This is a genomic window from Aquibacillus salsiterrae (genome assembly GCF_028416595.1).
Taxonomy (GTDB): domain Bacteria; phylum Bacillota; class Bacilli; order Bacillales; family Amphibacillaceae; genus Aquibacillus_A; species Aquibacillus_A salsiterrae.
The window spans coordinates 208,409-266,079 of record NZ_JAMQKC010000004.1 but is presented as its reverse complement, the minus strand read 5'-3'; the positions used below and the strand labels follow the sequence as shown (position 1 = coordinate 266,079).

The following is a 57,671-nucleotide window of genomic DNA, read 5'->3' as shown; positions in this document are numbered from 1 at the left end:
GACTTAAAAGAAAGATATGAAGAGTATAGTATCTCCCCGTTAGCTTACTGGACAGAAGGTGCGATGGCGTGGACTAGTAATGTTGGAATTGAAGAGCCTAAAGATTTTGATGGATTAAAAATGAGAGTACAAGAATCACCACTAATGATGGAGTCGTATAAAGCATACGGTGCTGCACCGCAAGCATTAAGTTGGAGTGAGTTATACACAGGGTTAGAACGTGGAACAGTTGAAGGTCAAGAAAACCCAATTTTCTTTATCTATGATGCTTCCTTCAACGAAGTACAAGACACAATGACAATCTCTAATCATAACAATTATGTAGCGATGACAACTGCTAATACGGAATGGTTCAACAGTCTTCCTGCCAATTTGAAGACAGTCGTGACCGAAACAATTACCGAGATGCAGGACTGGGTATTTAATAAACAAGAAGAACTAAATTCTAGTTTCCTTGAAGAAATTAAAAATGACACAGAATACCCAACGGAAATTATTGAATTAACAGAAGAACAACGTAATGCATTTAAAGAAAAAGCATTACCAGTCCGTGACTTCTACCGTGAAAATGTATCTACTGTAGATGGAGCGATCCTAGATAAGCTTATTGAAGAGATAAAAACAGCAGAATAATAGGTTTTAAGTGTAGAAAAAACCCTTAGGAATCCTAAGGGTTCAGTTCTAGGAGAGAAAACAGTAAATAACACACCAAATAGGAGTACAAATCGCATAGCGTTTTGTACTCCTATTTTTATTGATATAACAACATTTATTAGTTTTTAACACCTGAATTCACATTACAAATAGCAACCTTTTTAACAAAGGTACATAGATTTATGTACAGCTTGAAATTAAGGTGCTAAAACGAGTGGTAAATGCCATGTTACTTTAAACGTCATTTATGATGCTAATAGTGAGTTGGTCCTGTTTATAAATGCCTTTTGGGATTTTATGTTAAAATATAGATAGAGAAACAGAACGAGCTTGTTCAACTAACTAGCAGGTTAGTGTAATAAAGAAATGCTAAAGGATGATTATGTATGAATAATAGTGTACAACAATTTTGGAATGATTTTTGTGTAGCAAAATATAAGGAAGACATTGAATATAAAGAGGCTTTTCAATTTGGAACTTCTGCTAATCGCTAACGGGTGGCTTATGTTAAACAAGGTCAATTGTTTTTTATTTTATTATTTAATAGCCATTAGAAGGATAGATTTCATCTGTTAGTAATCATTAATTGTTATAATGAAGGCAGAAAATTAAAGAAAGGAATGATACGATTGGCTATGGAGGAATCAAAAGCAAAAGTTGGAATTAATCCTGAATTCTTACCTTTTTTAAAAGGGGCACATGTAAATTCAGTTGATGAAGATGTTAATATATCACTGGCCATGTATTTGTTTACTGCAAGAAAAGTAACACTTGCACGAGCAGCTGAGCTAAGTGGTAAAAGCATATCAGATTTTATTCAAATTTTAATTGATCATAATATTCATTGGGCTGAGTACACAGAAGAGCATAAAAAGCAAGACGATGAAACGATTGAGTTTATACTAAAAGAAGATGGTAAACAAGATGAAAGCAATATGTAATACTAGTCCTATTATTGGGTTATCTATCATTGGTCGTCTTGATCTACTGTGGGAACTGTTTGATATCTATATACCACAAGAAGTATATAATGAAATTGTGAATGAAGGTAGTGAACAAGCAATCGGGAAACAAGAGTTAAGAAATGCTGTGGCTAAAGGGTTTATCAAAGTCCATGAAGTAAAAGATCAAGGATTTATAGTAAAATCCTATGGGCGTTTGCATAAAGGAGAGCTAGAAGTTATTGTCGGAGCTAAGGAACTTGATGCGAGTATTGTTATTATTGATGAAAAGTCTGCAAGGAATTTTGCTGAAACATTAATGCTGAAACCAATAGGTCTTCTAGGTATTTTAAAACTTGCAAAACAAAAAGAAATAATTAATGAAATTAAACCACTGATACAATTGCTAATTTTAAAAAAATTTCGGATATCCAAAAAGCTAATTAGCCAGTTACTAAAGGAAGTTGGAGAGAATTAAATGGTCCACACAGAATACCATATCATCGGCATGTAATTTACTGGTGAAATTTAAATAACCATTAACCATGGTCCAGCTAATAATAACTGGGCTTATTTTGTTGTAAAATATGAATTCAGGAAGCTTTGTTTGTGAACTATTACACTTAAAGTAACGGGTGGCTTATGTTTAACAAGAAAATAAATAATACGATAAAAACGCCCAGAATTTTTCTGAGCGTTTTTGTTTGCTGTTTGTGCTGCGAAATACAGTTCGGAATGTATGCTAATCATTGTGTTATTTCTAATGTTATTAGCATTTTTCTCTCCCGAAACTGAACCCGTTATAGGAATCCTAAGGGTTTTTTCAGTGTTAAATGTTACTATCATGCTTCAGCTTTTCGATTTTTTTTCCATTCGAAGTAAAAATGAGCAATAATTGTTTTAATTACCGCATATGTTGGAATGATAAACAGTAATCCCAAGATTCCTGCTAAACTGCCTGCCCCTAGAATTAAGGTAATAATGGTTAAAGGGTGTAAGCTTAACGCTTTCCCCATAATGTTAGGCGAAATAATATTTCCTTCTAACTGTTGGGCGATGACCATGATTATGATTACGTAGACAACCATAATTGGGTCTTGAAAGACAGCGACAATGATAGCCGGTATAACAGAAAGGAAGGGACCGATAAATGGAATCACATTCATAATCATTCCAAAAATGGCAAGTGTTAATGAGAAATTGAGGCCGATAATCAAATACCCAATAAACAAGGCAATCCCAACAAAGAAGCTAACGATTAGCTGGCCTTGAATAAACGCTGCCAATGTATGACTAATTTCACCTAGTAATCTTCGCAAACTTTCCGCTTTCTTCTTGCTAAAGAACTGCGTAATAAATGGAATGAATTTTCGATCATCTTTTAACATGAAAAACAAGAAAAAGGGAATTAATACAATTGAAAATATCACATTAAATACGTTAGCGATAAAGCCGAACAAGAAAGTTGAAAATCCTTCAACATTTTGCTGTAAATTGGATGTAAAGTTTTGAATCATATCCTCGACTTGATTCGGAATTAATGCTTGATTTTGTTGCCAATAGAGGATAACGTTTTCCGCTGATTCTATCATCAAAGGAACGTTGTCAATAATTCGTGCAAATTGTTGTTCAACAATTGGAGCGATGTAGGTACTGACAAAGTATCCAACAGCAATAAGTAGTAGAAAGACAATAAAAATGCTAAGTATCTTTGGAACTTTAAATGTTTCTAACATTCTAACAACTGGCCGTGTGATGTAATACAAGACACCAGCACCTACAAATGGAACAGCAATTGCTCCTAAATAGGCAAGAATCGGTCCGAAAACAAAATCAGCAAAGGATACTAGTAAAATCAATAGAAAAACAAGAATAGTAACGATAAGCACTTGAAACCATTTCTTTTCGAGCATAACACCACACCTTTAATAGACTTCATACCTCTCATTAGTATAGCATACCCAGCATTGATAGAATTAAACTATTATGCATATATTTTGCAAAAATATTAATTTCATAGAAACAAGAGAAAAGTACTTCAGAGTCTATTAGATAATCAGTCTTAGTTGTGATAAAATTTTTAGCATAATGTGGATAAATAAAGGAGGAAATTAATTGAACTGGAAGGATACATATCAAAAGTGGGCAAATTTTTCTGAACTAGATGTAAACTTATCTGAGCAGCTAAAGCAAATGGTTCATTCTGAAAAAGAACTTGAGGATGCTTTTTATAAACAATTGAGCTTTGGAACTGGTGGAATGAGGGGGATTCTTGGTCCTGGTACGAACCGAATGAATGTTTATACCGTAAGAAAAGCTGTTGAAGGATTAGCCAATTATTTGGAAGGAAATGTAGCTGGCTATCAAAGCCGTGGTGTTGCTGTATCGTATGATTCTAGGTATATGTCGAAAGAATTTGCAATCGAGACTGCCAAGGTATTAGCCGCGCATAACATTAAGACATACATTGTGGAAACGCTTAGACCAACGCCACTTTTGTCCTTTGCCGTTAGACATCTAGGTGCAGCGGCAGGGGTGATGATTACAGCCAGTCATAATCCACCAGAATATAACGGTTTTAAAGTATATAATGAAGATGGCGGTCAGCTCCCTCTTGCACAAGCAGAAGCGGTTATTTCCAAGGTGAATGCGGTTTCCAATGAGCTGACTGTAGCGGTTGAAAATCAAACACAAATTGAAAAAAGTGGTTTGCTTGAATGGGTTGGTGAGGAAGTCGATAATGCCTACCTTGATAAGCTGAAAACAATTTCAGTCCGAAAAGCAGATGGGCAAATAAAGTCTGATTTGAACATTGTTTTCACCCCATTACACGGAACGGCCTATCACTTAGTCATGTTAGGGTTAAAGCAATTAGGCTTTACAAGCGTTCACGTGGTGGAAGAACAAGCCGTGCCAGACCCTGAATTTTCAACGGTTACATCACCGAATCCCGAGGAGCATCAAGCGTTCACAATGGCCATTGAAAAAGGACTTAAGACGGATGCTGATATTTTATTCGGAACAGACCCAGACGCTGACCGGTTAGGTGTTGCTGTCAAAGATGGTAAAGGTTCGTATCAAGTGTTAAGTGGGAATCAACTGGGTACATTAATGTTTGATTATTTGATGCGCCATACACCTGTTGAAAAACGGAATAACGGCCGATTAATTAAAACGATTGTTACTTCGGAAATGGGCCGGGCGGTTGCGAGCCACTACGGAGTGGAGACGATTGATACATTAACGGGCTTTAAGTTTATCGGGGAAAAAATCAAGCAATTTGAAACGACGGATGAACTTTTCTTATTTGGCTATGAAGAAAGTTACGGATATTTAATCGGTGATTTTGTAAGAGATAAGGATGCGGTTCAAGCAGCCATGGTTGCGTGTGAAATGGCCCAATATTGGAAAAAACAAGGCAAGACGCTGCTCGATGCTCTCGAAACGCTGTATGAAGAACATGGCTTTTTTATTGAGCAAATGGATTCTTTAACGTTAAAAGGGAAGGATGGCGCTGAGCAAATTCAAGCAATTATGAAGGATATTCGCGCCAATCCTATCAAGCAATTTGGTGAGCTAAACGTTGTTGCGGTCGAGGATTACAAAACGAGTGAGCGTACAGTCATTGCAACAAGTGAAGTTGAAGCGATCGAGTTACCGAAAGAAAATGTATTAAAATTCATTTTAGAGAAAAATAGCTGGGTGTGCTTGCGACCGTCTGGAACCGAGCCGAAAATAAAAAGTTATTATGGTGTTTGTAGTCAGTCAAAAGAAGAAAGCCAAGCATTAGTAAAGCAACTCACAGGTACGATGCAAAGCCGAATTAACTCAAGTCACTAATCCGATTGTGTAATTGTTTATTCAAACTTTGCTGTGGGGTAAGTAAATGATATCTTAAGAGAAAAATCCGAGAGCGGTCTAGCAGGGCGCGACTTGCGCTTTTGTTAGTATAAGCAAATTGGGGCGGGGGACACTAGGTTTGTCTTACTCTGATAGTCGATTAGGTAAAAGGTCTCCCTATAAATTAATTGACAAATAACACTGGAATTATTATGATAAGTATATAAGAAAAGGGGAGTAGCTGGACAATATAAGTCGTCATTTCGAGAGTAATCTCCGGCTTAATTGGCAACTCAAACGTTGTTAGCGAGACCTTTACCACCAGCGGTAAAGGTCTATTTTTATGGTCTTTTACCAAAGGTGAAAGACCATATTTTTATTGCAGTTAAACTTGGTCTAGTTTTTATAAATTTTTATGAACAGAGGAGTGAAGGATAGTATGGATGTACAAATTTTGTTCGAATATGGGTGGGTACTGCTCGTCTTAATCGCATTAGAAGGGCTTTTGTCTGCAGATAATGCACTTGTATTAGCAATTATGGCAAAGCATCTGCCGGAAGAACAGCAAAAGAAAGCATTAAATATGGGATTACTAATGGCGTTTGTCTTCCGGGTCGGTTCGTTATTTATCATTTCGTTTTTATACCAAGTCTGGCAAGTACAGGCAATAGGTGCAGCCTACTTAATTTTTATCGCTTTAAAGCATTTAATGAAGTCAGACCACGAAGAGAAAGAAGTAAAGAATAAAAGTTACCGCGCCACGATTGCTTCGATTGCATTTGCCGATATTGCGTTTGCTGTTGATTCCATTTTAGCTGCAGTAGCATTAGTGATTGCATTGCCAGAGACAGGTTTAGGTCAAATTGGTGGCATGGATGCAGCTAAATTTGTTGTCATAGTATTAGCAGGTATTGCAGGGTTACTAGTTATCCGATTCGCTGCTGCACTTTTTGTCAAATTGTTGAAAGAGCGCCCAAGCCTTGAAAAAGCTGCATTCGTTATTGTTGGTTGGGTTGGGGTTAAATTAACGGTGAATGTGCTAGCGCATAAAGATATTGGTATTCTGCCCTATGAATTCGCCCATTCTGTCTGGTGGAAGCTGTTTTTCTACGGCGTATTAATCGCAATCGTTTTGGTTGGCTGGTTTACTTCCGGTGGCAAAAAAGGAGACCAGGCTGATGGCCAAGTAGAAGAACTGACTAAAGTGTTAAAGGATAATAAAGGGGAAAATAATTAAAAATTTTAACATAAAGTGGTTTCCAATACTGGACTACTAATAAATAATGAAAATAGCATGGATGATTACTCAATCAAATCCATGCGAGTCCAAGTTGAAGGTTAGAAAAAGGAGATGTCAAACATGGTTAGTCAAAGTTTATTGGAAAAGTATGCGCAATTAGCAATTAAGACAGGAGTCAATTTGCAAAAAGGCCAAGGCTTGATCTTGAACACACCAGTTGAAGCTGCCGAATTTGCCCGGCTCGTTGTAAAAGAAGCATATGCTGCCGGCGCGAAGAATGTCCATGTTGAATGGAATGATGGAACAATGACATATCAAAAGATGAAACATGCTGCAATGGATGTGCTAGAAAATTTTCCGGAATGGCGGGTGCAAGGCTTAGAGGATATGGTGAAAGACGGGTATAGTCTCCTTACGATTTACGGGGAAGACCCTGATTTGTTAAAAGGGGTAGAACAAGAACGTATTTCAGCAGTGAATAAGGCGAGTGCAGCAGCATTAAGTGAATACCGCGACTACATAATGAATGATAAAATCACCTGGTCGATTGTTGGTTATCCGGTAAAAGCATGGGCAGAAAAGGTTTTCCCAGACCTTCTGGGCGAAGAGGCAAAGGAGAAGTTATGGCAGGAAATATTCCGGATTTGTCGTGTCGATCAAGAAAACCCTGTCGAAGCGTGGAAACAACATAACGAGACATTGCGACAAGCACGTAACTATTTAAATAAAAAGCAATATAAATCGCTTATTTATCAAGCGGAAGGAACAGATTTGACAATCGATCTGGTTGAAGGCCATATTTGGCACGGTGGCTCAACAACATCCGTTGCGGGAACAGAGTTTAACCCAAACATGCCTACAGAAGAAGTATTTACGATGCCTGATAAATATGGGGTAAACGGAACTGTAACAAGTACAAAACCGTTAAGCTATGGTGGGAATTTAATTGAAAATTTCACCTTAACGTTTAAAGATGGAAAAGTAGTTGATTTTTCTGCTGAAAAAGGGGCAGAAGCGTTACAGAACATGCTCGATACCGATGAAGATGGGGCAAGAAGATTAGGTGAAGTTGCACTAGTACCACATCAGTCACCAATTTCTCAGTCCAATATTATTTTCTTTAACACACTTTTTGATGAAAATGCATCGTGCCACTTAGCATTAGGCAAGGCATATCCGACCAATATTGCGAATGGTCCTGAAATGAATAAAACAGAAATGGATAAGCATGGTGTTAACGACAGTTTAATTCATGAAGATTTTATGATTGGCTCAGCAATGTTAACGATTGATGGAATTACGAAGGATGGGAAAAAAGAGGAAATTTTTCGAGATGGAAACTGGGCAATAACATTTGAATAAGCGTAAAACTTGGGGGGCAGTGATTAAATCATGCCCCCCTTTAGTTTTTTTTGGAGCTGTCTAGCTTAACGTATGCTAAGCCCGCCTTGCGCTTTTGTTATGTTTCACTTAAGAACTGTTTTACTACAGATAAGTCTTGTGTGTCTCTTGCTTCCTCGTAACTTGAGAAGGGGCAGCCTTGGTCTTTCACCCGTGCAACAACATTGTTTACGGTAAATGCTGTGGGTGTTAAGTTGCTCGTTACTTCTTCCCAAAAAAGTGGTGTCGAGACAGTAGCTTCTTTTGTCTTTCTTGGTGAATAAGGGGCAATCAATGTTTTGTCTTTGCCATGCTGAATATAATCGATGTACAACCGGTTATTTCGATTCTTTTTAAGACGCTCTGTTGTAAAAAGGTCAGGATGCTGCTTCTCAAGTAAAAAGGCTATGCTTTGTGTAAATGCGGCCGTTTCCTCGTAAGTCATACTTTGCTTTTGAATCGGGACGTAAACCTGCATCCCTTTGTTGCCGGAAGTTTTAACGAACGATTTTAGCTTAAATTGATCTAGCATGGTTTTTAATAACGTTGCTGCATAGACAGCGACATCAAAGTCATCAATGCTTGCCGGGTCTAAATCAAACACAATTTCGTTTGGGATAGATTCACCCATGAGTTGGAAGGGAACGTGATATTCGATTGCACCATGGTTAGCAAGCCAAACGAGGGCATCTATACTTCCGGCGTGCAGTAAGATTTCCTCCCCTTGCTTCATCCCCCCAACATAGTCAGGCCCGTAATCTGGTAGATGCTTCTGGTAAAAAAATTCACCATTGACCCCGTCAGGACAACGAATCACAGTCAGCGCCTTATTCCGTGTAAAAGGAACCATGTACGGAGCAATTTGCCTAATGTACCGTAGCAAATCTCCTTTTGTCGTACCTGATTCTGGCCAAAAAATTTTTGCTTGCTTTGTTAACGTAATCGTTGCTGGAAATTGGGATAAACTATCCTTTACTAGTTTCACCGTACATGCTTCTGGTTCAAGGTCGAAACGGAATTGTTTAAATTGTGGTTCACGGAACTCCCCTTCACTAAATCCTAAACAATGGATATCAACACAAATGGCTGGGGGAAGGTGGATGGTGTTGCCGGATTTTATTCCTTTTGTATGGAGTAATTGTTTTATTGTTGTAAGCGCTTCTCCTTCTAAACCATGTTTAAATTTGCCAACGGTGACAAGCTTATCCTTGCCGTAAACAGCTACAGAGAAATACCCATTTTCCTGGTGATAGCTTGTTAAAATACCACTTATGACACGCCAATTTTTTATTTTAAACCAATCGCCATGTGTTTTGCCTTCCGTGTAGTTACTGTCTAACCTTTTCGCAACTATCCCCTCACCGAGATGATCAAAAAGTGTTTGCCAAATCTCGTCTGCTTTACTATCTTCTGCGACAAATCCTAACCGGTGGTACCAACTGATGGTTAAATCTAAATGTAATGCACAAAACGTTTCTTTCAACTTGTTTTTCCGTTGTTGATACGGCAGATTCACAAGTGATTTTCCCATTATTTGAAGTATGTCAAAGCATAAAAAGTGGGCTGGCCGGCGAGTGGCGGCACGTGTAATTTTCTCAGCAGATTTAAACCGGCCACGCTGTTGCAAGTGTTCGAAATTGGCTTGAAATTTTGTATTAAGAATGACAATTTCTCCATCAAATTGAAGCGGAAGAAGCTCGATTACTTCGTCGCTTTTTTGTTGACAATAGGCAATAATCTCAGGGAAGTTATTCGTTAAATCTTTTCCGTTCCTACTTATCAATGTTATCGAGTGCTGATCCCAGTGTAAACGAGCACGAAAACCATCATATTTAACCTCGTAACACCACTCTTTTCCTTTAGGAATTGCTTCACTCGGTTTTGGTTGCATCATAAGCTAAACACCTCTCTTCTTAGTTTTCACCGCTAGTCGAGAGTTATACTCGTAGGAGCGAGTCTGCAATGTTTAGAGCAAAGGATAAAAAGTAAAAAAGCCGCCAAACTAAGCGAAAAGGAGGATAAGACGAATGCACACAATGTGGAAAGGTACGATAAGCTTCGGCTTAGTCAACATTCCAGTCAAATTGCATGCAGCAACCGAGAATAAAGATGTGAAGCTGCGTCAATTACATGATGAATGTCAATCCCCAATCAAATATGAAAAAGTTTGTCCTGTCTGTGACCGAGAAGTAAAACAAGAAGAAATTGTCCGCGCATATGAGTATGCTAAAAATAAATTTGTCGTATTATCTGATGAAGACTTGGCTGAAATCCAACAAGAACATGGGGAAAAAGCAGTGGAAATTGTTGACTTTGTTCAGTTGGAAGAAATCGATCCAATTTATTTTGAAAAAAGCTACTATATGTCACCAAATGAGGGTGGTGCGAAAGCCTATACGTTACTAAGGGAGGCCCTACAAGAAACGGGCAAGATAGGGGTAGCTCGAATGATGATTCGTTCAAAAGAACAATTAGCGGCCATTCGTGTTTATCGTAACACACTCGTTGCGGAAACAATCCACTACCCTGATGAAGTTCGCGATGTCAAAGATGTTCCGAACGTTCCAGCTGAAACAGACATTCCGGAAAAAGAGCTAGCAACGGCCAAAATGTTAATTGATCAACTATCAACTGAATTTGACCCGGAAAAGTATCAAGATCAATACCGTGTTCAATTATTAGAATTAATTGAAGCAAAGAAAAACAATGAAGAGGTAACGACGGCTAAAGATAAAACAGCTCCAACGAACGTAACAAATCTTATGGAGGCATTAGAAGCGTCTTTAGACCGCGCAAAGCAAGAAGCACCAGAAAAAGCAGCGACCAAAAAGAAAACAATCATTAAGAAAGATACGAACGATGTTGCTGAAGTGCAAGAAGAAAAGTCAACGAAAAAACTTACGAAACCAAAAAGTCCGGTTAAAAAGAAAAAAGAGACAAAAAAGAAAGCGTAACAAGTCTGTTATTATTATGGGGGCAATAAACCGTCCCCATCTACTTTTCAAGGGTGGGCAAGGCGCGACTTTCGCTTTTGTTACAAGATAAGAAACCACCTACCATCTATAATGAAAAAAGGATAGCCTTTCCGGTAAACGGTAACAAACCCCGATATACATGCCCGAGCGAGCGCATCCAACGGTTAAACGACTTTTCTTAAAAACAACCCTCTAAAACAACTCGCTGATCACGAAGAGTATACTACTGTCTAGCTTTGTGCAGTGACCTATATATTGACTGAATTTTTAAGTTTTTTTCTACATATTGATTTGAAAAATTAATTAGTTAAAAATACTAAAAAAAAGGTTTAATATTTTATCCATGTGGGTATATCGTTCACAGAATTACTTGTAAAAATAACCAATTTTTTTAAATTATATAAGCAAAATTCACTAGGTAAAATGAAACAATTTCTGTGTCTGTTTACACTTTTGATTGATTGGTTGGAACGGTTAAGTTTAAAATGAAATTGTATAGTAAGCGTTTTAATGGGATGCGTTTGCTAGAACTTAGGGGGATTATGTCATGGAAAACTTCACTTCTTTTGTGAAAAGTATTGAAGAAAAGCTAAATCGAACAGTAGACGAAAAAGAATGGGACTTTTTAGTCTGGCTCTATGAACAGCATAGAGAAGAACAGAAATTAAAAGCATAATCATAAAGGAATTTAATACATATACAAATGGCATCTGATACTATCACAAAGGCACCCTTGACTTGTGGTAGTTTTTTAGATGCCATTTTTAATAAGCATTTAATCGATGCTATCTAATTTTCCTGTTCACACTTGAACACTCCTAAGTAAAAACATTATGATAGGGTAGGTAATAGTCATAACCAATTTTTAGTAACCATCAAAATCAATTTGCTCGGGAGGTGACAATGATGGCTATTAGTTATGAAGCAGTCTTACGGAAAATGAAAAAAGAGATAGACGAGGCCCTTTCACAAGCAGGAAAAGAAGTGACGGTACGAGAGCGTGTCCGAGCAGTGAAATTGCTTTGTGATTTAGTTTTAGAGGAAGAAGGACAAGGGGTAGGGAAGACGGAATCAGAAGTAGGCAAGGACAAAATCGAATTACGTGCTATGATGGGGGACGTTGGTTTAGCAAAACCAAAATCCACAAGTAAAGACGAAGAGGCAAATGGAGATTCAATCTTTGATTTTTAATTAAATGGGGGAAGTATAATGAAATTTTTTTTGTTAGTTGCCGTTATTAACGGCTTTCTTGCTGTTGCGTTAGGTGCATTTGGGGCGCATGGGCTAGATGGGAAAATACCAGAAAAGGCGTTAAAAGCTTGGGAGAAGGCTGTTAATTACCAGATGTTTCATACGGTCGCATTATTTATCATTGGTTTATTGTTAACGAAATACCAAGGGACTAACTTTGCCACAGCTGGCTGGTTTTTCTTAGCTGGAATCATTCTGTTTTCCGGTAGTTTATATATTTATGCCCCGACAGGGATCAAAACCTTTGCGATGATTACACCGCTCGGCGGCGTGGCCTTTTTAATCGGCTGGGTTGTGTTGGGGTATGCGATAATGAAATTTATTTAAAGTAAATAAAACTAACAAAGATAATGATGATAATCGCTCGAAGTAATTGTTGGCCAAACAAGTATGTCCTGCCTCTCTTCAGCTCAACCAATGCCTCAAAGAGGAAACTTAGTGCTAAGAAAATACATGTTAACAGGGCAAGAAACAAATGTTGATAAGCGAGTGCCAAGACACCAACGAACACAGTAACGACGATCATGAATAACTGTAATTGTGCAAATTTTTTATAGGGATGTCGCATCGTCAAACCTCCTTCTTTTAGGATTAGAGGCAACCTAGAAAAGCGGAAGCGCCTTGGTCAGACCTCGAGGGGCTAGGCGCCGAAGCTAGACAGCTCTTGGATTTTTTTATACTTCTTATCTTTGATTAAAGCACGTTTAAGGATAAAAGAACCCTTGCCGCATTTACAGCAAGGGTTCACTACGAATTATCTTGGAGGGTAAGCTGCTAAGCCTGGAGCACCATAAGGATATTCGTAATTTAATTCCTCATCAAAAGTGACGTAATCTAAATAAACCATTAATAATAAGTAACGTCTTCCTGTCTCTGGATCACTCAGAATAATATGATCCCGACCAGCAGCTTCCAGTACTCCTTTAAAAATCTTTGCATTCCAACGATCGTTGTTTTCAAAGGTCATGTATACTGTTGCGACCTTGCCTTTGTTTAGACGTAGTATGTTTTCAATGTAAGATTCCTCTGTCGGCAACATACCTGGAACTTCTGAAACTGGTGCTTGAGGGGCATTTGGTACTTGTGGAAATTGCCCTCCGGCTTGATAGCCATATGGTACTTGTTGATAATATGGATTGTAACCATATCCTGGATAATAGCCTGCACCGCCAACTTGATCTACCCCTGGGACTGGATTATAGCCTGCTCCAGCAACGGGTTCTGCTCCTGGTACACCTTGAGCACCAGGGGTGTAGCCTGGATAATACCCTTGTTGTGGTTGGTTGCGATTTTCTTCATTACTCATGTTCGAAACCTCTCCTTTCATGGTTGTAAAAGCTAGTATTTTATAACTTCCACACATGGGGAATAACTTTTTACTAGACACCCTTAAAATGTAAAGCTCCCCACAGTGGCAGTTCCAGCTACTAATGGTAACTTAATATACTCTTGGACATTCTGATTCTGTTGGATTAAAGAAACAGTGAGATTTATAGCGACCAGAATTCCATTGTCCAAACCACTGGGCAGGACAGCTCCCTTCCGGCCGGAAAAACCAAAGTGAATTACTAGCAGGGTTCTGTTTCTGTCCATTAATCACCTTGCGTGCTAAGTCGATGTCTTGTTTTCTCGCACGTTGGTAAAAGTAACCTTTCTGGGTTGCTTCAAATCCGCCTGGGCTTTGAAACACCATTTCCCTGAGATTCCTAATCTTTGTGAAATCGGAGCAGTCTCCAAGAACCCTGTTCACACCAACGTTACCAACCATCAGCATGCCTAGTTCGCCATCCCCTTCAGCTTCAGCCCTCATTAGACGAGCAAGCAATTTTACATCTTCCTCCGTATGCTGTATAACGGCCATGTTGTCACCTCTCTTGGAAAGCAAGATGGAGAGCTATGTGCTAATAAGCGCACATATTCTAATACCTATAGGTATGCATCCTAATCGAAAAGATGATAAATATTATAAAATTTATTGGGAAAAGTTTGGCTAGGTAGTGTTATAGCATCAATATGGGTATTTAGATAGAAATATTCCTTGAAAGTCGAGAAAGTAATTTGAAGAAGATTCGGTTTAAGAAACACTTTGGGAAAACAAAATAGAAAAAAACCGCATGGAAGGGGCACAATCCATACGGTTAACCTATTATTTCTTATACGTGCAAAAAGGAAGGGATATTATCTTTCAAAAGGACATTTCCTACATAAAACGCACCGAATTCAGCGTAGCGAGCACTGACTTCATCAAAGCGCATTTCGTAGACTAGTTTTTTTAAATCAAGCACATCATGTGCAAACAGCGTAACGCTCCACTCCCAATCATCAAAGCCCATTGAGCCAGTAATGATTTGGCGAACTTTTCCGGCATATTTCCGTCCGGTCAACCCGTGTTCATACATTAACTTTCTACGGTCGTCCATCGGTAGCATGTACCAGTTATCGTTACCTTCGCGACGCTTGTCCATTGGGTAAAAACACATATGTTCCCACTTTGGTAACCGTGGCTTTAGTCTAGCTTTAACACTTGGGCTTTCTTCAGGATTTTCGCCTTCCTTTGCCATATACTTAGACAGCTCGACAACGGAAACGTAGGAGTATGTAGGAGCCGTGAATTCAGCTAATTTGGATTTGTTAAATTCTAATTCAATTTCAGCAAGTTCCTTCATCGTTGGGCGTAATATCATCAAAAACAAATCAGCTTTATGCCCTAAAATCGAGTAAACGGAGTGACTACCATTCCTTGCTTCTTCTACACCTTCCCACTTTTCGACTAGATCTTGAAACTCAGATATTGCTGCTTGTCTTTCTGAATCGGTTGCTTGTTTCCAAGCGGTCCAATTTATCGTGCGTAGGTCGTGTAAACAATACCAACCATCCATTGTTTCTACTGCTTCTGGCATCTTAAATTCGCTCCTTTGTGTGTCGGTTCCTATTTACGGTTGTTTTTAATATAACATATTTAGGGAAAGATAATCACAGGTGATGAAATAAAGCAGTTTATCCCTTCTACATGGCGAGAACACTAGGCCTGCCTTACTTTTCTGCTAATTATGCAAGACCTGTAAAATAGTTCAAATTATAAATTGTCAAGATTCCGACAAACTTTTTAAGACATGACTAGTTACTGGAAATCTTGTCATAACAAGGGTAACGGAAACTTGATGAAGCATCATACTTAGACGTTTTAATGTAAGTGAAAAAATGTGCAATCTATCACTTTCATTATTACACAAAAAGTCGTATCATATAGTACAGAAATGATTTGGAGGGAATAAAACATGAGCGATTTATTTGATAAATTAAAAGACCAATTAAAGGATAATGCTAGACGTATTGTATTCCCAGAAGGTTTAGATGAACGTATTTTAACAGCTGCAAGTGCATTGGGTGCAGAGGGAATTTTAGTACCTGTACTAATTGGAAAAGAAGAAGAAGTACAACAGAAAGCGCGAGAAGTTGGCGTTGATATCGTTAACACAGAAATTATCGACCCACAAAGCTACAGCGAGTTTGATGAAATGGTAACGAGCTTTGTAGAGCGTCGAAAAGGCAAGACATCTGAGGAAGACGCGCGCAAGCTTTTACTAGACGAAAATTACTTCGGGACGATGTTAGTATATATGGATAAAGCAGACGGGCTAGTAAGTGGTGCAACGCATTCTACAGCAGACACTGTACGTCCTGCATTACAAATCATTAAAACAAAGCCTGGAATGAAGAAGACTTCTGGTGTATTTATTATGGTCCGCGACGAGGAAAAGTACGTGTTTGCTGATTGTGCTATCAATATTGCTCCTAACAGTCAAGACTTAGCAGAGATCGCGCTTGCTAGTGCTGAAACAGCTAAACTGTTCGATATCGACCCTAGAGTGGCGATGCTTAGTTTTTCAACAAAAGGGTCTGCTCAATCTGAAGAAACAGAAAAGGTGTCAAACGCGGTTGCCATTGCTAAAGAAGCAAATCCAGACCTAGTCCTCGATGGAGAATTCCAGTTCGATGCGGCCTTTGTACCATCAGTTGCACAAAAGAAAGCCCCGGATTCTGTTATTCAAGGGGATGCGAATATATTTGTTTTCCCAGGACTTGAGGCAGGTAACATTGGGTATAAAATCGCCCAGCGTTTAGGGAACTTCGATGCGGTCGGTCCCATTTTACAAGGGTTAAACAAGCCGGTAAACGATCTGTCGCGTGGTTGTAACTCTGACGATGTGTTTAATCTAGCAATAATCACAGCTGCCCAATCTTTATAAGGTGACAGCTTAACAGAGCTCAGGGGGTCACCCCTTGAGCTCTTTCACTTCAGTCATAGCAGGTGAATGGAGCCAGAGAGCAAGGTGAAATGTCACTATCAAAAACATTACGCGCCATATTTACTTATTAGCAATGCGCTCGGTAAAATGAGGGTGATTGGAGGGACGTTATGATTTTAATTAAGCAAGTAATTTTACATCGATTAAACATGGAATTAAAGCAGCCGTTCACGACTAACTTGGCAAGCTTTCGTAACAAAGATTTTTTTATAATTGAAGTAGTCGATGAAAGTGGCGAGCGAGGCTTTGGGGAAACGGCTTCATTTCCTACACCTTGGTACACCGAGGAAACGGTCGAGACGAATAAACATGTACTCGAAGCGTTTCTTATCCCGCTTGTGTTAGACGTACCACTAGACCATCCAGACCAAGTCGCAGCGAAATTTGAAGTAGTGCGACGAAATAACATGGCGAAAGCAGCATTAGAAGGCGCTATTTGGGACGTTTTTGCCAAAAAACAAGGAATACCACTTGCTACAGCGCTTGGTGGTACCAAAAAAGCGGTTGATGTTGGGGTTAGTATCGGCATTCAGCCATCGATGAATGAGTTGTTCGATACCATTGCTTATCATGTGGAAGAGGGTTATAAGCGAGTGAAATTAAAAATTAAGCCGGGCTTTGATGTCGAGATGCTCGCAGCAGTTCGACGCGCGTTTCCAACTGTCCCAATTATGGCCGATGCAAATTCAGCTTACCGGTTACATGACCTGCCTCGCCTAAAAGAACTCGATGCGTTTAACCTACAAATGATTGAACAGCCACTCGGCCATGATGATTTTATCGACCATGCAACATTGCAAAGTCAGCTTGACACACCGATCTGTTTAGACGAAAGCATCCACACGTTTTCCGATGTCCGGACAGCACTCACTTTAGGGAGTTGTAGCATTATCAATATGAAAGTCGCGCGTGTTGGTGGTATTACCGAAGCAAAAAAAATCCATGACTACTGCAAAAGCAACGATGTGCCAGTATGGTGCGGTGGAATGCTTGAGGCGGGAATTGGTCGTGCTCATAGTATCGCGCTTGCGACGTTACCGCAATTTCGCTTGCCGGGCGATACGTCTGCATCAAATCGCTACTTTGATAAAGATATTATCGAACCTAAAGTTACGCTTGAGAATGGACAAGTAGTCATTCCGGACCGACCTGGGATTGGCTATGAAATTGATTGGCGGGCGCTTGAGAATTACCGAATTGAAAAAAGTGTGATTGGAAAGTCTTAAGAAGAGCAAAGGGCTATCCAGGAGTTAAGTAACTCCTGGATAGCCCCTAGCCCTTCGGGGTCATAAGTCCGAGGGCTTTTTTGTTTCGTTCGATCATTTGTATTTTGCGTTTTTCAAAATCAACCAACTCTTGACCGTGCAAACGAGCGGTATCAATAGGATAGTCTGTTAATGAGTCTAGAATGCGCTTTTTTACATCGTTGACGGACAGCTTGACACCAACTAACTGCGATAAAGATTGCATTGTATTCGGTTCAATTGTAGGATAGTTAAACACACCAGCCTCACCTCGCAACCCCTGTTCGTAAAAGGCTTGAATGACCTTTGCTCGCCAAGCGCCATCCCCTTCGACACAAAGATAGATTTGTACCGCAATTCCATTTTTGACGCGGCGTTGAGAGATTCCAGCAAATTTTTTCCCATCAATACTTAAATCATAGTCACCAGGACAGTATGAACCGACAATCTCAAATGCTTCAATCCGGTCAGTCAGGTCACGGAAAAGCTCCTGGACATAATGAACCATCGCTTCATACCCTGTTCGAATTGCTACCTTTTTCACGTCAGGTAGGATAAACGATAGATTAAGAACACCGGTATCGAGCACCACGGCAAGGCCACCGGAATTACGGACGACTGTATTATAACCGAGGGTGTGTAATAGCTTAACGGCGTCGTCAACGTAAGGAAGCTTCGCATCAGGGATTCCGAGCACGATTGTTTTGTCGTGGACCCAAAGCCGCATTGCAGGGGCAGATTGTCCTGAACCAACCGAAATAGCAAGCGCGTCGTCTGATGCAAAGGATTCCATCGCAGAAGATAGTTGGGTTGGGTCACTATCATCAATATATCGAATGTGAGATTTATTAAAAAAGTTTTTCCAATCGCTCATTGTCTGTACTCCTTCATTTTGTGGCGCTTCTCATTATACCAGAGAAGCACCTTTTCTGTGAAAAGCCATTTTTTCTCTTGCAAAACTATTATATAATGGGGGAAGAATATATTTGATAGAATAATACTTGCTAAAACATGACAGGAAGGATCATACGATGCACTATAAAGATGAGCAATTAAACGAAGAAAAAGTATTTAAAGATCCAGTCCACCGCTATGTTCATGTCAAGGACCAAGTGATATGGGACTTAATCGGTGCTCCAGAATTTCAACGTTTACGTAGAATTAAACAGCTTGGTACCTCCTATGTAACCTTCCATGGTGCAGAGCATAGTAGATTTAATCATTCTCTCGGTGTTTATGAAATTGTAAGAAGAATTATTGCCAATTTTGAGGGACGTCCTGATTGGAACCAAGAGGAACGACTGCTTTGTCTTTGTGCTGCTCTGTTGCATGATTTAGGTCATGGACCGTTTTCCCATTCGTTTGAAAAGGTGTTTAAACTAGACCATGAAGACTTCACCCGCGAGATTGTCTTAGGGGATACCCATATCAATCAAATTCTAGCGAGGGTTAGTGCCGATTTTCCGCAAAAGGTAGCGGATGTTATTAATAAAACGTATCAGGATAAATTAGTCGTTAGTCTTATTTCTAGTCAAATTGACGCCGACCGGATGGATTACTTGCAGCGTGATGCCTATTTTACTGGTGTTAGCTATGGCCATTTTGACATGGAACGGATTCTTCGCGTCATGCGACCAACGGAAGACCAAGTTGTCGTCAAAGAAAGCGGAATGCATGCTGTTGAAGACTATATTATGAGTCGTTACCAAATGTATTGGCAAGTATATTTTCACCCTGTAACGAGAAGTGCAGAGGTTATTCTATCGAAAATTTTACATCGTGCGAAATATTTATTTGATAATAACTATCAGTTTGCCTTACAGCCGACCCATTTTTTATCTTTTTTTGAAGGGGAAGTATCGTTAAGTGACTATTTAAGGCTGGATGAGCCAGTCGTGCTTTACTATTTCCAAATGTGGGCCGATGAGGAAGACCCGATTTTGAGTGATTTGTGTGAGCGATTTAGTAATCGGCACTTGTTTAAGTACATTGAGTTTAACCCTAATTTACAAATGAAAGAGTGGATGGAGCTATACCGTTTGTTCTCGGATGCTGGGATTGACCCAGAGTACTATTTGGTTATTGATTCTTCATCTGATTTGCCATATGACTTTTATCGACCCGGTGAAGAGGGAGAGCGGCTACCCATTCATTTACTAATGCCAGGTGGCGACCTACGTGAACTTTCGCGGCAGTCAGACATTGTTGAAGCGATCTCTGGAAAAAAACGGACAGACCACAAGTTATATTTTCCACTTGATTTTGTCGAGGCTTTGCCGGATGATAGTGATTTGAAAAAGAAAATGCTAACGATTTTATTTGACTAACACAATGAATAAATGATTTTTTAATTCAAAGCTTATTTTTTAACATATTGTTACTACAAGTACAGTTTATGGCTATTGAGGAGTAGTGATTCTACGAAAAAGCGATTGCGATCAAGTTAGGAATTTGTAAACAAATAAAGAGATGATTAGTTTTCAAGAGATAGGGGATGTTATTTTGTGTTAACCAATCATGCAAAAATAATGAAGTTTTTTAAAGCATCAGAAGAAGTCGTCGGGCGCAAAAAGCTGCAAAAGATGATTTACATATTGAAAAAATGTGGAGTCCCGTTTGAGGAAAAATATGAGTTTCATTTCTATGGTCCTTATTCGGAAGAGTTAACGCTTCGTGTCGAGGAACTATGCAACCTAGGTTTTATCTCTGAGGTGAAGGAAAAGGAGAAAAACTACTATCAATACCGCTATCAGGTGACAGAACAAGGAGAGGAGTTTCTGCAGCACTCGATTGTCGAATTGCCTGTAATCGATGAACGAATTAAAGTGATGAAGGAGAGAAGTTCGCGTTTTTTAGAACTCGTCTCAACGATGTTATATTTTGACCACCTCTCCAAACAAGAGGTTGAAGAAAAGGTACAGATTGTAAAAAAGAAACAAAATTATACCGAGCAAGATATGAAAGAAGCATGGGCATTTATCGAAGAATGTAAGCAGAAGCAATAGCAATAATCGAACATAAATTTTAATTAAAAACGCATGGATTAGAAATATAATCCATGCGTTTTTGCGCGCCAGCCTGCCTTAGTCTGACCAAGGCGCCTACGCTTTTCTTATTGTCTAGCTCCAGCGCCTAGCCCCTCGAGGTCTTAAGGCAAAAAATCTTTGTGTCAAAGAGCGACACATAGATTTTCTGCTTAAGCTTGTCGGGCCTGACCAAGGCGCCTACGCTTTTCTTTGTTAGTCAACCAATCGTTTACCGCCTACTCCGTAATGTTGCTTGTTTATTTCTTCAATGAATACAACTACCTTCTCGCGTGAGGCGCCGGTTGTTTCTACAACGGCATCGGTTACTTTTTCAATTAATGCCTTTTTTTGGTCATCGGTGCGACCTGGTAGCATTTCGACTGTCACATATGGCATGGCCAATTCCTCCTAATTGAAGTTTCTGCTTTATTTGCCTACAATGGTTATTATAGGGAATATATGGCGAGGATACTAGCATCAAGACTTTTTCGTCAAGGTGTAAGGAAGATAAGGAGGCGTAGTAATGACGATGGAAGATTCCTCAAATAAGAAGAAAAAAAATAATGCATTTACAATAATGAAAGATGATTCAACCGATGGCCATGGTGGCTATGGTATAGGTTCAATCAGTCTAGAAAACGTTTCGCCAGTTATCGTTGACCCAAATGAACAGAGGGCCTACATTGATATGGCTGCAATGCATGCAAGGAGCGATATAGAAAGGAGGGTCAAGTTTTTACCTGATAAGGATGCAGTGCCAAATGGAAAGCTCTATTGGATTGTGTGGGTAACAGTACACCGTAATGAAAACGGGCCGTATTATCACGGGGTAACAGGGTGTGAGCTTCGCGTCGATCGGTCGATTAAACGCGCGTACAAGTCGATGCCAGAGCATGTCAACCGATTGGATAAATCGTTAAAAGGCAAAGTCATTGTCGAGGATATGGATGAAGCATCGAAGCGATTACTTGGTGACTTTTTACGTGATTTCAATGCCGATTATTGGGAAAATTCTTCGGATGAGTTAAAAGCTGCACTACCGAAAATGTGAACAATTTGTGAACAAAGAAGGAATTTTTCGAAATATCTTGTGATTTGCTTTAGGAATTTGTACAATTACTACACATGGTTTCATACATGTGTTACTAGGACAAAGAAAAAGGTCGGAATTTATTCCGGCCTTTTTCTTTGTCTGTCACTAAAAAAGGGGAGGATTGCTAGGTTTTGTTATGCCTATCAATCACCCCCTAATAGCTTAGCGGAACCAATTTAGAATACGGTTGAAGAACGAGTCTTTTACTTTGGTTGGTTCGTTGTTAGTTGGTTGGTCAACTTTTTCATCAGATGTTTCTTTCGTATGCAAATTGCAATACTCGGTAGGTTCTGTTCCTTTTTCGAAATACATGAGGCGCTGGTTTTTACAGTATGGTGTGGCCAGTTTACCTGAAGCAGGGTCAATGTATCTTCCAACAACCCCGTCAGGTACCTTAAATGCTTTGAATGGAATATCCTCATGTGCTTTTTCCATGTAGCTTGCCCATACTTGTTTGGCGATACCTTGTTCCTTTACTTTCGTGATTGGAATGTTTTGATCATAACCGGTCCATACGCCTGTTACTAAACTAGGGCTAAAGCCAACCATCCAACTATCCGTTTTCGTTGTTCCTGATTTGCCTGCGTAATTTTTACTCAATTGATCGGCAATCGTTGCGCCTGTTACTCGCATATAGCCGTTTAATGACTCATCGAACATCCCTGTCATCAGATTGGCCAAAATGAATGCTTTCTTCGGGTCTAACACTTGCTTTTCCTTCTTTTGTTTACGTTTATAAAGCACATTTCCCTTGGCGTCAGTCACCTTTTCAATCGTATAAGGCTCAACTTTCCTTCCACCGTTAGCGAGTGTGCTATAACCGGTGACCATCTCTCTGACGGTGACAGACGCTGTTCCGAGCGCTAGTGAAGCATAAGGATCAAGCTTACTCTTAATCCCGAATTTCCTAGCTGTTTTAACTAGTGTTTCGGGTGAGACAAATAGGTTTGTTTTAACCGCGTAAATATTATCGGATAAAGCAAGCGCCTGTGCGAGTGTGATTGGTTTGTCAGCGTAATACCCATTATAATTACTTGGCTGATAAACGGTTCCGTTTGCTAATTCAAAATTGGTTGGCTTACTCATCAGTGTTGTCGTTGCGGTAAAACCGTTCTCCAATGCTGCATAGTACAGGAATGGTTTGAACGATGAACCGGGCATACGAGCTGCTTGGGTCGAACGATTGAATTGACTTTCCTCATAATTTCTGCCACCGACCATAGACACAATCGCACCAGTCTTTGGTTCCATTGCAACTGCACCAACTTGTAGTTCGGTATCTTTTGGGAAATTAGCTTTAATACTACCTTCTAGATCCTTCTGTTTGTTTATATCTAGTGTCGTATACACTTGATACCCGCCAGACCTAATTTCTTCAATTGTCTTATTTAGAACAATCGCAAGTTCTTTAACGACAACATCTTGAAAATATGGGGCAACTGTCTTGACGGTCCGTTCTTTATCGCCAGCAAATGCAAGCTTTGTCTGTAAAGCAGCTTCTGCCTGTTCCTTAGAAATGACATCTAGTTTATATAAAGATGTTAAAATCTGTTGTTGCCTTTCTTTAGCATTGTCAAAATTACGTAACGGAGAATAATAAGTAGGTCCTTTAGGAATCCCAGTTAACATACTAGCCTCAGCAAGGGTTAACTCATCTGCTGACTTGTCAAAGTAATAACGACTAGCTGCTTCGATTCCGTAAGCCCCGTGCCCATAATAAATTGTATTCAAGTAACCTTCTAATATTTTATCCTTACTGTAAAACATCTCTAGACGTAGCGCATAGAATGCTTCTTTTAACTTACGCTTCCATGTTTTTTCATAGGAAAGGTAAAGGTTACGTGCATATTGTTGCGTGATGGTACTAGCACCTTGAACCATTGACATCGAACGGATATCCTTAATGGCTGCACCGAAGATTCGTTTAATATCAAACCCATCATGCTCATAGAAATTACGGTCTTCTGTCAGGAGTGTTGCTTCAATCAGGGTATCACTAATATCATCCAAAGGAACCCAGTACCTATTTTCAACAGAGTTTTCTTCCCCAATAACTTGACCATTAGCACTGTAATAGATTGTATTTTGACTGCTAGCTAACGAAGGTGGACCGAGACTGAAGGTATACAAATAAAGTCCTAAGACCAAAATAGCAGCGAGCAGACCGGAAGAGCAAATAACTGCAATGGACCAGCGTACATATTTATTTTCAATTTTTCCTAGTATCGCTTTTGTCTTTGTAAACATCGTTATTACTCCTAATCAAGACAATATTGATCATGCTTGTGGCAAAAAGCGCCATTACGAGGCTTGTCTTACGCTTTTCAGGGCTGAGCAAGGCGCGACTTGCGCTTTTCTTACCATTATGGGAAAGTGGATGGGGAATTAAACATAGGAAGGGGATTTTTATTCGTAATCGAAACTTTCTCGTTGTTTGAAACGGGTAATTTTGGTAAATATAGAAGTATTGAGACAGAAGCGAACACAATGTAAAGGAGTTTGGTTAGATGGATTTATGGTTTACGGAAAAACAAACAGAGCAGTTTGGGATTACTGCTAAAGTAAATAAAACATATCATACAGAAAAAACCGACTTTCAACAGCTTGTTATGATTGAAACAGCAGAGTGGGGCAATATGCTTGTTCTTGATGGTATGGTGATGACAACGGAGAAGGATGAGTTTGTTTATCATGAAATGGTTGCCCATGTTCCGCTGTTTACCCACCCTAATCCGAAGCATGTCCTCGTTGTCGGTGGTGGCGACGGTGGTGTGATTCGGGAAGTGCTCAAGCATAAGTCAGTAGAAAAGGCGACATTAGTTGAGATCGATGGAAAGGTCATCGAATACTCGAAAAAGTATTTGCCAGATATTGCCGGTGAATTGGACAACCCTCGCGTTGAGGTGAAAGTTGACGATGGATTTATGCATATCGCGAAAAGTGACAAGGCGTATGACGTGATCATGGTCGATTCAACCGAGCCAGTTGGGCCGGCGGTTAATTTGTTCTCCAAAGGCTTCTATGCAGGAATTTCTAAGGCGCTAAAAGACGATGGGATCTTTGTTGCACAAACTGATAATCCCTGGTTTAAAGCTGATTTAATTAAGCAAGTCTACAACGATGTCAAAGAGATTTTTCCTGTGACGCGGTTGTACACAGCGAATATACCAACGTACCCGAGCGGTCTATGGACATTTACCCTTGGGAGTAAAATCCATGATCCCTTAAAAGTGAAGGACGAACGGTTTACTGAAATGGAAACCAACTATTATACGAGTGAACTCCACTTTGCTTCCTTTGCACTGCCGAAGTTCGTTAAAGACTTGACAACATAAAGGTTCAGCATGGAATCAGTAAATCTGCAACTGATTGCAAGCAACTGATTGAAAGATAGAAAGGAGATGTTTGGATGCGGTTTGATGAAGGGTACTCTGGTAAAGTATTTATCATGTCTCGTCCTGATTTTGATGAGGCAAAAGCTGTCATTTACGGGATGCCGATGGACTGGACAGTAAGCTTTCGACCTGGCTCGCGGTTTGGTCCGAACCGAATTCGTGAAGCGTCACTTGGGTTAGAAGAATACAGTCCATACATGGATAGACATTTAGAGGAAGTAAACTACTTTGATGCAGGCGATATTCCGCTTCCTTTCGGTAACCCGAAGCGAAGTCTTGATACGATCCAAGATTATCTTAAACAGCTTTTAGCAAAAGGGAAGTTTCCACTTGGCCTTGGTGGTGAGCATTTAGTATCATGGCCAGTTATTCAAGCCGTGTATGAGAAATACCCCGACATGGCACTGATTCATATGGATGCCCATGCCGACCTACGCGAGGAATATGAGGGAGAACCATTGTCACACTCGACACCAGTTCGAAAAGCATGTCAGTTAATCGGACCTGAAAATGTCTATTCCTTTGGTATTCGTTCAGGGATGAGGGAAGAGTTTGCCTATGCGAAAGACAGTGGCATGTATATGGCAAGGTATGAGGTTGCAAAGCCACTCCGAGAAATATTGCCGAAGTTAAGCGGTAAGAAGGTTTATGTTACAATTGATATTGATGTATTAGACCCAGCGTACGCCCCAGGAACAGGAACAGCTGAGGCTGGTGGGATTTCTTCTAAAGAATTACTAGAAGCAATCCAGCTAATTGCCAATTCAAATGTCCATGTTGTCGGGGCAGATTTAGTCGAGGTTGCACCGATTTATGACCCAACAGAACAAACAGTTATCGCAGCAAGTAAATTTATCCGAGAAATTTTACTCGGATGGGTAAAATAAAGTAAACTTCTACACACTCATTGTCGGTTTTTTATGTTAGAATGGATTCTATTAAAAATACCATCTTAGCTCTTAATAGAAATGGTAGGGATACTAAAATGACTAGTAATCAATCCCGTTTTTCGCATTGGGAACCGTACTATATAAATGGCAAAGAGCTCCCGCTTCATCAAGTCTATCAACTAACATTTGCAACACTCGACCAGCAAAAAGCCATTGAGACAATGAGACAGTTATGCTTAACGGCAAGCACTGATGAAAACAAACGTATTGGATTAGAGTTCCTTTATTCCTATGGGTTTCTTTCGGATGTCCAAGAATTAATTGAACAAAATCTTCAGACAAAAAACCCGGTTAATCACCGGTGGGCAGCGTTTTATCAGATTATTTATGATCGTAAACGAACGAAAAATCAACCCTATGATTTCACAAAGACAAAGGCTTATTTGGAAAAAGTAAAGCGGTTGTCGTTTCACGAAGACGAGCTAAAATGTCTAAGTGATTTTATGCATATTTATGCTTACTTCGAATTGAAACAATACAATAATCTCGGGCACTATGCCGATCAATTATTTACGAGGATTTTTTATATAGAAGACCCGTTGCTAAAGGAGTTATTCTCGATTCGACTGGATGAGGTGCAAGTGATTTTTCATTGGAAACGGAATGAAATGATCATTGCCCGTAAATTTGGCTACCGGATTTTGAATACAACTGGTAGTCTACGGAAAAAAGTTGAAGTTAACAATTTAATGGCGCTCGGTTATGTCTTTGATAGCTATGACCAAGCAATGATTCATATTAATCGAGCATTAACGATTGCTAACGGGATTGAACTTATGCCAGCCATTAATGGCATTACTAATTTTACCATTCCGTTTATTTCAGCATATCATGGTGTAACAGATGGTATTACAACGACAGATAAAGCGGAACAAGCTCATCTAGCTTTGGCGCGTGGAGATAGGGAAACGTGTATTCAACTGTTAAGCGAATTCGAATCGCTTTCGCCGTTTCAACAATATTATCTCGGAAAAGCACTTGGAGACAAGGCACTATTAGAAGAATCCCGCCATCGCTTTATTAAAGAGCAAAGTGACTACTTCTATGTGAAACTGCCGATTAATGAACTTCAAAAGATGAAAGTTAACTACTACTAAACGCTTCCTTATTAGCTCAGGAAGCGTTTTTCATCGCAAGATAAGAAAGTAAAAAACGTCAGGTCTTGTCTTATGCCTGCCTTAGTCTAACAAAGGCGCTTCCGCTTTTCTTAACGCCCGATCGAGCCCTGTTAAGTGACAAACGGTAGTCAAAGACCGCTAATAACGCCCGATCGAGCCCTGTTAGCGGCCAAACGGTAGTCAAAGACCGCTAATAACGCCCGATCGAGCCCTGTTAACGGTCAAACGGTAGTCAAAGACGGCTAATGACGCCCGATTGATCCCTGTTAACGGCCAAACGGTAGTCAAAGACGGCTAATAACGCCCGATTGATCCCTGTTAGCGGCCAAACGGTAGTAAATTGTGCTCCACTTCGTAGTCTGCCTTAGTCTAACCAAGGCGCCCTTCGCTTTTCGTAACTGTACTTTCTGGTGGGGTTTTATTATACTTAGGTTCGTATCCCGAACATTGGGGGTGTTAGTTTGGAAGGTAATCAACTACCAGTAATGATAAAAATGATAACGGAAATTAGAGAATTAGGGCAATTGGCTAAGACGGTTATAGAAGAAGAGGGAATATATATTTACCGCGGCAATACATCGGTGCTAAAGTTCACGGAGCATCAAGATGGTGAGGAAGATGTTAACGCGTTGATTACAATAAAGCCAGATAAGGTAAGTATCAAGCGGACAGGTGCAGTCGATATGCATCAAGTTTTTCGCAAAAAAGAACGAACGGAAAATGTCTATCGTCATGCCTATGGAAGTATTCACATCGAAACACATACAGACGAAATTACATACCAACAACTTGAACAAGGAAAAGGAAAGTTGTTTATCAGCTATACGACAAAACTAAACGGCGAAGGAAATCGTAGACACCGTTTAACCATTACATTTAAGGAGGCAATCGTATGAATATCATGCAACAAATGCAGGATACGTTAAAAACAGAAATCAAACAAGCTGTCCTAAATGCAAACCTTGCTACAGAAGGAGAGCTACCGGACATCATTTTAGAACAACCGAAAGATAAAGCTCATGGTGATTACGCGACAAATATCGCGATGCAGCTAGCGAGAGTGGCTAAAAAAGCACCGCGTGCGATTGCTGAAGACATCATCAAGTACTTTGACCGCACCAAGGCATCGATAACTGATGTGGAGATTGCGGGACCAGGCTTTATTAATTTTTTCATGGACAATAGTTATTTAACAGACCTTATTCCAACTATATTAGCGCAAGGGGATGACTATGGTTCCTCCAATGTTGGCGGCGGTCGCCGGGTGCAAGTGGAGTTTGTCTCCGCTAATCCAACTGGTGACCTTCATCTTGGCCATGCAAGAGGTGCAGCTGTCGGGGATTCGTTATCCAATGTACTTGTAAAAGCAGGCTATCAAGTCGAACGTGAATATTATATTAATGATGCAGGAAATCAAATTAATAATTTGGCTATCTCGATTGAAGCGCGTTATATGCAAGCATTAGGTAAAGAATGGTCAATGCCAGAAGATGGCTACCACGGCCAGGACATTGTTGGTATTGGTGAAAAATTAGCGGAACAATACAAAAGTGAATGGGCTGATAAAGCGGAAGAGGAAAGGCTTGCGTTTTTCCGTGAGTACGGCTTAAAATACGAGCTCGGTAAAATCGAACAGGATTTGGCTCAGTTTCGTGTCCACTTTGATAACTGGTTCAAAGAAACATCGCTTTATGAAGAGGCTAAAATTCAGCCCGCATTAGATCAACTAAAAGACAAAGGTTACATTTACGAACAGGATGGTGCAACATGGTTCCGTTCTACTGATTTTGGTGATGATAAAGACCGTGTTTTGATTAAACAAGATGGAAGTTATACGTATTTAACACCAGATATTGCCTATCACAAAAATAAGTTGGACCGAGGTTTTCAAACACTTATTAATATTTGGGGCGCAGACCATCATGGGTATATTCCGCGAATGCGTGCAGCGATTCAAGGCCTTGGATATGAAGCAGATACACTGGAGGTTGAAATTATCCAAATGGTGAATCTTTTCCAGGACGGGGAAAAGGTGAAGATGAGTAAGCGTACAGGAAAAGCTGTGACATTAAGAGAGTTAATGGAAGAAGTTGGCATTGATGCGATGCGTTACTTTTTCTCGATGCGCTCCGGCGACTCACACTTAGACTTTGACATGGACCTTGCTCGTTCCCAGTCAAACGACAATCCAGTCTATTATGTGCAATATGCCCATGCTCGTATTTGTACGATGCTAAGCCAAGCGGTGGACAAAGGCTTCCGTGTAAGTAAAGAATTTGATGGTTCCTTATTAACAAGTGAAAAAGAAGAGGATTTGTTAAAGCGTTTAGGTGAATTCACGCAAGTCGTTGCTGATGCTGCTACTAGCAGAACGCCGCATCGGGTAACCCAATATATCTTTGATTTGGCATCCAATCTTCATAGCTTCTATAACGCTGAAAAAGTTTTAGACCAGGATCATCCTGAACGAACAAAGGCAAGACTTGCATTAATGGAAGCTGTCAAACTGACACTTGCTAACGGTATGCGTCTAATTGGTGTTAGTGCACCTGAAAGTATGTAAACGATAATTCATTACCGGCTTCACCACTTAATGAACGTAGAAAAAGCATTCCAGATTTCTGGAGTGCTTTTCTATTTGTCTAGCTCAGGCTCCGAGCGCTTTTCTTATTTGAATGTTTATATTTTAATGAGGGTGGTATATATAGTTAAGATTGAATGGAACTGGGGTGGTTATCGTGAGTGATGAGTATAACGAGTTGTTGTCCAATTTCAAACAAGAGATCGAGGAAAAGCTAGAACGAGAATTAACTGAAAAAGAATTGAACTTTGTTGAATGGCTTGAAAAAAGGATAAATGAATCAACTTAGTTGAATGGATTGAAAAAAAGATAAATGAATCAACTTAGTTGAATGGCTTGAAAAAAAGATAAATGAATCAACTTAGTTGAATGGCTTGAAAAAAAGATAAATGAATCAACTTAGTTGAATGGCTTGAAAAAAATAGTTAAAAGCTTAATAGACTTTAGTCTACTTTGCCTAACTCCTCTGGCAGTAAGCCCCTGTGATCAATTTCTTCTAAAATTAAATCAATGAAGTCAGGTTCTAAATCTAGATTTAATGCTTCATAGTAACAATTAACTAACTTTTCATCGCTTAATGAATGGAGGCCCATGTCTTTCATCCCTTTTTATAGACTAAGTAACTACACTACTATTTTCCTATATCTAATAAGTGGACGCAAGTGAAATAAATCAAAAAATAGTTCTTTACTAACTTTACTGCTTCTGTTATCATTCTTGAAAAATTAGTAGTGAGGGAATTATATGATTCGACCATTAACAAAACAAGATGATAGCCAGTGCCAACAATTATTAGGTAAAGAACCTGCTGAGAATCTATTTATCATCGGTGATATCGAGGCTTTTGGGTATGAACAAGACTTTCAGAAATTGTGGGGAGAATTTAATGATGCTGGCCAATTAACGGCAGTTCTTTTAAAGTATGAGCAAAATTATATTCCGTATGCTCCCGGTCCCTTTGATGTGGAAGGCTTCGCTGAAATTATCAATAACGATCCAGATTTCCGGGCACTGTCTGGTTTGAAAAAAATTACCGATCAATTTGACGGAAGGATAGACCGTAACATTACGTCCAAGCGAGCATTCTATTATGCAAAATGCACGTCCACCAACCAGTTACCTGCTGTTGATGCCAATCAGGTGAAACAAATCAATCTAGACGATGTTGAAAGACTTGGTGAATTGTTATCGACTGTTGCAGAATTTAGCAATAGTATGTTTAACCCAGAGAGTAAGAAGCGGAGCCTAAAGAAAGGTGTATCACGAGGAGTTTACATCGAAGAAGATGGACAGATGGTTTCGACCGCATCGACGGCTGCAGAAAATAGTAAGTCTGCGATGATTGTCGCAGTTGCAACGCGTGATGGATTTAAGCAAAAAGGATATGCAACCAAATGTCTGACAACGCTTTGTCGAGATGTCCTGCAGGAAGGAAAGGAACTCTGCTTGTTTTACGACAACCCAGCCGCTGGGGCAATCTATAAAAGACTCGGGTTTCAGGATATTGGGACATGGACAATGACTACGTGTGAGTAATATTTAGAATCGTTTCATAATTAATAACCGCAACATTCAGGTAACATTCTTTTCGAACAGGGAAAGTCAGAACAGACAAGCGTTCTGACAACTTTCCTGTTCCAACAAAGAATTAACAGATAGCATCTAAAAAATCCGTTGCAAAAATGGCGCAACCGCTTGGAAGGCTTTAAATCCAAGATATACACCTACAATCCCCGTTACCCCGGCTAGGGCCGGGGGTGCCGGGATTGGCAGTTTAAACATCGCGAATAGAAAACCGACTACTACACCTGTCAGTAGTGCGAGTATTACTTCTTTCACTAGGTAAACCTCCTATAATAGTGGTCGAAATAACCTTGCAATGACACCTGAAATTTTCGTGTGCAATGCTTGGTCTTTCATCCATTGTGGTGTGAAAATATCACTTTTTTCAATATCATCAAAATACGCAGAGCGAACCGATTGTATGAACGTATCGTCGTTAACAATGATTGGATTTATTTCTTTATTCAAAAAAACACTTCGACGATCAAAATTAGCCGTTCCAATGTCACATAGCTTCTGATCGATAATCATCACCTTGGCATGATAAAATCCGAGGTCATACAAATGGATGCTTGCCCCTTGTTGGTACAATGCTTTTAAAAAAGGAAAAGCTGCGGGGCGAACTAATGGATGGTCAGCTTTTTTCGGAATCATAATCGTTACAGTAATGCCTCGCTCGAGCGCCTTTACTAATGCAGCAAACATGCGCTTACTCGGAATAAAATAAGGTGTTCCAATTAATATTTCAGACTGTGCATCGTGAATCCAATCAACAAAAGTATCCTCGAGCTGCCCACCGTCTGTAACGACTAATTCCATCGAGCCATTTCTTGCTGCCGGCCAGTTTTCTCCATTATTGGCTGGTGTCACTTTCTTTCCTGTTTTCGCACATTCCCAGTCATAGTTGAATACCTCAATTAGATTTAAGACGATATCACCAGTTAGTTTTAAGTGATAGTCACGCCACGGTCCAAGTTTGGGATCTTCACCAAGGTACTCTTTGCCTAAATTATACCCACCAACATAACCGGTTCGATTGTCAATAATCGCAACCTTTCGATGATTCCGCCTGTTAAGGTGATAAAAAAAGTATGGAAAACGCGGACGATTACTGCGCAAAAACTGAACGCCGTGATCCTGTAAATCTTCAATAATGGAACGTTTCAAGGAATAACTTCCAATAAAATCGACCATCAAGCGCACCTTTACCCCTGTTTGTGCTTTCTGTTTAAGTATGTCATACATTTTTTTCGATATATCGTCATTACGTACGATGAAAAACATGATGTCGATGCTTGATTTTGCTCGCTTCATGTCGTCAAACATAACTTTAAATAATTCGTCTCCAGTTTTAAAGAGCTGATACTCCCCTTGTGTACGTTTAAAATTAAATGGTGGAGGATTATTTTGATACACACGTTTCCCTAACTCGAAATCGATAACTAAGAGAACTATAAACAATGCAACAATCGCAAGTGATATCAGTACCAAAAAAATGCTCCTTTCCTACTTTAATAGCATTACGTTTCCCTTTGTCAGCAAAAACATGAATAAAAAAATATTGACTGAATGTTCATTCATAAATTAAAGTATACTTAAGATCAGCAGCTAATAAGCTAGAAGAAAAGCTAAAAGACAGTAGTTAACATGTTAATAAAAGGAGGAGAAGAATGAATCCATGGTTAATCATGAACTGGTTATTATTTATTGTTGTGACGAGCTACGGTGTGTATTTATTTCTTCAAGTCGTTAAAACAAGACTCGCTTACATCCGACTTGGCAAGAAAGTGGAATATGATCACCAGGTGAAACAAGGGGTTAAGAAGGTACTCATCAATGTTTTCGGACAAAAGAAATTGCTGAAAGATAAGAAATCTGGTGCAATTCACGTAATGATGTTTTATGGATTTATCCTCGTTCAATTCGGAGCTATTGATTTTATTGTAAAAGGATTGGTGCCAGGCTCCCATTTACCTCTTGGCATTCTTTATCCAGGCTTCACTTTTTTTCAAGAAATCGTCACAGCCATGATCATCGTTGCTGTTATATGGGCGTTTTACCGGCGCTATATCGAAAAGCTGCCACGATTAAAACGTGGATTTAAAGCAGGTTTAGTCCTTATTTTTATTGCTACATTAATGGTATCTGTCCTATTCGGTAATGCAATGGAAATCATTTGGCGTGGCAATGAACTGGCATGGTCAGAGCCAATTGCTTCAATAATTGCAAGCGCTTTCTCGCCTTTACCTAAAGTTGCTGCTGCTAGTTTATTTTTCGTTGCTTGGTGGCTCCATTTACTCACACTGTTAACCTTTCTCGTTTATGTTCCTCAGTCAAAGCATGCCCATTTACTTGCTGCCCCAGCCAACGTATTTTTAAACCGTCAAACGGCACCAGGAAAATTAGCAAAGATAAATTTTGACGTCGATGAAGACGATGCAGATATTTCATTTGGTGTAGGAAAAATAGAAGATTTTAACCAGAAACAAATGCTTGATTTTTACGCATGTGTCGAGTGTGGCCGCTGCACGAGTGTCTGTCCGGCATCAACAACAGGAAAGATTTTGTCACCAATGGACCTTATTGTAAAAATGCGTGATCATCTTACATTAACAGGGGCAGCTGTTACCGGCAAATCGCCTTGGGTACCAAAGCAAGCTTTTGCCCATACCAAAGGAAATCAATTAGCGGAAATGACAAGCATATCTAGTGGTGTACAGCAAGAGGCTGCTGCAACAGCAACTACCTATTCATCAAGCTTAATTGGCGATGTCATCACCGAAGAAGAAATATGGGCATGTACAACTTGTCGAAATTGTGAAGATCAATGCCCGGTAATGAATGAGCACGTTGACAAAATTATTGATTTGCGCCGCTATTTAGTGTTGACTGAAGGGAGAATGGACCAAGATGCACAGCGAGCAATGATGAATATCGAACGTCAAGGAAATCCGTTTGGACTATCGAAGCGTGACAAGGAAAATTGGCGCGAGTTAGACCCAAGTGTTCCTATTCCAACGGTGAAGGAGTTGAAAAAAAGAGAGCAATCATTCGAGTACTTATTTTGGGTAAGCTCGATGGGTGCTTATGATAATCGTAGTCAGAAAATAGCCATGGCGTTTGCAAAGCTAATGAATGAGGCTGGCGTTTCCTTTGCGATTCTGGGCAATAAGGAAAATAATTCTGGTGACACAGCTCGCCGGCTCGGCAATGAATTTTTGTTCCAAGAGCTGCTTGGAAAAAATATTAAAGAGTTTGAGAAACACGGTGTAACCAAAATTGTTACGATTGATCCGCACGCATACAATATTTTTAAAAATGAATACCCTGACTTTGGCTTCAAGGCAGAAGTATATCATCATACCGAAATCTTGTATGATCTCGTAAACGAAGGTAGGTTGAAGCCGACTGTGCCGATAAACCAAACGCTCACCTATCATGACTCCTGTTATCTTGGTCGTTACAATGATGTTTACGACCCACCGCGCGCTATTTTAACTAGTATCCCAGGGCTCGAACTCGTGGAAATGAAACGAAGTAGGGAAAATGCGATGTGTTGTGGTGCTGGTGGTGGCATGATGTGGACGGAAGAAACAACAGGAACACGGGTTAATGTCGAGCGGACCGAGCAAGCGATAAAGGTTAATCCTACGATGATCTCATCTGCTTGTCCATTTTGCCTAACCATGCTTAGTGACGGCACGAAAGCAAAGCAAGTCGACCAAACGATCAGTACGATGGATGTAGCAGAGATTTTGGCTATGTCAGTTTTCGGTCATGAGGCATAAACGTCTAAAAGAGAGTCTGATTGGGCAGACTCTCTTTCGTTTGGTAAGATAATAAGTAAAATAACAAAAATATTATTGCTTTCAGGTGCGTTCTTTGGTTGAATGCGATAACATAGAAAAGACATAGCATACATATAAGATTATAATAGGATAAGAGGTGTTTGAAAGTGCAAAAGCTAGTATTTTTCGTAGGTGTTGCAGGAACAGGGAAGACAACCGTTGCACGTGAGGTGGCACTGAGGCGGCCGTGTGCGTTTATTGACCGGGATACGGTTGGTGGAAGATTCGTTGAGAGTATTTTAGAAATGAATAACATGGATAAAAATGACCGTGATTCCGACTTTTATAAGAAAAACTTACGAGATTTGGAATATGACACGGCAAAGGATATTTGTATTGAAAATCTGTCTGTTGGACAAGATGTGTTCATGATATCCCCGTTTACAGCGGAACTTAAAAACGAAGATTGGATCAAGCAAGTGATTGCAGATAGCAATCGCACCGAAAAAGAAGTCGATGTGAAAGTAGTTGTCGTTACACTGGATGATATGGATACGCAACGTGAACGCATTGAAGAAAGAGGTACGGTTCGTGACTCTTGGAAATTGAATAACTGGGATTCGTATGAGACGCGGGTCGATTTCGTACCAACGATTAACTGGGATATTCCACAAGATAACGTTCTTATTTTTGACAATACCGGCGATTTAACGGAAGAAAAGGTTGATCGTCTCATGCAGTTTATTAACCGTTGAGTGGCAAGTACTCTCACTCTTTTCCAAAACCGTTAGAATAGGGTTAAGCGTGAGGCTTTTTGGCTATGATAGAATCGTACTCATCCATTGCATTTTGATTTTGATAACAATATAATGTATGGTAGGCTTTATACGGTAGTTTTGCCTAATTTTAACACGGAAATTGAGAGAGTTAAGCTCTAACTATATAAAATGCGTAAATTATACATATGAGGGAGTGCTGGACCGTGAGCTTAAAAGATTATAGCCAAGAAGAGATTAAGTACATCTCGATGATTGAAATGGCTAACTTCATGTTGATTGAAAAAAATAAAGCAACGGACTTTCGAGAAATGTTCGATGAAATTGCAAAGTTAAAAGGATTCTCAGAAGAAGAGAAAATTGATAATCTGGCCCAATTTTACACGGACTTAAATACGGACGGACGTTTTTTAACGCTTGGTTCTAATATTTGGGGACTAAAGCGTTGGTACCCTGTCGAGCAAATTGAGGAAGAAATCACGTCTACACCGAAGAAAAAGAAAAAGAAAAAGGCAGCAAAGCGTAGTGTGGTAGACGACTTTATTGAAGAAGATGACCTGGATGAGGAAGAGCTTGACGATGCCTTTGAGGACGATGATTTTGACGACTACGAAGAAGATGTTGCTACAGACGATGATGAGGCAGATATTGAGGAAGACGATATTGAAGAAGATGCTGATGATTTTGATGAGGCGGACTCGGAAGATTTTGATGAAATAGATGACGAAGGACTCGAGGGAGATGAGTTTGATGAAGAAGATGCCGAAGAAGAGGAAAAATAAATAGTCTTGACTTTGGTCAGGCAAATAAGTAAAATGTGTTTTGGGCACTATAATGACCAATTGACATTTCGGCGTTCCCTTTAACTAGGGGACGCTTTTTGTTTGTTTCCATGAAATACAAGCTTTTATTTAGTGGTGGTGAGGCGTGCTTTTTGTCGGTTTGTTGATTATAGTTATACAGTTGTCAAAAAATAGCGCATGAGAACTACAGGCTTTAAACCATACTAATTATACTATTTCACATAGAAAGAGGGATGAAGGGTGACAAAGTACATTTTTGTAACTGGTGGTGTTGTTTCTTCGATTGGGAAAGGAATAACTGCTGCATCATTAGGTCGTTTATTAAAAAATCGAGGGTTAAAGGTGACGATTCAAAAATTCGACCCTTATATTAACGTTGACCCAGGTACAATGAGCCCTTATCAGCATGGAGAAGTTTTCGTAACAGAAGACGGAGCTGAAACAGACTTAGACTTAGGGCACTATGAAAGATTTATCGATATTAATTTGAACAAATATAGCAATATTACAACCGGAAAAATTTATTCAACGGTTATTCGAAAAGAACGTCGTGGTGATTATCTTGGTGGAACGGTGCAGGTTATCCCTCATATAACGAATGAAATTAAAGATAAAGTTTTTCAAGCGGGTAAGCAGACGAATGCAGATGTTGTCATTACCGAAATTGGTGGAACAGTTGGGGATATTGAGTCTCTTCCATTCTTAGAGGCGATTCGCCAAATTAAAAGTGATATTGGTAAAGATAATGTGATGTATATTCACTGTACATTAGTACCTTACATTAAAGCAGCTGGTGAATTAAAAACAAAACCGACACAACACAGTGTAAAAGAGTTGCGCTCGCTTGGGATTCAACCAGATGTGATCGTGCTTCGTACGGAAATGGCGATAAGTCAAGATATGAAAGAGAAGATTGCCCTCTTCTGTGATATCGATGAAAAAGCAGTCATTGAATGTCGTGATGCTGATACACTTTATCACATTCCGTTATCGTTACAAGAGCAGCATTTGGATCAAATTACGTGTGAGCATTTTGGTTTAGATTGTGGTTCTGCAGATATGACAGAATGGGTCGACTTAGCTAATCGTGTTAAAAATCTATCTAAATTAACGACAATTGGACTTGTTGGAAAGTATGTTGAGCTCCCAGATGCCTATTTGTCTGTTGTGGAAGCATTAAAACATGCGGGCTTTGCTTACGATTCCGATATAGAGATTCGTTGGATTAATGCCGAAGAATTAAATGCTGACAATGTTGTGGATGTCCTAGCAGATGTCGATGGTATTCTAGTACCAGGTGGTTTCGGCGATCGTGGCATTGAAGGTAAAATTGAAGCGATTCGTTTTGCAAGAGAAATGAACGTCCCATTCCTCGGCATTTGTTTAGGAATGCAGCTTGCAACTGTCGAATTTGCCCGTAACGTTGTTGGATTAGATGGTGCCCATTCTGCAGAAATTGACCCATCAACCCCTTACCCGATTATCGACTTACTACCTGAGCAAAAGGATATCTCTGACCTAGGTGGTACACTGCGATTAGGTGTGTATCCATGCCGTTTGGTCGATGGTACAAAAACGAAAGAAGCTTATGGCGATGAAGATGTTATTTACGAGCGTCACCGCCATCGTTTTGAATTTAACAATCAATTTAGGGATCAAATGGAAGAAAGTGGCTTTGTCTTCTCTGGGACAAGTCCTGACGGAAGATTAATTGAAACGATTGAAATACAAGATCATCCGTGGTTTGTAGCATCACAGTTTCACCCAGAGTTTAAATCAAGACCAAACCGCCCACAACGCTTATTCTACGGCTTTGTTGGTGCATCATTAGAAAAACGAGCAACAAAAATAAAAGCATAATTTTTTCGTGTGAAAAAAGTCACAAGGTCGCTACACTGCCGCCTTGTGATTTTTTTGTTGAAAAATCGAAGAGCTGTCTAGCTCCGGGCGCCTACCCCCTCCCGAGTCGTAAGTCAATCCTCTACATGGCAAAGACCGCCATTTCGCGGATGCTTTTTGCCTGCTGATTGAGCCCTGTTAACGGTCAAACGGTAGTCAAAGAACGCTATTAACGCCCGATTTAGCCCTGCCAGCGGTCAAACGGTAGTCAAAGAACGCTATTAACGCCCGGTTGAGCCCTGCCAGCGGTCAAACGGTAGTCAAAGAACGCTATTAACGCCCGATTGAGCCCTTCCGGCGGTCAAACGGTAGTCAAAGAACGCTATTAACGCCCGATTGAGCCCTTCCGGCGGTCAAACGGTAGTCAAAGAACGCTATTAACGCCCGATTGAGCCCTCCCAGCGGCCAAACGGTAGTCAAAGAACGCTATTAACGCCCGACCTGAGTCCTTCCAGCGGTTAAACGGTAGTCAAAGAACGCTATTAACGCCCGACTGAGTCCTTCCAGCGGTTAAACGGTAGTTAAAGAACGCTATTAACGCCCGACTGAGTCCTTCCAGCGGTTAAACGGTAGTTAAAGAACGCTATTAACGCCCGATTGAGCCCTTCCGGCGGTCAAACGGTAGTCAAAGAACGCTATTAACGCCCGATTGAGACCTTCCAGCGGTTAAACGGTAGTTAAAGAACGCTATTAACGCCCGACTGAGTCCTTCCAGCGGTTAAACGGTAGTTAAAGAACGCTATTAACGCCCGACCTGAGTCCTTCCGGCGGTTAAACGGTAGTCAATTGTGCTCCACTTCGTCGCCTGCCTTAGTCTTCCTAGGCGACTTGAACTGTTCTTGTCTAGCCCCGGCGCCTAGTCCGCCTGAGCTCTTAAGAACCAACTTTGTGGCAAAGGGCACCATATAGATCGTTTTCTTAAGCTTGTTGTTGCTATTCCCAAAAAAATAGGTTTTGTTTCAAAAATACTAGGGAATTTAAGACATAATTATCTTTTTTTGTAAAAAAAGCAGGAATATGGATAGTATCTCTAGAAAATTAACTTCTAGCAAAGGGGAATGGGGAATGCTGGTACTTACTATAACTGAACTACATTTGGGAAGGGTTGAGCACTTATATGAATAAAACAGTCATGATTGTCGATGACCAGCTTGGTATTCGCTTACTATTGGAAGAAATCGTGAAAAGCGATGGGCATGAGGTTGTAAGCCTAGAGAACGCTAAAGAAGCACTTGATACATTACAAACAACAAATCCGGACTTGTTAATCGTTGATTTCAAATTACCGATCATGGATGGTCATGCGTTAATCGCAAAGTTAGAGGAACAAGGGAAATATATACCTACAATCCTGATGAGTGGCCTGGCCGATGAAGCTGCCAAAAAAGTAGAAGGAAGTAAAATAGTAAAAGAAGTATTTGCTAAGCCCTTTAACATAGAAGATGCACGTCGAACGATCAATCGCTTGTTACAAGAATAAATGTTCGGTTTTTTTACATAATGATTCGTATATAGTAAATTGCAAGTTCAGAACTGAACATACCTGTCAGTCCTGGACTTTTTTAATGGGAAAAATAACCATAAATATAATGATTTGAGAAATAATGGAATAATGCAAAATTTTTTCAAATTTGAAAACGCTTCCCTGAGATTGACTTGTTGCACCTTGCACAATCTTTCGGTATTCTTATAGTGTACCTAAAAGAGAGCAATTTATTATTTGGTAATAGGACAAGCTAAAATAATCACTTGAAGGAGGAAATATCATGCCATTAGTTTCAATGAAAGAAATGCTTGAAAAAGCAAATGCTAACAGCTATGCAGTAGGTCAATTCAACATTAATAACTTAGAATACATTCAAGCAATCTTGCAAGCGGCTGAAGACGAAAAGTCTCCAGTTATCCTTGGTGTATCTGAAGGTGCTGGAAAATATATGGGTGGATTTGGTGTTGTAGTAGCAATGGTTAAAGCTACAATGGAAGCACAAGGAACAACTGTACCGGTTGCTATTCACTTAGACCATGGTTCAAGCTTCGAGGCTTGTGCAAAAGCAATCCATGCAGGTTTCACATCTGTAATGATCGATGCTTCCCATGATCCATTTGAAGAAAACATTGCAACAACTTCTAAAGTAGTAGAATTGGCTCACATCCACGGAGTTTCTGTTGAAGCAGAACTTGGAACAGTTGGTGGCCAAGAAGATGACGTATCTGGAAGCATCATCTATGCTGACACACAAGAGTGTAAAGAACTTGTTGAACGTACAGGTATTGATTGCCTAGCTCCAGCACTTGGTTCTGTCCATGGTCCATACAAAGGTGAACCAAACCTTGGTTTTAAAGAAATGGAAGAAATCAACACTGTTGCTGGTGTACCTCTAGTACTTCACGGTGGAACAGGTATTCCAACAAAAGATATCCAAAAGGCAATTTCTTATGGAACTTCAAAGATTAACGTAAATACTGAAAACCAAATTCAACAAACAAAAGTAGTTCGTGAAGTGTTAGCAGCAAATCCTGACATGATTGATCCACGTAAATACTTAGGCCCTAGTCGTGATGCAATTAGAGAAACAGTAATTAGCAAGATGAGAGAATTCGGATCTTCTAACAAAGCGTAATCAAAATCACTATACATTCCTAATAGAACTGAAAAAGAAAACTGCCTCTTCCCGGCAGTTTTTTTGTTTTGCTTGGGATTGCTCTAGGTCAGTTGAGTCCGAATACAGCCTCAGGTTCGGACATGGAGAGGCGCTGGACAATGAAATGAGTCCGAATCCTGGCCTAATTCGGACAAAAAAAGGCGCCAGGCAGTGAGCCGAGTCCGAATACTTAAACTTAGGTTTCATCTCTAGCCAATTCGGGAACGAACTTTAAGTATAATAAATTTTGAAGCAAACATAGGAACACGCTAACGCATAATCGAAGTGAAAATCTCTATAAGCTATTAAATTAAATTGGCCGAGACTAGGATAAAACGTTATAATAAAACTATTGTGATTGATAGGTCTATTAAAACTATTTGTACATATGCGTGCGTTAGCTAATAAGATCATCAAAAAAATTTACAATGATTCTCATCTCTTATGTGAGTAGTGGTTGACAGACTTTTTCGATACTTTGTGAAAAGAAAATGTTGTATGGTTTTGGTAAATTTGTACAAACTATGAATACTAACAAGAATAACTATTCCAAAACTAAGTGGGATGAATCTTGTCTACCTGTAGGACGATGCCAAAGTATGTTTATAAGCAAATAAGAGAGGGCGAAAAGATGAGGGAATCTACTCATCTTCCGTACAACCTTTAAAGTGAGGAGCGAGGAGTTCCATATGCAAAAAATACTTGTAGAAGGTGGCAATCCTCTAAACGGCAAAGTGAGAGTTAGTGGAGCTAAAAATAGTGCCGTGGCATTATTACCGGCAGCTATTTTGGCGGATTCTAAAGTGATTATTGAAGGATTGCCTCAAATTTCAGACGTAGATACGTTGAGTCATTTGTTGGAAGAAATTGGTGGGCGTTGTGAGTGGCGTGGCCAAACGATTCATATCGACCCAAGTCAGATGGCGGCTATGCCACTACCGAATGGTCGAGTGAAAAAATTGCGTGCGTCCTATTACTTTATGGGCGCGATGCTTGGTCGATTTAAACAAGCAGTGATTGGCTTACCTGGTGGCTGCCATTTGGGGCCACGTCCGATTGACCAGCATATTAAAGGCTTTGAGGCATTAGGTGCAAAGATTACTAATGAACAAGGAGCCATTTATTTACGTGCCGATGAATTGCGCGGGGCGCGGATTTACTTGGATGTTGTTAGTGTCGGTGCAACGATTAATATTATGCTAGCAGCTGTAAAGGCAAAAGGAAAAACAATCATCGAAAATGCAGCGAAAGAGCCAGAAATTATTGATGTTGCAACACTATTAACAAGCATGGGTGCTAAGATAAAAGGTGCAGGAACCGATGTCATCCGAATCGAAGGAGTAGAAACACTTACAGGCTGCATGCATACGATTATCCCAGACCGAATTGAAGCAGGTACCTATACGATAATGGCTGCTGCCCAAGGGGAAAAAGTGTTAATCGATAATGTTATTCCACAGCACTTAGAATCGCTTTTAGCAAAGCTTCGCGAAATGGGTGTGTCGATTGAAGCTGGTGATGAGCAGCTACTTATACAGCCAGGGAAAAACCTGAAAAGCGTGGATATCAAGACGCTCGTTTATCCAGGATTTCCGACTGATTTGCAACAGCCGTTTACATCGTTATTGACACGAGCAACAGGAACAGGTGTCGTATCCGATACGATTTATCAGGCTCGCTTTAAACACATTGATGAGTTGCGCCGAATGAATGCGCAAATCAAAGTAGAGGGTGGATCAGCGATTATTTCAGGACCAGTGCAATTAGAAGGGGCGAAAGTAAAGGCTAGTGACCTCAGGGCAGGTGCTGCATTAATTGTCGCCGGCTTAATGGCAGATGGTGTTACCGAAATAACTGGCTTGGAACATATCGATCGTGGGTATGAGCAGTTAACAGAAAAATTAACGAATCTAGGTGCGAAAATCTGGCGAGAAGAAATGACAGAACAAGAGATTGAACAATTCCAAAATTCTTGAAATGGCTACGTGTTAGTGTAAACGAATCAAAGGAAGCCTGAAAAATCGGCTTCCTTTTCAAGTAAAACGTGCATTTATTTAATCGATAATAAAATTGATGGGCTGTTTAGCTTCACTATTTTACTTCTAAAACTCCAACATTCTTCTGTTCCCGAGCGAAAATACCGGATAGTGTGTAAATAACGGTTGAATAATCCTTGTGAAAAAGGTACGATGGAAGAGATTTAAAAAAATGCAATTAGAGAGTAACATAAAGTAACTAATTGCGGATAGGATAACAATACTTCGATTATAGCGCAATGCTTTCCTTCAAAACGCTTCTTGGAGTGGAAACGATAACTTCGGTCAAGTTCACTGTAAGATTACTTCAGCATAGCAAGTTGTTGTTTCAATCTTTTCCAAAAAGACTTCATTTCAGGAATTGCATGTAACCCAAATAAAAGTGAAAAATTCCCTAATGTATCCGAGTATCAATCATTCTAGTATTCTTTAATGTGAATGCAAGCTTAAAAGTACTTCCATGTGTCTTCTTCAATTGCATGAAGTACAAGGAAAATCCTTGTTGCTTGTTGTAAATGACATCGGAAGAGAAATCCGTTTTGAACAACCTCTTTTAGAAAAATTTAATAGGTGTGGTGAATGAATATGGCTGAAATTACTATTTCAGATTTAGAGTCAATGACTCTAAAAGACCTCTATGCGAAAGCGAGAGAATTTAAAGTATCATATTATGCAAAATTAACGAAAAAAGAATTAATTTTTTCCATTTTAAAAGCACAAGCGGAAAAAGATGGCTTCCTATTTATGGATGGTATTTTAGAAATTATCCCATCGGAAGGCTTTGGCTTTTTACGTCCGATTAATTACTCGCCGAGTGCAGAAGATATTTATATTTCTGCATCGCAAATTAGACGTTTTGATTTACGTAATGGGGACAAGGTTTCAGGTAAAGTACGTCCGCCGAAAGAGAATGAGCGTTACTATGGTTTGCTCCACGTTGACGCGGTAAATGGGGAAAACCCTGAAATTGCTAAAGAACGTGTCCATTTTCCTGCCTTAACGCCTCTATACCCTGACCGTTTAATAAAACTAGAAACACAACCGAAAGAGCTATCCACTAGAATTATGGATTTACTAACACCAGTTGGTTATGGCCAGCGTGGTCTAATTGTTGCGCCGCCTAAAGCAGGTAAGACAATGCTTTTAAAAGAAATCGCTAATAGCATTTCTGTTAATCACCCGAATACGAAGTTGATCATTCTGTTAGTAGACGAGCGTCCTGAGGAAGTAACCGATATTGAGCGTTCTGTCCACCCTGATGTTGATGTCGTTAGTTCTACCTTTGACGAAGTGCCAGAGAATCATATTAAAGTATCTGAACTCGTACTAGAGCGTGCGATGCGTCTCGTTGAACATAAAAAAGATGTCGTTGTGTTAATGGATAGTATTACACGTCTAGCGAGAGCATATAACCTAGTTATTCCTCCAAGTGGAAGAACGTTGTCTGGTGGTATTGACCCAGCAGCTTTCCACCGTCCTAAGCGGTTCTTCGGTGCTGCTCGAAACATTGAGGAAGGCGGTAGCTTTACAATTTTGGCAACGGCGCTTGTTGAAACAGGTTCGCGGATGGATGACGTTATCTATGAAGAATTTAAAGGTACAGGTAATATGGAGCTGCACCTTGATCGTAATTTAGCGCAACGTAGAATTTTCCCTGCTATCGATATTTTAAAATCGAGCACACGAAAAGAAGAACTACTATTGCCTAAAATGCATTTGGATAAAATGTGGGCAATCCGTAAAACGATGCAGGACTCACCTGATTTCTTGGAGCGCTTCTTAAGACGTTTACGTGCATCGAAAAATAACGAAGAATTTTTCCAACAAATGGATGAAGAAATGAAGCGCAAAGGAACAACACGAAAAGTTAGTAAGTCTTAGGAAATAATTTAATCAAACAAGCTCTTGCAATCAAATTTTTACACTGTTATAATCTTACCTGTGTGAGTTTTATCGAAACTAATCGAGGTGCTTTTTCGAAGTACCTTTGATTGAGGCTTAATAAAGCTCTTGACATTCTCTAAAAATAACTCTGTTTCCTAAGGATTCAGGGCAGAAGGAGTGGAAAGACATGAGAGAAGGAATTCATCCGGAATACAGAAAAGTTGTATTTCTTGATACAAGCTCTGACTACAAATTCCTAAGCGGTTCAACAAAGTCTTCTAGCGAGACTATTGAATGGGAAGATGGCAACACGTACCCATTAATCCGTGTGGAAATTAGCTCAGCGTCTCACCCGTTCTACACTGGTAAGCAAAAAGCTGACAAAGCTGGTGGCCGTGTAGACCGATTTAAGAAAAAATACAACCTTAGCTAATATAAGGAAGTGGAATGGGCTTGCCAGATGCGACGGGCGTAAGCAAGCCACCATTAAGTCCTTGGTCTTTGGGACTTATGGGGGATTGCTTATGACCCGAGCATCTAGCCCATGCAACTGGACTGATAGAAAGCGGAGGCGACTGGTCAGGTCCGACTGGATAAGCGAGTCCGCGGAAGTGTCGTGAACTTCGACACTGAAGAGGAATCGCTTATACACGAGGACCTAGGAGCCAAAGCTGGACTAAAAGGAAGTGGAATGGGCTTGCCTACTCCGCGCAGTCACTATTAGCTAATGAGAATAAGAGGAAAAACAGGCAAATTGTCTAACAACTTTTGCCTGTTTTTTTACTTTTTAGAAGATACGAAAGCATAAAAAATCCAAGAGCTGTCTAGTGCAGGGCGCCTGTCCCCAACCGGAACCCAAATCTGTCGATAAGAGGTATCATCATCGACAGAATGACTGAACCGGAACTCAAATCTGTCGATAAAGGGCATCATCATCGACAGAATGACTGAACCGGAACCCAAATCTGTCGATAAGAGGTATCATCATCGACAGAATGACTGAACCGAAACCCAAATCTGTCGATAAAGGGCATCATCATCGACAGAATGACTGAACCGAAACCCAAATCTGTCGATAAGAGGTATCATCATCGACAGAATGACTGAACCGAAACCCAAATCTGTCGATAAGAGGTATCATCATCGACAGAATGACTGAACCGGAACCCAAATCTGTCGATAAGAGGTATCATCATCGACAGAATGACTGAACCGGAACTCAAATCTGTCGATAAAGGGCATCATCATCGACAGAATGACTGAACCGAAACCCAAATCTGTCAGGCTGGGCAAGGCGCGACTTGCGCTTTTCTTACTATATTTCCATAAATTAAGATCTTTATATATAGCCTTTTGCTGAACTGAAAATAAAACCGTTTATAATAAAACTAGAACAAATGGAAGGGAGAGGCCCGTACGTGCATGTAATGAAACACAGTGGATGGGTAGAGCTTATTTGTGGGAGCATGTTCTCAGGTAAATCTGAGGAATTAATTAGACGAGTACGTCGTGCTACATATGGCAATCTAACAGTCCGGGTATTCAAACCTGCCATTGATAGCAGATATTCAGAGGATTCCGTCGTTTCACATAACGGAACGTCAATTATCGCAAAACCGGTAGATTGTTCTGACGAAATTATAAGGAATATGGACGAAGATGTTGACGTAGTCGGAATCGATGAAGTCCAATTCTTTGATGATAAAATTGTTGATGTCATTGAACAGCTTGCCAACAATGGCCATCGTGTCATTGTTGCCGGATTAGATACGGATTTTCGCGGAGAGCCATTTGGCCCGGTTCCACGTATTATGGCATTGAGTGAATCTGTTACCAAACTAAATGCTATTTGCCCGATTTGTGGTTCACCTGCAAGTAGAACCCAACGTTTAATAAACGACCGACCCGCTTCCTATGATGACCCAATTATATTGGTCGGTGCGTCAGAATCTTACGAACCAAGATGCCGTCATCATCACGATGTTCCTAATAAGCCAGGACTTGAGTTGAAAGTGAAAAGCTCTTCTGATATATAAATTAAAGCAAAGCACTTGTGATAGGTGCTTTGCTTTTTGTTTGGCATGTAAAGGACTCCTGTTCTCTTTGATTGATTTAAATAGTAAAAAAAAACAATATTATGGTAAAAAATTTTTCTATTTTAAACTACTGGAATTCTATAAGATGGGTATATGAGAAAAAATCACAAAGAATGAAGAAAAGGGGGATTTTTCATGGACATTCACGGTGGTTTAACAGGCGGCTTATTTCGAATTTGCGAGTGGATTTATCGATTTGCTTGCCTTAATTTATTATGGCTGCTATTCACTTTAGTTGGATTTATCTTATTTGGATTTGGACCATCCACTTTAGCTATGTTTTCCATAATGAAAAAGTGGATGAAAGGAGAGGATGATTTTCCGTTATTTCAGACATTTGTTAGGTATTATAAGTCAGACTTTAAGCAAGCAAGTCTAATTTGGTTCGTACTTATTGTAATTGGAGCCTTTATTGTTGTTGACTTAAGTCTTCTTCAATATTTTGAAGGGCCTTTCCGCTATATCATATTAGGAAGTTTTGCAACTGTTTTAATTTTGTACGTGGTCACCACGCTTTATCTTTTTCCAATTGTTGTTCAGTATAAAAATTCAACGTTTCAACATTTTAAATCTGCTATAATTATCGGTATTTCATTTCCTGTGAAGACGCTGATTATGTGTATGGGTGTAAGCTCAGTACTCTTTCTGTGCTTTATCTTTCCTGCCATTACATTCTTTTTCTTAGGAAGTGGTCTATGTTTTGTAACAACATTCTTTTCACAGCACTTATTTACAACAATTCAAAATAAACAGGTTGCTATGGCAGATTAAACATTTTAATGCAAACGTTATCAGTAGGCGTTGTTATTGAACTGTTGCAAATTATTAATTATTTATTACTAAATGGGGTGAGACAGATGAAGGAAAATATGGACATACAACCGGCTAAAAAGAGAATAACAAAAGTAAAATTGAAAAAGAAAAACAGTATTGAGAGGAATGAAAGTATAGCGGGTGCATTGTTTGTTTTACCTATGTTAATTGGTGTTTCTGTTATTGTACTAATGCCAATTATAGCGACCTTCATTTTGGCGTTTGCAGATTGGAAGTTCGTTGCAGGCTGGGACCAATTAAAGTGGGTGGGATTTCAAAACTTTAAAGATTTGTTGGGAGATAAAGTATTTGTAAAATCTGTTATTAATAACGCAATTTTTATCCTTACTGTACCGATTACGATGGTGGTTGCAATAGTTTTAGCTGTTATTATTGATAAGTATGTATACATGAAGGATTACTTCAAAGTGGCGTTTTTTATGCCATATATTTCAAGTGTTGTAGCGATCGCGGTCGTGTGGCAAGTATTATTCCATCCATCACAGGGACCGATTAACCAAGTGTTGATGTCCCTTGGAATTGAGAATCCGCCAACTTGGATTGCTGACCCTAACTTTGCGTTAATCTCAGTAATGTTAATTCATATTTGGATTTCGATAGGATTCAGTTTAATCATTTATATTGCAGGACTCCAATCAATTCCGAAAGAACTATATGAAGCCGCAGAGATGGATGGAGCAAATGCATGGTATAAATTTAGGAACATTACGTTACCATTAGTTTCTCCAACATCGTTTTTCTTATTAGTAACGGGGATAATTGCTACTTTTAAAGTGTTTGATCTAATCGCTGTTTTAACGGCAGGTGGTCCGATGCATTCAACGACCATGCTCGTGTGGCACTTATATAAAACTGCATTTATCAACTTAGAGATTGGCTATGCTTCAGCTATAGCAGTAATATTATTCTTATTTGTTTTCCTAATTACCATTTTACAGTGGATAGGACAGAAAAAATGGGTGAATTATTAAGGGGAGGACAGGCAAATGAACAAAACAAAGATTGATTTTAAAAAACTAATAATAACAATTATTACATTCTTTTGTAGTATTGCATTTTTACTACCGTTTATCTGGATGCTCTCTACTTCGTTTAAAATTGAAGCAGATGTATTTAACTTTCCAATTCAATGGCTTCCTGAAAGGTGGAATGCGGCGAGCAACTATAAGGAAGTTTGGTTTGGTGATTATCCTTTTTATCTATACTATTGGAATTCAATCAAAGTAGCAGTTTTAACGACATTAGTCTCCTGTACAGTGTCTTCATTAGCGGCATATGGTTTTTCTAAAGTGCGATTTCCGGCGGGAAAGTGGTTATTCTTTATTGTGCTTGCAACGTATATGGTTCCACCTCAAGCAAGTTTAGTACCGCAGTTTCTCTTGTTTAGAAGCATGGGTTTATTTGATAGTCACTTAGGATTAATTTTGCTAGGAAGTTTTAGTGTGTTAGGAACATTTATGTTACGTCAGTTCTTTATGGGGATTCATACTGACTTAATCGAGGCAGCAAAGATAGACGGTGCAGGACACTGGAAAATATTTTGGATTATTGCATTACCAATCGTGCGGCCGGCAGTAGCTACTTATGCAATTCTAAGATTTATTTGGACTTGGAATGATTATCAAAACCCATTGATCTTCTTAAGAACGGATAGTCTGTATACAATTCAATTAGCGATGCAAAAGTTTACAACCATTAATGGTGAGTTTTATACTTTAATGATGGCTGCAGCAGTTTCAGCGATACTACCTTTACTGATTGTGTTTATAATCGGACAGAAGCAGGTTATTGAAGGTATTGCACTTGGTGGTGTGAAAGGATAAGTTTATAAAACTAGAAAGGAGAGGACAAGATTTTGTCCCTCTCCGATGTCAATTTTTTTACAACATAGGTAAAAAAAGTTTTATTCGAAGTAGTTTTTCGTTTGTTACAATTATTTTGTAAGGGTTTACATTAAGCGTTGACTATAATATTATAATAGGAGGTTTTTTAATGTTGAAAAAGAAGTATTGGTTAGCTGTACTAGCTGTGTTTCTCATGATCGGTATTCTAGTAGGATGTAATTCTGAGGGGGATGACACTGCATCAAGCGCAGAATCAGATGATACGAGCACTGAGCAGATTAATCAAGAGGATACAGGTCAAGACCAAGCGGATCAAGAAGAGGAAGTTACAATTAAGTTCTATACATTTGGTAACGAAGCTGATTATAATTGGTCAGAGACGATAGGAGCTTTTGAAGAGTCGAATCCAAATATTAATGTAGACTTAATTGTTTTAAGTGAAAAAGGTGATACACAAGAAGCAATGCAAAAACTAGACTTAGCTGCAGCTTCTGGTGAAAAGATGGATGTATTGATGTTTAGTGATCCAGCTGGTTATGCAGAACGTGTAAGTTTAGGAATGGTGGCGCCAATTGACGAATTTATTGATGCGGAAGGATACAAGGTTGAAGAAGAATATAAAGTAAATACGATACTTAATGGTCAATACTATGCGCTTCCAGGTAAGTTTAACCCGTGGTATGTGTTAGTGAACAAGGATCAATTAGCTGAAGCTAATCTTGAAGTTCCAACGGAATGGACTTGGGAAGAATTTATGGATTATGCGAAACAGCTAACAACTGACGAGCGTTATGGCACATACTTCCACGGACCACAAGGCGGCGGCTGGATGGAGTATTTAAAGTTAGCACTATCTAGTAAGAATGAAAACTCTGGATTTATAAAAGCAGATGGTACACAAAACTTTGGTGATCCAATGTTCCGTAAAACATTAGAAATGCGTCTGCAAATGGAAAAAGAAGACCAATCAGCAACACCATATACAGATATCTTGTCGCAAAAGCTACATTATCGTACACAATTCTTTAACCAGGATGCAAGTCTTGTATTAATTGGTAGCTGGATGAACACACAATTAGGTGGAACTGATCAATTCCCGTTAAATTTTGAGGTTGGTATTGCACCTTATCCAACAAACGAGGGTAGTGGAGAAAGTGGATATACTCCTGTGACTACAGACTATATGTCTGTTGCTTCTAATTCAGAAAATAAAGAGGCTGCTTACAAGTTTATTCGTTGGTACACTACTGAGGGACAAATCGTTCAAGGTAAAAATATTCCATCGTGGAATGGTGTGAGTGAAGATGATTTTGCTAGTATTGTAGATACAATTTTGTCAGATACAAACAACCCAGAAAAAGTGGATAAAGATTCCTTAATTAATGTATTGAAAAATTCTAAAGCATCAAAATTAATTCCGCCAGTTGCAGGTCAAGCTGAAATTTATGAAGTTGTTCAAGCGGAATATGAAAAGTTAATCTATGGTGAACAAGATATTGATACGACAATTGAGAATCTTGAAAAACAAGCTGCAGAAATATTAGAAAGTAATTAAGCTTATTTAGGGTTAGTAAGGTATCGGTTTTGAGCCAATTAAAATCGATGCCTTCTAGCTGTTTATAAGAGTATTAGAAAAATTAGATTAATCACTTCCAAGCATCAGTGTAATGTATAGGTGCTGATGGAATTTCGTTTCTATAAACTGTTGTTGATAGTAGGGAGAAATTTTATGGGCATCAAGGCAATGTTAACATCACCAACCTTTCGAAATAAAGTTATCATTTCTACTGTCATATGTATTATTTTGCCAGTAATTTTAACTCTGTCTATTTATAACTATTTGACAAGAGATGCAATTAAAGAGCAAGCGATACAAAATGCAAATAATGAACTTGAACTAACGGAGAAGTATGTCTCCAAACTTTTGGATGATATGTTATACGTGTTGAATTTTGTTCAATTGGATACAAAATTAAATTCCATTCTGAAATCTAAAGCACAAGAAGATGATAATGAAGAAGAAAATTACGAACAGTTTTTAGAAAATCAAACAGTCATGGACACGATTAGTGATATTACACTTTTAGGGAAAAAATCACAGGTAACGATACTGCTGAAAAATGGTAAATACTATACGAATTACTCGGTGTCTGAATATGATCCTCTCTTAATTTATGAGGAGGATTGGTTTGAACAACTAAAGACGTTGCACGGTTATGAATCATTTTGGATAGAGACAAATCCGACTGTTTTTCAATCAGAAAAAACATATAATCCCTATCAAATATCAATTGCCAGACCTTTGCGTGATCAAAGGTCAGCTATCTATGGATATGTAATTGTGACGATTTTTGAAAACAAACTTAGTGAAGTATTTGAAAACCGAGAGGCAAATGAAGAGATTATGCTTGTTAACGGGGATGGGGTTATTTTATCACATAAGAATAATAATCAAATTGGCCAAAAGTTTGCTTATTGGGAACAAAATCAGAAAAAAAACATTTCAAATATCATACGCTTTATAGATCAAGACTACTTGATAACGACTAAAGAACTTATTTATAATAACTGGCAACTAGTTTCTGTGGTCCCTTATAAACAAGCTGTTTCGACGATTAATTCCATTTTTAGTAGAGTGTTTTTTTTGTTACTAATTTCATTTACTATTTTCTTTGTCATATTAGCTTATTTAATTAACCGGATAACTAAACCTCTTGTCCATTTAGGAGGAGTGGTGGAAAAGGTTCAAAAAGGTAATCTAGCAGTTCGATCGCGGCTCCATAGTAGTGATGAATTAGGGCGATTCTCTAAATCTTTTGATCATATGTTGGATAGAATTAATGAAATGATAAAAGAGGTCCAAGAGACGCAATCAAGGAAGAGAAAAGCTGAACTAGCGATGTTGCAAGCGCAAATAAATCCGCATTTTTTATTTAACGTATTAAATTCCATTCGAATAAAGGTTTTTAGAAATGGTGATAAAGAAAGTGCAAAAATGATAAGTTCGCTTTCTAAACTATTAAGAATGACAATAGAATCTGATAAAGGAAATATTACGTTTGCTGAAGAAGTTGATATTGTTACAGACTATATTTTTCTTATGAATATGAGACAAAAGGAATCTGTTACCTTTGTGAAGAATATATCAGATGAATGCTATAATCAAATGATTCCGCGCTTTGTCTTACAACCAATTATTGAAAATTCTTTGATTCACGGTTTTAACCAAAGTAAAGGAATAATTAAGCTAAATGCACTTATGACAAAAGATAACTTTATTGTGGAAATTGAGGATAATGGTATAGGGATGGATTCAAAAAAATTGGAGACTCTTCAAAGTAATCTTGGTAATCAAAATCATCTTAATATAAAAGGCCAATCTATTGGTAAGACAGGTTTTTCTAGTATCGGCTTATCTAATGTTTACGAGCGATTAGTGATGACATTTGGTAATAAATTTCAAATAAAAGTTGAGAGTTATGTGGAAAAAGGAACTAGAGTCACGTTAATGATTCCAATGGAGAGGGGCGATGAGGATGTATAAGGTGATGCTAGTTGATGACGATTATCCTGCGTTAGAGTTTCTGTCCGAGATGATTGAATGGGAAAAACTTGATTTAGAATTGCACAGTATGCATGAGAATGGTTCTAGCGCTTTAGCTTATGCCATTAATGATATGCCTGATATTTTGATAACCGATATAGGAATGCCAAAAATGAATGGATTAGAGCTTACTGAAAAAATGAAGGAAAAAAAATCGGACCTTCAAGTCGCAATTTTGTCGTGCCACAGTGAATTTGAATACGCCCAAAAAGCGTTACAACTAAACGTTCAAGACTACTTATTAAAAGAAACATTAGACCCTGAGGCGTTATCACGACTTCTTTTGAAAATTAAACAAGAGATAGAAATGGATTATCAACGAAGCATTAATGAAGTCAAGTTACAAAGTGAAGTAGAAAAAAATAGAAACTTAGCAAAAGAGAAATTTTGTCGCGAGCTAATCAATCAGTCTCCAAATCGTAAGCGGGAATGGTATCTTTATGACAATTATTCAGGCTTTAAACTTGAGAGGAGACCTTATATTCCAATTTTATGCTTCATAGAAAATTATAAAGAGCATAAGGAGCTATACTCGTCTGAGGATTTATTCAATTTTGCAATGGAGAATGTCATTGAAGAAGTATTAATGAATAGTTATACAGATGCAATTCACTTTCGATTTGAAAATAACAAGTTAATCATCTTATCTTCTTACCAAGAATCCTTAAAGACCGATAATTTTGGTCAAACAAAAGAGACATTAATAAAAATACAAGAAGCATTTAAAAATTATTTGGATGTGAATATTTCTATTTTAATTGGCAAAAACGTACAACCAGACCAGCTTCAATCAGAAATAAAGAATTTGCTAGATAGTAAGGTGCAGCGTTTTTATATGGATGCTGGTTTAATCACAAGGCGAATCGATATTACAAACACTTCCAACAAGGATTTGTTCTCCTATTATGATGAGGCAATTATTGAATTAAGAAATCTTATATTTAATAAAGAGGCTAATAAAATTCAACCATTTGTCAATAAATGGTTAACCTTTATCCAGGAAATTTGCTTTGAACCCGAAATTGTTAAGGAGTGGGTTTTGAAATTATTATTAGAACTAAAATTAAAGCTTAAAGCGCTACAATACTTCCAATCCAGTTTCAACGTAGAAATTCTTCACCAAGAAATCCTGTATATTGAAAATATCCACGACTTAAGAAAGTGGCTTACTAATTGTTTAGAGGCGGCTTTAAAGCTTGCTACGGAGGCTATCTACAGTTCCAATCATAAGGAAATATTAGAAGCTTGTATTTATGTTTCGATGAACATTGAAACGAAAATTTGTCTAGATGATGTTGCCAGTCACTTGTATTTAAATCCTAGTTATTTCAGTAGACTATTCAAAAAGGAAGTTGGCAAAACATTTGTTGATTATGTAAAGACAATTAAAATGGAACGAGCTAAGGAATTGCTAGACCAGACATCTGACTCTGTCGGTAAAATCTGTGAACGTTTAGGTTACGATAATCAGAGTTATTTTATAAAACTTTTTAAAAATTATGTAGGTATTACCCCGGTAGAATACCGAGGAAGTAACAAAAAACAAGAAGTTCTCTAGATACTATAGTAATAAAAGGAGAGCATGATGGATCGAAGACACATAAAAAAGTCATTAGCAATAGAAGTTAACCAAACCTATTCACTACTTTTTTCTAGTAAGAAGGAACAACTAGCTGCATTTAAAAATATGAAAACTAATCCAAATTTAAAAACAATGATTGAAGAAATAGTGAATGAAGCAGAAAGTATACTGCAGGAACCTGTACAAGAAATCACCTATAATGCTTTTAAAAGGTTCTTTGAGGATGGTTCGCGTTTAGACTATGAGAAGGTTTATTTTGCAAAAAGACACAGACTAACAACATTTGCGCTAGCAAACTTGCTTTATCCAGAGAATAAGAAGTACCTTGATGCTTTACAAGAGATTATTTGGGGTATATGTAATGAGTATTCTTGGTGTTTGCCCGCACATATAAATAACGGACCAGAAACATCTCTTGATGATAAATTTTCATTAGAGGAGAAGCAATTAGAATATACTGTTGATTTATTTGCTGCAGAAACGTCATTTGCGTTAAGTGAGATTTTGAAGTTGACAAAGGATAATCTTGACCCACTTATATGTGAACGGATACGACAAGAGATTTACCGTCGGGTTGTTTGGCCCTATAGTAGGCAACATTATCATTGGGAATCGGCTACACATAACTGGGCAGCTGTGTGTGCGGGTTCAATAGGATCCACTGCATTGCACCTTTTTAATGATGAAGAGGAACTTTCAGTTATCTTAGAGCGAGTCATAGAATCAATGAAATATTATATAAGTGGTTTCAATTCGGACGGAACATGTATGGAAGGCTATGGATATTGGGAATATGGGTTTGGTTTTTATGTCTATTTTTCCGATTTATTGAAAAAACGAACTGCAGGAAAGATAGATTTATTTGATAATAAAAAAGTAAGAGAAATCGCCTTGTTCCAGCAAAAGACTTTCCTGGATAAAAACAAAGTAGTCAATTTCTCTGATTCTGCATCCACCGCGTCCGTGTTTTTAGGATTAAGTCATTACCTATCTAAGCTTTATCATGGATTCACTATTCCAGAAAAAAATTTACGAGCGCATTTTACAGATGATCATTGTGGTAGGTGGGCACCAGCAATCAGAAATATCATTTGGTTTGATGATAGGGCGATTGGGAAACCATGGAGTGATGCTACCTATTATATGGAAGACTCTCAGTGGTTCATTTCTAGGCACTCCACAAATAAGGGAAGGTTTGCTTTAGCAGCAAAGGGTGGTCATAATGCTGAACCCCATAACCATAATGATGTTGGACATTTTATATTATATGGAAATGAAAAAACGTATCTGAAGGACTTAGGGCGAGGCGAGTATAATGCAGACTATTTTGGAAATGAAAGATATTCTTTCTTGTGTAACAGTTCACAAGGTCATTCTGTTCCGATTGTGAATAACCAATTTCAATTGGATGGAGAAAGAAGAGCTGCAACTGTTACTGAAATAATTACGGGTTCAGGTGTTGAGAAACTGGAGATGGAATTATCTGGTGTCTATGATGTGGAAAGTTTACGCCAATTAACAAGGTCATTTACTTGGAGAAAAACGGCTAACCCTAGTCTTGTTTTGGGAGATCTCTATGAGTTCTCAAAGAGTCCGGAGGCAATTGTTGAACGTTTTATCCTTCCAATGTTTTCTATCTCAGAAAGTGCCGATGGTATTCTTGTTGATAATACATTATCTATAATATTTGATAAATCTCAGTTAGATTTAAATATAGAGGAAATTAAGTTCAGCAATCACGAAGGGCATGAGGAAACAAACATGGCGTTAGATTTTAATGTTAAAAATCTTAAGAAAAAGCAGATGATCCAAATTATCTTTCAGTTTTAGTGTTTAAATCTTATCATTTGAGTCATTTACAGGAGAGTGTAAGTAATAGAAGGGAAGATAGGAACTAATGAAAAAAGTCCGTATCGGAATTATTGGGGTAGGAAACATGGGAACTGGACATGCAACTTACTTGCAAAAAGGTGATATTAATGGGGCAGTATTAACAGCTCTTCTAGATAATAATCAGGAGAGAGCGGAGTTGCTAAAGGAGAAAGTAAGTAGTGATGTGCAGGTGTTTACAGACGAAGATGCTTTTTTTGAATCAGGCATAGTTGACGCGGTCTTAATTGCTACACCACACTATGAGCATTCTCACTTAGCAATTAAAGCATTTGAACATGGTCTTCATGTTCTTTGTGAGAAGCCAGCAGGCGTGTATACCAAGCAAGTTCGCAAGATGAATGAAGCCGCAGAAAAAAGCGACAAGGTCTTCTCCATGATGTATAACCAACGAACAAATCCCTTGTATCAAAAGTTACGTGACCTAATCCA

At 39.0% G+C, this 57,671-nt stretch carries 52 protein-coding genes (2 of these 52 running past the window's edge); 40 read left to right on the top strand and 12 right to left on the bottom strand.

What is annotated here, in order from left to right:
• From NC799_RS07815 to NC799_RS07805, 3 genes are all read left to right on the top strand, one after another.
• A protein-coding gene (locus NC799_RS07815) for a DctP family TRAP transporter solute-binding subunit (protein WP_272445846.1) crosses the window boundary here: on the top strand, positions 1-633 show its 3' portion. The gene continues 477 nt to the left of window position 1, outside the view; 633 of the gene's 1,110 nt are visible here — the last part of the coding sequence; its start codon lies beyond the left edge, outside the window; its stop codon occupies positions 631-633.
• 656 nt (positions 634-1,289) lie between these two features.
• Complete coding sequence (locus tag NC799_RS07810; RefSeq protein WP_272445877.1) at positions 1,290-1,595, top strand: UPF0175 family protein; 306 nt, start codon at positions 1,290-1,292, stop codon at positions 1,593-1,595.
• Positions 1,579-2,073 (top strand): PIN domain-containing protein, encoded by a 495-nt coding sequence (locus tag NC799_RS07805; RefSeq protein ID WP_272445845.1) that lies wholly within the window; start codon positions 1,579-1,581, stop codon positions 2,071-2,073. The genes NC799_RS07810 and NC799_RS07805 overlap by 17 nt, the downstream gene beginning before the upstream one ends.
• A 364-nt stretch (positions 2,074-2,437) precedes the next feature.
• Here the strand turns inward: NC799_RS07805 and NC799_RS07800 are convergent, their stop codons facing one another.
• Positions 2,438-3,508, bottom strand: a complete 1,071-nt coding sequence (locus NC799_RS07800) for an AI-2E family transporter (RefSeq protein WP_272445844.1) — start codon at positions 3,506-3,508, stop codon at positions 2,438-2,440.
• Between the two features lie 202 nt (positions 3,509-3,710).
• On the opposite strand from NC799_RS07800, the gene NC799_RS07795 reads away from it, so the two are divergent.
• The 3 genes from NC799_RS07795 (at position 3,711) to NC799_RS07785 (ending at position 8,037) form a co-directional block, all read left to right on the top strand.
• Positions 3,711-5,435: a phospho-sugar mutase gene (locus NC799_RS07795; protein ID WP_272445843.1), complete on the top strand. Its 1,725-nt coding sequence runs from the start codon at positions 3,711-3,713 to the stop codon at positions 5,433-5,435.
• A 439-nt stretch (positions 5,436-5,874) separates the two neighbouring features.
• Positions 5,875-6,672, top strand: a complete 798-nt coding sequence (locus tag NC799_RS07790) for a TerC family protein (RefSeq protein WP_272445842.1) — start codon at positions 5,875-5,877, stop codon at positions 6,670-6,672.
• Between the two features lie 123 nt (positions 6,673-6,795).
• Positions 6,796-8,037, top strand: coding sequence for an aminopeptidase (locus NC799_RS07785; RefSeq protein WP_417006671.1), 1,242 nt, complete (start codon positions 6,796-6,798; stop codon positions 8,035-8,037).
• 97 nt (positions 8,038-8,134) lie between these two features.
• On the opposite strand, the gene NC799_RS07780 is transcribed toward NC799_RS07785, so the two are convergent.
• Complete coding sequence (locus tag NC799_RS07780) at positions 8,135-9,949, bottom strand: DNA ligase D (protein WP_272445840.1); 1,815 nt, start codon at positions 9,947-9,949, stop codon at positions 8,135-8,137.
• A gap of 133 nt (positions 9,950-10,082) precedes the next feature.
• Between NC799_RS07780 and ku the strand changes: the two genes are divergently transcribed.
• The 4 genes from ku to NC799_RS07760 all read left to right on the top strand — a co-directional run bounded on the left by ku (position 10,083) and on the right by NC799_RS07760 (position 12,608).
• Positions 10,083-11,009: a non-homologous end joining protein Ku gene (gene ku, locus NC799_RS07775; RefSeq protein WP_272445838.1), complete on the top strand. Its 927-nt coding sequence runs from the start codon at positions 10,083-10,085 to the stop codon at positions 11,007-11,009.
• 568 nt (positions 11,010-11,577) lie between these two features.
• The gene (locus NC799_RS07770) at positions 11,578-11,706 is read left to right on the top strand and encodes a hypothetical protein (RefSeq protein WP_272445837.1); all 129 of its coding nucleotides are present in this window, start codon (positions 11,578-11,580) and stop codon (positions 11,704-11,706) included.
• Between the two features lie 230 nt (positions 11,707-11,936).
• Positions 11,937-12,221 carry a YwdI family protein gene (locus NC799_RS07765; RefSeq protein WP_272445836.1) on the top strand — a complete coding sequence of 95 codons (285 nt, stop codon included), beginning with the start codon at positions 11,937-11,939 and terminating at the stop codon, positions 12,219-12,221.
• Positions 12,222-12,239: 18 nt separating this feature from the next.
• Positions 12,240-12,608 (top strand): DUF423 domain-containing protein, encoded by a 369-nt coding sequence (locus NC799_RS07760; RefSeq protein WP_272445835.1) that lies wholly within the window; start codon positions 12,240-12,242, stop codon positions 12,606-12,608.
• Here NC799_RS07760 and NC799_RS07755 read toward each other — a convergent pair.
• From NC799_RS07755 to hemQ, 4 genes are all read right to left on the bottom strand, one after another.
• A complete protein-coding gene (locus tag NC799_RS07755; RefSeq protein WP_272445834.1) occupies positions 12,601-12,849 on the bottom strand; it encodes a hypothetical protein in 249 nt (82 codons plus the stop codon). The two genes, NC799_RS07760 and NC799_RS07755, sit on opposite strands and share 8 nt — an antisense overlap.
• A 186-nt stretch (positions 12,850-13,035) precedes the next feature.
• On the bottom strand, positions 13,036-13,587 hold the full coding sequence (gene gerQ, locus NC799_RS07750) for a spore coat protein GerQ (protein WP_272445833.1): 552 nt from the start codon (positions 13,585-13,587) through the stop codon (positions 13,036-13,038).
• A 132-nt stretch (positions 13,588-13,719) separates the two neighbouring features.
• A complete protein-coding gene (locus NC799_RS07745; protein ID WP_272445832.1) occupies positions 13,720-14,142 on the bottom strand; it encodes a cell wall hydrolase in 423 nt (140 codons plus the stop codon).
• A gap of 292 nt (positions 14,143-14,434) precedes the next feature.
• Complete coding sequence (hemQ, locus tag NC799_RS07740) at positions 14,435-15,181, bottom strand: hydrogen peroxide-dependent heme synthase (protein ID WP_272445831.1); 747 nt, start codon at positions 15,179-15,181, stop codon at positions 14,435-14,437.
• Between the two features lie 378 nt (positions 15,182-15,559).
• Between hemQ and pta the strand changes: the two genes are divergently transcribed.
• Positions 15,560-16,531, top strand: a complete 972-nt coding sequence (gene pta / locus NC799_RS07735) for a phosphate acetyltransferase (protein ID WP_272445830.1) — start codon at positions 15,560-15,562, stop codon at positions 16,529-16,531.
• Between the two features lie 170 nt (positions 16,532-16,701).
• Positions 16,702-17,817, top strand: a complete 1,116-nt coding sequence (gene menC / locus NC799_RS07730) for an o-succinylbenzoate synthase (RefSeq protein ID WP_272445829.1) — start codon at positions 16,702-16,704, stop codon at positions 17,815-17,817.
• A gap of 46 nt (positions 17,818-17,863) precedes the next feature.
• Here menC and NC799_RS07725 read toward each other — a convergent pair whose 3' ends face one another.
• Entirely contained in the window at positions 17,864-18,709 is an 846-nt protein-coding gene (locus NC799_RS07725) for a lipoate--protein ligase family protein (RefSeq protein WP_272445828.1), read from the bottom strand.
• Between the two features lie 157 nt (positions 18,710-18,866).
• On the opposite strand from NC799_RS07725, the gene NC799_RS07720 reads away from it, so the two are divergent.
• Together NC799_RS07720 and NC799_RS07715 are read left to right on the top strand one after the other, a co-directional pair.
• Positions 18,867-20,162, top strand: a complete 1,296-nt coding sequence (locus NC799_RS07720; protein ID WP_272445827.1) for an HD domain-containing protein — start codon at positions 18,867-18,869, stop codon at positions 20,160-20,162.
• Between the two features lie 177 nt (positions 20,163-20,339).
• Positions 20,340-20,840 carry a YwgA family protein gene (locus NC799_RS07715; protein WP_272445826.1) on the top strand — a complete coding sequence of 167 codons (501 nt, stop codon included), beginning with the start codon at positions 20,340-20,342 and terminating at the stop codon, positions 20,838-20,840.
• 234 nt (positions 20,841-21,074) lie between these two features.
• Here NC799_RS07715 and NC799_RS07710 read toward each other — a convergent pair whose 3' ends face one another.
• Positions 21,075-21,257 carry a 2-hydroxymuconate tautomerase gene (locus tag NC799_RS07710; RefSeq protein WP_272445825.1) on the bottom strand — a complete coding sequence of 61 codons (183 nt, stop codon included), beginning with the start codon at positions 21,255-21,257 and terminating at the stop codon, positions 21,075-21,077.
• Between the two features lie 127 nt (positions 21,258-21,384).
• On the opposite strand from NC799_RS07710, the gene NC799_RS07705 reads away from it, so the two are divergent.
• Positions 21,385-21,912 (top strand): YwhD family protein, encoded by a 528-nt coding sequence (locus NC799_RS07705; RefSeq protein WP_272445824.1) that lies wholly within the window; start codon positions 21,385-21,387, stop codon positions 21,910-21,912.
• 204 nt (positions 21,913-22,116) lie between these two features.
• Here NC799_RS07705 and NC799_RS07700 read toward each other — a convergent pair whose 3' ends face one another.
• Complete coding sequence (locus NC799_RS07700) at positions 22,117-24,201, bottom strand: transglycosylase domain-containing protein (protein ID WP_272445823.1); 2,085 nt, start codon at positions 24,199-24,201, stop codon at positions 22,117-22,119.
• Positions 24,202-24,461: 260 nt separating this feature from the next.
• Here NC799_RS07700 and speE point away from each other — a divergent pair, with 260 nt between their 5' ends.
• From speE to NC799_RS07670, 6 genes are all read left to right on the top strand, one after another.
• The gene (gene speE, locus NC799_RS07695) at positions 24,462-25,289 is read left to right on the top strand and encodes a spermidine synthase (RefSeq protein ID WP_272445822.1); all 828 of its coding nucleotides are present in this window, start codon (positions 24,462-24,464) and stop codon (positions 25,287-25,289) included.
• A 74-nt stretch (positions 25,290-25,363) separates the two neighbouring features.
• Entirely contained in the window at positions 25,364-26,236 is an 873-nt protein-coding gene (gene speB / locus NC799_RS07690; protein WP_272445821.1) for an agmatinase, read from the top strand.
• 98 nt (positions 26,237-26,334) lie between these two features.
• Entirely contained in the window at positions 26,335-27,396 is a 1,062-nt protein-coding gene (locus tag NC799_RS07685) for an AimR family lysis-lysogeny pheromone receptor (protein WP_272445820.1), read from the top strand.
• Positions 27,397-27,878: 482 nt separating this feature from the next.
• A complete protein-coding gene (locus NC799_RS07680; protein ID WP_272445819.1) occupies positions 27,879-28,313 on the top strand; it encodes a YwiB family protein in 435 nt (144 codons plus the stop codon).
• Positions 28,310-29,980, top strand: coding sequence for an arginine--tRNA ligase (gene argS / locus NC799_RS07675; protein ID WP_272445818.1), 1,671 nt, complete (start codon positions 28,310-28,312; stop codon positions 29,978-29,980). Before NC799_RS07680 ends, argS begins: the two co-directional genes overlap by 4 nt.
• A 175-nt stretch (positions 29,981-30,155) precedes the next feature.
• Entirely contained in the window at positions 30,156-30,287 is a 132-nt protein-coding gene (locus NC799_RS07670) for a hypothetical protein (protein ID WP_272445817.1), read from the top strand.
• Between the two features lie 154 nt (positions 30,288-30,441).
• Here the strand turns inward: NC799_RS07670 and sda are convergent, their stop codons facing one another.
• Positions 30,442-30,591 carry a sporulation histidine kinase inhibitor Sda gene (gene sda, locus NC799_RS07665; protein WP_272445816.1) on the bottom strand — a complete coding sequence of 50 codons (150 nt, stop codon included), beginning with the start codon at positions 30,589-30,591 and terminating at the stop codon, positions 30,442-30,444.
• A gap of 151 nt (positions 30,592-30,742) precedes the next feature.
• On the opposite strand from sda, the gene NC799_RS07660 reads away from it, so the two are divergent.
• Complete coding sequence (locus tag NC799_RS07660) at positions 30,743-31,534, top strand: GNAT family N-acetyltransferase (RefSeq protein WP_272445814.1); 792 nt, start codon at positions 30,743-30,745, stop codon at positions 31,532-31,534.
• A 126-nt stretch (positions 31,535-31,660) separates the two neighbouring features.
• On the opposite strand, the gene NC799_RS07655 is transcribed toward NC799_RS07660, so the two are convergent.
• A complete protein-coding gene (locus tag NC799_RS07655) occupies positions 31,661-31,837 on the bottom strand; it encodes a XapX domain-containing protein (protein ID WP_272445813.1) in 177 nt (58 codons plus the stop codon).
• Positions 31,838-31,849: 12 nt separating this feature from the next.
• Positions 31,850-33,052, bottom strand: a complete 1,203-nt coding sequence (cls, locus tag NC799_RS07650) for a cardiolipin synthase (RefSeq protein ID WP_272445811.1) — start codon at positions 33,050-33,052, stop codon at positions 31,850-31,852.
• 179 nt (positions 33,053-33,231) lie between these two features.
• Between cls and NC799_RS07645 the strand changes: the two genes are divergently transcribed.
• The 18 genes from NC799_RS07645 to NC799_RS07560 form a co-directional block, all read left to right on the top strand.
• Positions 33,232-35,349: a (Fe-S)-binding protein gene (locus NC799_RS07645; protein ID WP_272445810.1), complete on the top strand. Its 2,118-nt coding sequence runs from the start codon at positions 33,232-33,234 to the stop codon at positions 35,347-35,349.
• Between the two features lie 167 nt (positions 35,350-35,516).
• Complete coding sequence (locus NC799_RS07640; RefSeq protein ID WP_272445809.1) at positions 35,517-36,104, top strand: P-loop nucleotide/nucleoside kinase family protein; 588 nt, start codon at positions 35,517-35,519, stop codon at positions 36,102-36,104.
• A gap of 227 nt (positions 36,105-36,331) precedes the next feature.
• Positions 36,332-36,907, top strand: coding sequence for a DNA-directed RNA polymerase subunit delta (gene rpoE / locus NC799_RS07635; protein ID WP_272445808.1), 576 nt, complete (start codon positions 36,332-36,334; stop codon positions 36,905-36,907).
• Between the two features lie 261 nt (positions 36,908-37,168).
• Positions 37,169-38,788 (top strand): CTP synthase, encoded by a 1,620-nt coding sequence (locus NC799_RS07630; protein WP_272445807.1) that lies wholly within the window; start codon positions 37,169-37,171, stop codon positions 38,786-38,788.
• Positions 38,789-39,944: 1,156 nt separating this feature from the next.
• Entirely contained in the window at positions 39,945-40,307 is a 363-nt protein-coding gene (locus NC799_RS07625) for a response regulator (RefSeq protein WP_272445806.1), read from the top strand.
• A gap of 286 nt (positions 40,308-40,593) precedes the next feature.
• Complete coding sequence (gene fba, locus NC799_RS07620; RefSeq protein ID WP_272445805.1) at positions 40,594-41,448, top strand: class II fructose-1,6-bisphosphate aldolase; 855 nt, start codon at positions 40,594-40,596, stop codon at positions 41,446-41,448.
• 710 nt (positions 41,449-42,158) lie between these two features.
• Positions 42,159-43,445, top strand: coding sequence for a UDP-N-acetylglucosamine 1-carboxyvinyltransferase (locus NC799_RS07615; RefSeq protein WP_272445804.1), 1,287 nt, complete (start codon positions 42,159-42,161; stop codon positions 43,443-43,445).
• Positions 43,446-44,090: 645 nt separating this feature from the next.
• Positions 44,091-45,386, top strand: a complete 1,296-nt coding sequence (rho, locus tag NC799_RS07610; RefSeq protein WP_272445876.1) for a transcription termination factor Rho — start codon at positions 44,091-44,093, stop codon at positions 45,384-45,386.
• 190 nt (positions 45,387-45,576) lie between these two features.
• On the top strand, positions 45,577-45,822 hold the full coding sequence (locus NC799_RS07605; protein WP_272445803.1) for a type B 50S ribosomal protein L31: 246 nt from the start codon (positions 45,577-45,579) through the stop codon (positions 45,820-45,822).
• Between the two features lie 985 nt (positions 45,823-46,807).
• The gene (locus NC799_RS07600) at positions 46,808-47,425 is read left to right on the top strand and encodes a thymidine kinase (protein WP_272445801.1); all 618 of its coding nucleotides are present in this window, start codon (positions 46,808-46,810) and stop codon (positions 47,423-47,425) included.
• 195 nt (positions 47,426-47,620) lie between these two features.
• On the top strand, positions 47,621-48,256 hold the full coding sequence (locus NC799_RS07595) for a YesL family protein (RefSeq protein WP_272445800.1): 636 nt from the start codon (positions 47,621-47,623) through the stop codon (positions 48,254-48,256).
• 86 nt (positions 48,257-48,342) lie between these two features.
• On the top strand, positions 48,343-49,290 hold the full coding sequence (locus NC799_RS07590) for a carbohydrate ABC transporter permease (RefSeq protein WP_417006672.1): 948 nt from the start codon (positions 48,343-48,345) through the stop codon (positions 49,288-49,290).
• Between the two features lie 15 nt (positions 49,291-49,305).
• Positions 49,306-50,142, top strand: a complete 837-nt coding sequence (locus tag NC799_RS07585) for a carbohydrate ABC transporter permease (protein WP_272445799.1) — start codon at positions 49,306-49,308, stop codon at positions 50,140-50,142.
• Positions 50,143-50,311: 169 nt separating this feature from the next.
• A complete protein-coding gene (locus NC799_RS07580) occupies positions 50,312-51,718 on the top strand; it encodes an ABC transporter substrate-binding protein (protein ID WP_272445798.1) in 1,407 nt (468 codons plus the stop codon).
• Between the two features lie 174 nt (positions 51,719-51,892).
• Positions 51,893-53,707, top strand: a complete 1,815-nt coding sequence (locus NC799_RS07575; RefSeq protein ID WP_272445797.1) for a sensor histidine kinase — start codon at positions 51,893-51,895, stop codon at positions 53,705-53,707.
• A complete protein-coding gene (locus NC799_RS07570) occupies positions 53,700-55,325 on the top strand; it encodes a response regulator transcription factor (protein WP_272445796.1) in 1,626 nt (541 codons plus the stop codon). The genes NC799_RS07575 and NC799_RS07570 overlap by 8 nt, the downstream gene beginning before the upstream one ends.
• A gap of 27 nt (positions 55,326-55,352) precedes the next feature.
• Complete coding sequence (locus tag NC799_RS07565; protein WP_272445795.1) at positions 55,353-57,179, top strand: heparinase II/III family protein; 1,827 nt, start codon at positions 55,353-55,355, stop codon at positions 57,177-57,179.
• A 67-nt stretch (positions 57,180-57,246) separates the two neighbouring features.
• Positions 57,247-57,671, top strand: the beginning of a protein-coding gene (locus tag NC799_RS07560) for a Gfo/Idh/MocA family protein (protein ID WP_272445794.1). 736 nt of this gene lie beyond the right edge of the window; only the first 425 of its 1,161 coding nucleotides appear in the window; the start codon lies at positions 57,247-57,249; its stop codon lies beyond the right edge, outside the window.

Bases quoted from the DNA above. Each gene is read 5' to 3' on its own strand.
- NC799_RS07810 (WP_272445877.1), top strand. From the start codon at position 1,290: ATGGAGGAATCAAAAGCAAAAGTTGGAATTAATCCTGAATTCTTACCT.
- NC799_RS07805 (WP_272445845.1), top strand. From the start codon at position 1,579: ATGAAAGCAATATGTAATACTAGTCCTATTATTGGGTTATCTATCATT.
- NC799_RS07800 (WP_272445844.1), bottom strand. From the start codon at position 3,508: ATGCTCGAAAAGAAATGGTTTCAAGTGCTTATCGTTACTATTCTTGTT.
- NC799_RS07790 (WP_272445842.1), top strand. From the start codon at position 5,875: ATGGATGTACAAATTTTGTTCGAATATGGGTGGGTACTGCTCGTCTTA.
- NC799_RS07785 (WP_417006671.1), top strand. From the start codon at position 6,796: ATGGTTAGTCAAAGTTTATTGGAAAAGTATGCGCAATTAGCAATTAAG.
- NC799_RS07780 (WP_272445840.1), bottom strand. From the start codon at position 9,949: ATGATGCAACCAAAACCGAGTGAAGCAATTCCTAAAGGAAAAGAGTGG.
- ku (WP_272445838.1), top strand. From the start codon at position 10,083: ATGCACACAATGTGGAAAGGTACGATAAGCTTCGGCTTAGTCAACATT.
- NC799_RS07770 (WP_272445837.1), top strand. From the start codon at position 11,578: ATGGAAAACTTCACTTCTTTTGTGAAAAGTATTGAAGAAAAGCTAAAT.
- NC799_RS07765 (WP_272445836.1), top strand. From the start codon at position 11,937: ATGGCTATTAGTTATGAAGCAGTCTTACGGAAAATGAAAAAAGAGATA.
- NC799_RS07760 (WP_272445835.1), top strand. From the start codon at position 12,240: ATGAAATTTTTTTTGTTAGTTGCCGTTATTAACGGCTTTCTTGCTGTT.
- NC799_RS07755 (WP_272445834.1), bottom strand. From the start codon at position 12,849: ATGCGACATCCCTATAAAAAATTTGCACAATTACAGTTATTCATGATC.
- gerQ (WP_272445833.1), bottom strand. From the start codon at position 13,587: ATGAGTAATGAAGAAAATCGCAACCAACCACAACAAGGGTATTATCCA.
- NC799_RS07745 (WP_272445832.1), bottom strand. From the start codon at position 14,142: ATGGCCGTTATACAGCATACGGAGGAAGATGTAAAATTGCTTGCTCGT.
- hemQ (WP_272445831.1), bottom strand. From the start codon at position 15,181: ATGCCAGAAGCAGTAGAAACAATGGATGGTTGGTATTGTTTACACGAC.
- pta (WP_272445830.1), top strand. From the start codon at position 15,560: ATGAGCGATTTATTTGATAAATTAAAAGACCAATTAAAGGATAATGCT.
- menC (WP_272445829.1), top strand. From the start codon at position 16,702: ATGATTTTAATTAAGCAAGTAATTTTACATCGATTAAACATGGAATTA.
- NC799_RS07725 (WP_272445828.1), bottom strand. From the start codon at position 18,709: ATGAGCGATTGGAAAAACTTTTTTAATAAATCTCACATTCGATATATT.
- NC799_RS07720 (WP_272445827.1), top strand. From the start codon at position 18,867: ATGCACTATAAAGATGAGCAATTAAACGAAGAAAAAGTATTTAAAGAT.
- NC799_RS07710 (WP_272445825.1), bottom strand. From the start codon at position 21,257: ATGCCATATGTGACAGTCGAAATGCTACCAGGTCGCACCGATGACCAA.
- NC799_RS07705 (WP_272445824.1), top strand. From the start codon at position 21,385: ATGACGATGGAAGATTCCTCAAATAAGAAGAAAAAAAATAATGCATTT.
- NC799_RS07700 (WP_272445823.1), bottom strand. From the start codon at position 24,201: ATGTTTACAAAGACAAAAGCGATACTAGGAAAAATTGAAAATAAATAT.
- speE (WP_272445822.1), top strand. From the start codon at position 24,462: ATGGATTTATGGTTTACGGAAAAACAAACAGAGCAGTTTGGGATTACT.
- speB (WP_272445821.1), top strand. From the start codon at position 25,364: ATGCGGTTTGATGAAGGGTACTCTGGTAAAGTATTTATCATGTCTCGT.
- NC799_RS07685 (WP_272445820.1), top strand. From the start codon at position 26,335: ATGACTAGTAATCAATCCCGTTTTTCGCATTGGGAACCGTACTATATA.
- argS (WP_272445818.1), top strand. From the start codon at position 28,310: ATGAATATCATGCAACAAATGCAGGATACGTTAAAAACAGAAATCAAA.
- sda (WP_272445816.1), bottom strand. From the start codon at position 30,591: ATGGGCCTCCATTCATTAAGCGATGAAAAGTTAGTTAATTGTTACTAT.
- NC799_RS07660 (WP_272445814.1), top strand. From the start codon at position 30,743: ATGATTCGACCATTAACAAAACAAGATGATAGCCAGTGCCAACAATTA.
- NC799_RS07645 (WP_272445810.1), top strand. From the start codon at position 33,232: ATGAATCCATGGTTAATCATGAACTGGTTATTATTTATTGTTGTGACG.
- NC799_RS07625 (WP_272445806.1), top strand. From the start codon at position 39,945: ATGAATAAAACAGTCATGATTGTCGATGACCAGCTTGGTATTCGCTTA.
- fba (WP_272445805.1), top strand. From the start codon at position 40,594: ATGCCATTAGTTTCAATGAAAGAAATGCTTGAAAAAGCAAATGCTAAC.
- NC799_RS07615 (WP_272445804.1), top strand. From the start codon at position 42,159: ATGCAAAAAATACTTGTAGAAGGTGGCAATCCTCTAAACGGCAAAGTG.
- rho (WP_272445876.1), top strand. From the start codon at position 44,091: ATGGCTGAAATTACTATTTCAGATTTAGAGTCAATGACTCTAAAAGAC.
- NC799_RS07605 (WP_272445803.1), top strand. From the start codon at position 45,577: ATGAGAGAAGGAATTCATCCGGAATACAGAAAAGTTGTATTTCTTGAT.
- NC799_RS07595 (WP_272445800.1), top strand. From the start codon at position 47,621: ATGGACATTCACGGTGGTTTAACAGGCGGCTTATTTCGAATTTGCGAG.
- NC799_RS07590 (WP_417006672.1), top strand. From the start codon at position 48,343: ATGAAGGAAAATATGGACATACAACCGGCTAAAAAGAGAATAACAAAA.
- NC799_RS07585 (WP_272445799.1), top strand. From the start codon at position 49,306: ATGAACAAAACAAAGATTGATTTTAAAAAACTAATAATAACAATTATT.
- NC799_RS07580 (WP_272445798.1), top strand. From the start codon at position 50,312: ATGTTGAAAAAGAAGTATTGGTTAGCTGTACTAGCTGTGTTTCTCATG.
- NC799_RS07575 (WP_272445797.1), top strand. From the start codon at position 51,893: ATGGGCATCAAGGCAATGTTAACATCACCAACCTTTCGAAATAAAGTT.
- NC799_RS07570 (WP_272445796.1), top strand. From the start codon at position 53,700: ATGTATAAGGTGATGCTAGTTGATGACGATTATCCTGCGTTAGAGTTT.
- NC799_RS07565 (WP_272445795.1), top strand. From the start codon at position 55,353: ATGGATCGAAGACACATAAAAAAGTCATTAGCAATAGAAGTTAACCAA.